Here is a 56,077-nt window from a genome sequence, read left to right on the forward strand (position 1 = left end):
GCGAAGCGGAATCGGCGCAGCCGACGCGACGAAGGAGCGCCCTTGACGCCCAACCCGCAACCGCGAAACTGAAACCTAGGGGCGGCCCCCACCCGGATCCACACGTCCCGGCCCACCCCGACTACCCCCGTCCCTCACCCGCACCCGACCTCACAGCGTGCGCTTCTCCTCCGGCGGCGGGTAGCCGAAGATCCTCTCGAACAAGACGGCCTCATCCGGTTCCTGGAACGCGCTGAGCAGCGCACGGTGGAGTCGCCGGTACGCGAGGCGCTGCCTCCGCCGTTCCACCAGCCGCGCCACGGCGCCGGACCAGTTGCGCCACCTTCGCCTCACAGCCCACCACCCCCGCCGACAGGAGGCGCCGCCGGCGGCGGCTCGTAGTCCGGGCACATCGGATTGCCGCACTCGCACGGCGGCCACGAGAGCGCCGACGCCGGGGCCAGGTCCGCGCCTTCCGCGCCGGGAACGCCCTTCCGTACGACGAGGACGCCATCCGTCCCGAGCGTGGCGATCAACAAAGACAGGCGCCGCCGCGCCTCGCTCCCCTTCATGCGACCAACCGCCTGAGCCCGCAATCCACTTGCTCCAGCAGTGCGGGTGTCGGTTCGATGAAGTCGCGTGGCACCCACCCCGGCACCAACCGCCAGAAGCCCCCCGCCTCCACCGTCGCGGCCAACTCGTCCGAGTCGTCCGACCTCGTATCGGTGGCTTGTTCGGTCATGAGAGATGTACCTTCCGTTATCGCGCGCTTGCTTTGCGTGTTCAAGCTTCGGCGCGTACAAGCGCGTTCACCAGGCATCAGCCCATGACACCGAGTTCGTCATAACGGAGGGATACGCAGATGACGGCAGAAACCGATGGTCCTGACCCCACCTCGTCACTCCTGGCCTTCTTCGGAAGCGAATTGAAGCGAATTCGCACTGCGGCGGACGTATCCCAGGACGAAGCCGCAGTAAGGGCGCACACGACGCAATCCATGATCAGCAAGGTGGAGTCAGCCAAGCGAGTGCCATCAGAGGACTTGGCTTGTGACCTGGACGCAGCGTTCGGCACGGACGGCCATTTCGGACGCCTGTACCCGCTCGTCATCACCTACGCATACCCGTCGTGGTTCTTGCCCTTTGTCGAGCTCGAACGGGATGCCACGGACATGCGCGTCTTTGAGAGTCAGATCGTCCCGGGACTGTTGCAGACCGAGGACTACGCCCGTGCGATGCTCAGCGCCGTACGACCGGACAACCTTGACGACTTGGTTGCCGCTCGCATGACTCGCCAAGCGCTATTCGAACGGGATATGCCACCGAGGATGTGGTTCATCATGGACGAGAACACGTTACGCCGACCGATCGGCGGGGCTTCCGTCATGCGGCAGCAGCTTGAACGACTCCTCGAACACGGGCAGGATCCACGCTCGGTAATCCAGGTTGTGCCGAGCTCGGTTGCGGCTCATGCCGGGCTGGCCGGACCCTTCACGGTCTTGAGCTTCACCGAAGGTCCAGACGTGCTCTATGTGGATGGCTTCTCGCAAGGCCGAATTGCTCTGGATTCACACGAGGTTGCTGCCGCCTCGCACGCTTATGATCTGCTGAGGGCCGACGCTCTGTCGCCCAAGAAGTCCGCCGATCTGATCGGTACGCATCTGAAAGGACTGACGTAATGGCCAGTGCGCCCATGCTGTCCGTCGAGTGGCGGCGCAGCAGCTACAGCACCAACGGTGGCAACTGCGTGGAAATAGGCGACGGCATCGCCAACACCGTCCCCGTACGTGACTCCAAGAACCCCACCGGCCCCACCCTCCTCGCGTCCCACACCTCCTGGACCGCCTTCCTCACCCTCGCCAAAGCCACCACCGTCTGACCCGTCCGCCAGGACCGGAGCCGTCACCCGAAGCCGACCCGCTCCATCCACGCGTCAACCGCGTCGAGGGCGTGGTGCGCGTTCGTCGTACGGATCAGGACGGGCAGGGCCGGTAGAAACCGCGCCGAATCCGTGGGGCACGCGTTACGCGTACGGCGGCGGCAGTGGTACGCCGAAGCGGCGGTGCAGCGCCAGTACGTCGTGGACGTCGTCGGCGTCGATCTCGTACCCCGTGTGCGACCGCACCTGATACTCGGGCGTGCAGCAGGCGACGCGTCGGCCCAGGACCGTGCCCGAGCCCGTCAACGCGTCGACCGGGTAGGCGAGTCCGTTCGGGCCGTGGACCAGCACCCCGTCGGCGTCCGTCAGGGTGGTGGCCGGGTCGAAGCTGTGCACGTCGACCTCGCGGCCCGCGTCGTCGACCAGGACGTAGTTGTACGGTCCGTCGTCGCGCATCAGCCGGAAGCCGTGGGCCCGCAGGGCGCGGTCGTAGCGGTCCAGGTCGTCGGTGCGCACGACGATGTCCAGGTCGTTGTGGGGCCGGGTCTGTTCCCCGAGCAGCGCGTCGACTCCCCAGCCGCCGTCCAGCCAGACCCTGATGCCCGCGCGATCGAGCAGGTCCAGGACGGCCAGTACATCCTCCGCACTCATCATGGTGCGCCACTCTCCCCGACGCACCGCCGCCCGGCACCCGGTTTTCCGTGTGCTCCCGCGCGCGCACTGACGGCGGCGCCCTGCGAAGAGGCGTGCGAATGACCCGCTCCTTCACATTAGGCTCGGTCGGTGTGAAGGACGAGAAGGACCAGAAGGTCCCGGCCGCCAAGGCCAAGGCCCCGAAATCCCCGATCCCCAAGAGCGAGCAGACCCGTACGCTCATCCTCGAAACCGCTCTCCGGCTCTTCCAGGAGCGCGGTTTCGACAAGACGACGATGCGGGCGATCGCCACGGAGGCCGGGGTCTCGGTCGGGAACGCGTACTACTACTTCTCGTCCAAGGAACATCTGGTCCAGGGCTTCTACGACCGGATCGGCGCCGAACACCGGCTGGCGGCGCGGGCCGTGCTCGACCGGGAGAGCGATCTGGAGGCGCGCATGGCCGGCGTGCTGACGGTCTGGATCGATGTCGCGGCCCCGTACCACGAGTTCGCCGCGCAGTTCTTCAAGAACGCCGCCGATCCCGAGAGCCCGCTGAGCCCGTTCTCCCCCGAATCGGAACACGCGCGCGACGCGGCCGTCGCCGTCCACCGTGAGGTGCTGGCCGGTTCCAGGGCGAAGGTCCCGGACGAACTGGCCGAACTGCTACCGGAGTTGATGTGGCTGGCCCAGATGGGACTGGTCCTGTACTGGGTCTTCGACCGCTCCGAGGACAGCGAGCGCTCACGCCGGCTCGCGGAGCGCGGCGCCCGGCTGACCAGCAGAGGCATCGCGCTCTCGCGGTTCCGGGCGCTGCGGCCCCTCGTACGGGAGGTGCACGAGCTGTTCGGGGACTTCCTGCCGGGGATGGCCGAGGTGGCCGCGACGCGCGCCTCCCGGAAGCCGACGACCGGCCGGAGCTGACCGCCGCGTCAGCGCCGTCGGTCCCAGCCCGCCGTCAGCCCCAGCCCGGCATCAGCCCCAGCCCGCCGACGGCCCGGATCGCCCCGCGCTCCCCGCCACCGGCCCGCACCGCCCGCCCTCAGAGCCAGCCCAGCTGCCACAGCCGCCAGATCCCGGTCCCGTCCGACAGATACTGCGCGCCCGTGACATCACCGCTGCTCAGTACGTAGTCCTTCTTCTGCCACAGCGGCACCAACGGCACATCCTCGGCCACCACCTTCTGGATGGACCTGAAGTCCTGCGAGGCCCGGCCGCGTTCGCCGTACTGCTGCGTGGACTCGATCAGCCGGTCGACGCGGTCGCTCACGTACCCCGTGCGCAGCGTGGAGTCCCGGCCGACGAGCGGCTGGATGAAGTTGTCCGGGTCCGGGAAGTCCGGGAGCCAGCCGACGGTGTACGCGTCGTACTGTCCGCTGGTGTAGCCCTTCTGGAAGGCCGTCCACTCGCGCTCCACGATCTTCACCTTGAACAGCCCGGTGGACTCAAGCTGCTTGCGCAGCTCCGTCGCCTCCGGCGCGGCCGAGCCGCCGTCCGAGTGCGCGAGCGTGAACGTCACCGGGGTCTCCACGCCCGCGTCCGACAGTAGTTCCCTGGCCCGCTTCACGTCCGGCTCCGGATAGGTGTCGAAGAACGGCGTGGTGTGCGAGGTGATGCCCTGCGGGATGGGCGAGTAGAGCGGATCGACCGTCGAGGCATAGACATGGGAGGCGATCCTGGACCGGTCGACGATCGCGGCGACCGCCTGACGCACCGCCTTGTCGGCCATCGCCGATCCCTCGCGCACATTGAAGACGAGGTTGCGGATCTCGGCGCTGTCGGCCTCGTTCATCCGGATGTCGTCCTCGCTCGCGTCCAGCCCGGCGATCAGCGACGGCGGCAGTTGGCGATGGGTGACATCGACCTTACGGGCCTCCCAGGCGGCGGCCAGCTCGGCGGACTTCTTGAAGTAGGTGATGTCCACCGGCCCGTCGACCGCCGCGATCGCGCCCCGGTACCGGGGGTTGGGCTCCAGACGTGCCGAGGAGCCGGGGGCGTACGCCTTGAGGACGTACGGCCCCGATCCGTCGGTCTCCGGGTCCGTGCGCAGCCCGTTCGCCGGGTAGCGGGTGTGGTCGACGATCGCACCGGCTCCGGTGGCGACCTTCAGCGGGAACGTCGCGTCACGGGAGTCGAGATGGAAGGTGACCGTCAGACCGTCCGCCTCGACCGACTTGAGCGTGGCGAAGAGGGACTGTGGACCGACGTCCGACTTGATGGCGAGCACGCGGTCGAAGGAGTACTTGACGTCCTCCGCCGTGATCTTGTTGCCGTTGGAGAACTGGAGATCGTCCCGCAACTCGCAGCGATAGGTCTGGAGTTCGTTCCCGACGAAGCCGCAGGTACGAGCGGCGTCCGGAACCGGCGTGACCGAACTGGGTTTGAACGTCAGCAATGACTGGTAGATGTTGCTGAACAGCGCCCAGGATCCGGCGTCGTACGCGCCGGCCGGATCGAGCGAGGTGACCACGTCGGTCGTACCGACGGTGATCGCTTTCTGGTCGGTGTCGCGGGACGGAAGCAGCTGCCAGCCGCCCACCCCCGCAATCACCAGCACAAGAGATGTGATGAGTATCCGCAGACGGATCGGCCGCATGTGCAGTGCCCCTCTATCACGCCCACCCCTGACCGTGATGGCGCTCACCCAACCACACGGCATCCGTCGGCGGAAGAGAAATCCCGGGTCGCACAGGCAACGGTCGTGTTAAGCGTGCCGGGACAGGCCCCAGGGCCTGTCCCGGACGGGCTTCAGGCCGCCCGCGAGGCCAGTTCCACGATGGTGATGTCGGAGGGGGCACCGACCCTGACCGGCGGGCCCCAGGCGCCCGCGCCGCGCGACACATACAGCTGGGTGTCGCCGTACCGCTCCAGACCGGCCACGGTCGGATTGGCCAGACCCGCGAGAAGGTTGCCCGGCCACAGCTGGCCGCCGTGGGTGTGTCCGGAGAGCTGGAGGTCGACGCCGTAGCGCACGGCGTCGTCGATGACGACGGGCTGGTGGGCGAGGAGTACGGACGCCCTGGCCCGGTCACGGTCGTCGAGCGCCTTCGCGAAGTCGGGGCCCGCGCCCTCGCTCTCGCCCGCGACGTCGTTGACCCCGGCGAGATCGAAGCCGGGGATCTCCACGCGCTCGTTCTCCAGCGGCCGGAGGCCGAGTTCACGGACGTGGTCGACCCAGGCGTCGGCGCCCGAGAAGTACTCGTGGTTGCCGGTCACGAAGAACGAGCCGTGCCGGGCCTTGAGACCGGACAGGGGCTCGGCCGCCGGTCCCAGGTCCTTGACGCTGCCGTCCACCAGGTCACCGACGACGGCGATCAGATCGGGCTGGGTGGAGTTGATGGTGTCCACGATGCGCTGGGTGTGGGCGCGGCCCAGGATCGGTCCGAGGTGGATATCGCTGACGACGGCGATACGGAAGCCATGGGCGCCGCGCGGCAGCTTGGCGAGCGGGACGGTGACGCGCTTGACGCGGGGGCCGCGCAGGACGCCGTACGTGCCGTATCCGACGGTCGCGAGCGCGGCGGTGGCAGCCGCGCCGCCGACGACACGGGAGACGAACAGGCGACGGGAGGGTGCGGGGGTGGCGGGTGGTGCCAGGGGGGCGGTGGCCGGCGGTTCCGACAGGTCCGAACCGCCGTCGGATATGCCCGTACCAGGACCTGTGCCAGGACCCGTACCAGGACCTGTGCCAGGACCCGTACCAGGACCTGTGCCAGGACCCGTACCGGCTCCCGGCCCCGTGCCCTTGTCCGCGCCGGCGCCCACCGGCGTACGTACGACGGTCTCCGCCTCCGCCTCCGCCGGGACCTCAGCCCCGGCCGACGCGTCCCGGCGCTCCAGCAGCCGCCGCAGCAGCGGCCGTACGGCCTCTCCCACCAGCAGCGCGAGCAGCAGGTAGAGCAGCGCCGCCAGCCACAGATAGCCCGGCCAGGCCAGCACCTGCTGCGCCAGGAACGGCATCCCCGAGCGCCCCGAGACCACGGCGCCGACCGACAGTAACGGCAGCACCACCGCGGCGACGGTGCCCAGCCTGCGGGCGAGGCCGCCGGGGCTGGTCGTGTCGCGCACAAGGCGCCGCCAGAGGTACCAGTGCGCCCCTGCCACCAGCGATACGGCGGCGAGCGCCCCCAGAACGATCACGACGACCACGAACAGGCCCCTTATCCCAGTTTTTCACGGTGCTCGCGCTGTTCGTGCCGGAGCGCGCGCACACTACGGAACCCGATGACGCCAACGGCCGTCCCCAGAAGAAAGGACACGATGGCGAGCGTCAGGTGCACCCAGAAGTACCCCGTCGGATCACCGGCGTCGTCGAACGCGAGTCCGCCGCCGTCCTGCCACAGGTTCTTGACGAAAGTGATCCAGATGAACCAGCTCCACACCCCGAACGCGAGCAGGAACCAGGACACGGGGCGGTTGAGCTTCATGGATTCAGTATCACCGGCGCCTGCCGCCCGACGGCAGCCGGGTCCGGAGAGCGGGCGGCCGGATCGGCGCGAGGTACGGTCAGCTCATCCGCACACGCCGGGAATGGGGCCGATCAGCCCACCCGGGTCGGCACCGTGGTGCGGGGCATGTACGTTTTCGATCGTGTCCGCTCTGAAAAAGACCGCCTTGACGGTCATCGCCGCCGCATTGCTTCCCGTGATGACCGCCGCACCCGCGTCGGCCGACGGCAAGGTCGACGGGCCCGACAACAACAACCAGCCGAAGCCGCCCGTCTCCATGTCCACGGTCGGCGGGGCCAAGCTCGGCCGGGCGGGTACGCAGGTGAACCTCGGCGCCGGTGCGCCGGTCCTGCCCAAGCAGCTGAGCGGCCGGTCCTGGATCGTCGCGGACGCCGAGTCGGGCGCGGTACTGGCCTCGCACAACGCCCACTGGCGGCTCCCGCCGGCCTCCACCCTCAAGATGCTCTTCGCGGACACGGTGCTGCCCAAGCTGCCCAAGGACGAGGTGTACAAGGTGGCGCCCACCGATCTCGCGGGGGTGGGCGCGGGCAGCAGCCTGGTCGGAGTGAAGGAGAACCTCAAGTACTCCGTCCACGATCTATGGCTGGGGGTCTTCCTGCGCTCCGGCAACGACGCCGTCCATGTGCTCTCCGAGATGAACGGCGGGGTCAAGAAGACCGTCAAGGACATGCAGAAGCACGCCGAAGAGCTCCAGGCACTGGACACACAGGTCGTCACGCCCGACGGCTACGACGAGAAGAACCAGGTCTCCAGCGCGTACGACCTCACCCTGATCGCCCGCTCCGGACTCCAGAAGAAGGACTTCCGCGAGTACTGCGCGACCGTGACGGCCAAGTTCCCCGGCGACGTGAAGGAGACGAAGGAGGGCGAGAAGGTCGAGAAGGACAAGAACGGCGACCCCAAGCGCGACTCGTTCGAGATCCAGAACACCAACCGGCTGCTGACCGGCGCCCCCGGCGTCCCCACGTACAAGGGCATCGCCGGCGTGAAGAACGGCAACACCACCCACGCGGGCGCGACCTTCACCGGCGTCGCCGAGCGCGACGGCCGGGTGCTGCTGGTCACCGTCATGAACCCGTCCTCCACGGAGGGCCAGGCGGTCTACCAGGAGGCGGCACGGCTGCTGGACTGGGGCTTCACGGCGGCCGGGAAGGTGACCCCGGTCGGTGAGCTGGTACCGCCCAAGTCCGCCCGTATGAACGCCTCTCCGAGCCCCAGCGCCGTGGGGGCGGATTCGGCCGGGGCCGGTAAGGCCACCGAGCCCGCCAAGTTCGCGGCCACGAACGGCGAGGGCACGGGCGGCGTCGGGACGGCTCTCGCCGTCGCGGGCGGCGTGCTGGTGGTCATGGGCGGCGCGGTGTTCCTGGTCAACCGGCGCTGGCCGCTGCCCGACCTGGTCCGTCGCCGCTCGCGCGAGTAGACCCGGCGGCGCGGTTGCCGTTGCCGTAGCCGTTGTCCCGCCTCCGCTCGCTCTCCGGCCCGGTATCCGCCTCGTCCGTCGTGCTTCGGGTCGCCGTCCAGGCGGCGCAGAACAGCAGCAGCTTCGCCGTGAAGTTGATCCACAGCAGCAGCGCCACCGGCACCCCGAACGCGCCGTACATGCTCTTCGCCGCCACGCCCCGCATATAGCCGCCGAGCAGCAGCTTGAGCAGTTCGAAGCCGACGGCGCCGATGAGCGCGGCGACGACGAGCCGGCGGCGCGGCGGATGGACGCGGGGCAGCAGCGTCAGTACGTAGAGCAGCAGCAGGAAGTCGGCGAGGATCGCCACGGCGAGGGCGGCCACCTGGAGCAGTACGCCGCCCGCGCCGTTCTCGGGGATACCCAGCCGGTCGGCGGTCCAGCCGACGGCGGTCGAGCCGAAGCCCGAGGCTCCCAGTGAGGCCAGCCCGACCGCCCCCAGACCCACGAGCGCCACCGCGTCCTTGCCCTTGAGCAGGAACGGATTGCCCTCTTCCGTATCGTCCAGCTCCCAGACGGCGCGCAGACACTCCCGCATGGAGCCGACCCAGCCGATCCCGGTGAGGAGCAGCACCGCGCCGGCCACCACCCCGACCGTGCCCGCGTTGGCCACCAGGCCGCTGATGTCCAGCTGTTGGGAGATGCCGGGGACCTGCCGCGCGATGCTGTCCTGCAACCGGTCCAGCTGGCCCTGGCTGAGCAGCGCGGCGCCGATCGCGGCGCCCACGGTGATCAGCGGGAAGAGCGCGATGAAGCTGATGAACGTGATGGCGGCGGCCAGCCGTGTCCAGTGGACGCGGTCGAGCGTTTCGTACGAGCGCCAGGCGTGCGTCCGCATCAGCCTGGCCACGAACGGGCCGACCAGGGGCAGTTTCTTCAGCCAGTCCATGAACGACGTGTACCCCCTGATCGGAAAACAAGCGCGAGCGTCGCTGCAAAGGCCGCAAAGAATGCAGTATGGGGCGATACGGTCATTTCACCTCGGACCTGTCGCGCCGCCTGTCGCTGTACCCGTGCCCGTACCCGCGCCTGTCCCCGTACCCGTAACCGCCTGTTCGCACTGCTGCCCCTGCCCCCCTGAGGAGCGATTCACGATGAAGGACGCCTTCGGCACCCCGCAGTCCCTGCTCATCCTCGGCGGTACGTCGGAGATCGGACTCGCCACCGCGCGCCGGCTGATCGCCCGCCGTGCCCGTACGGTCTGGCTGGCGGGCCGCCCCTCCCCCGCCCTGGACACCGCCGCCGACCGGCTCCGGGCCCTGGGCGCGGACGTCCGTACCGTCGCCTTCGACGCCCTGGACCCGGGCTCCCACGGGGAAGTGCTCGGCAAGGTCTTCGCGGAGGGGGACATCGACCTGGCGCTGCTCGCCTTCGGGGTCCTCGGCGACCAGGCGCACGACGAGGCGGACCCGCTCGCGGCGGTCCGGGTGGCGCAGACCAACTACACCGGCGCGGTCTCGGCGGGCCTGGTGTGCGCGGGCGCGATGCAGACGCAGGGGCACGGTTCGCTGGTGGTGCTGTCATCGGTGGCCGGCGAGCGGGCCCGTCGCGCGGACTTCATCTACGGGTCGAGCAAAGCGGGCCTGGACGCGTTCGCGCAGGGGCTGGGGGACGCCATGTACGGCACGGGGGTGCAGGTCATGATCGTACGGCCGGGCCTCGTGGAGCCGAGGACGGCGGCTGCCCCGCGGACGCCACTGGCCACCACCCCGGAGGCGGTCGCGACGGCCATCGAGCTGGGGCTGCGACGACGCTCGGAGACCGTGTGGGTGCCGGGGGCGCTACGGGTGGTGATGGCGGCGGTGCGCCATCTGCCGCGCCCGCTGTTCCGCAGGCTGCCGGTCTGAGCCGGCGGGGGCGGGCAGCGAGGGGCCGGGCGGGGCGGGACTCAGCGCAGGGAGGTCGGCCGGTCGGCGGGGGTGCTCGTGCTCTGTGGGGGCACCCCCGAGATCTCCGCGCCACCGCCGAACGCGTACTCCTGCAGCTTGCGCCATACGGCGTCCGCGCCCTGCTCGTACAGCGCGAAGGAGGTGCAGCTCCAGGCCGCGCCGTACTCGGACAGCTCCTCGTAGGCCCGGTCCATCGCCTCCTCGGCGATGCCGTGCGCCACCGTCACATGGGGGTGGTACGGGAACTGGAGCTCGCGAACGAGCGGTCCCGACGAGTCCCTGACGCGCTTCTGCAGCCAGGTGCAGGCCGACGCGCCCTCGACCACCTGGATGAAGACCACCGGCGAGAGCGGGCGGAACGTACCGGTGCCGGACAGCCGCATCGGGAACGGCCTGCCGGCGGACGCGACCGCGGCGAGATGCGCCTCGATCGCGGGCAGCGCCGACGCGTCGACCTCGGTGGGTGGCAGCAGCGTGACATGCGTGGGAATGCCGTGCGCGGCGGGATCACCGAAGCCCGCACGCCGGTCCTGGATCAGGCTGCCGTACGGCTCCGGGACCGCGATCGAAACGCCGAGCGTTACGGTCCCCACATCGATCTCCTCAGTCCCGTGGTCCATGTGTCGATGGTCTGTGTCTTCGCCGCCGCTCGCCAGTGTGACGGTCGCACCGCCCGGCCCGCCAGCGGCGACCGGAGCGGTGCGACGCGGTGGCGTTCCGGGCCGGCGCACCCCACTGACCTCCGGTGTCTTCGCTCCGGGCCGCCCTCTGCGCCGGTGCGCCGCCGGTGCTCCTCGGTGCCGCGCGAGTACTCCGTCGGTGCGCGGCCCGTACTCCGTCAGTGCTTGGCGGGGAGGAAGCCGACTCTGTCGTAGGTCTGCGCCAGGGTCTCGGCCGCGACCGCTCGGGCCTTCTCCGCGCCCTCGGCCAGGATCGAGTCCAGCGTCTCCGGATCGTCCAGATACTCCTGGGTGCGCGTCCTGAACGGGGTGACGAACTCGACCATCGCGTCCGCCAGGTCCGTCTTCAGCGCACCGTAGCCCTTACCAGTGTATTTCTCCTCCAGCTCCGCGACAGAGGTGTCCGTGAGCGTGGAGTAGATCGTGAGCAGATTGCTCACCCCGGGCTTGGTCTCCATGTCGAACCGGATCTCCGTGCCGGTGTCGGTGACCGCGCTCTTGATCTTCTTCGCGGTGGCCTTCGGCTCGTCGAGCAGATTGATCAGGCCCTTGGGGGTGGACGCGGACTTGCTCATCTTGATCGTCGGGTCCTGGAGGTCGTAGATCTTCGCGACCTCCTTGACGATGTGCGGCGCCGGGACCGTGAACGTCCGGCCGAAGCGGCTGTTGAAGCGCTCGGCGAGATCGCGGGTCAGCTCGACGTGCTGCCGCTGGTCCTCACCGACCGGGACGGCGTTCGCCTGGTACAGCAGGATGTCGGCGACCTGGAGGATCGGGTACGTGAAGAGCCCGACCGTGGCGCGGTCCGCGCCCTGCTTCGCGGACTTGTCCTTGAACTGCGTCATCCGGGAGGCCTCACCGAAGCCGGTGATGCAGTTCATGACCCAGGCGAGCTGTGCGTGCTCGGGCACATGACTCTGGATGAAGAGCGTGCAGCGCCGCGGGTCGAGACCGGCGGCGAGCAGCTGGGCCGCGGCGAGACGGGTATTGGCGCGCAGCTCGGCGGGGTCCTGGGGAACGGTGATCGCGTGCAGGTCGACGACCATGTAGAAGGCGTCGTGGGTTTCTTGCAGCGCGACGTACTGGCGCACCGCGCCGAGGTAGTTCCCGAGGTGGAAAGAGCCTGCGGTGGGCTGGATTCCGGAGAGCGCGCGGGGACGATCAGAGGCCATGTTCACCATTCTCTCAGGTATGACCGACAGGTCGGGAACGGAGAGGGGGCGTGGGCGGGACGGGAGACGGCGCGGGGGACGGCGCGGGGAGGAGACGGGCGCGGGGCCCACGGTCTCCCGGCGTCCGGACTCTGTTCAGCCAGGGCATGCCGAGGGCAAGGTTTCCTCGTCCACACTGCGAGCGACGATAGAAAGTGGGGCCACGTCCCGCCCGTACCGCACAGCTTGTCCCGCACGGCTTGTCCCGTACACCCCGCACAGCTTGTCCTGACCGATCGGAGAAACCCGTGTCGACAACGGAGAGTGCCATCGCCTCGGCGGAGGCCCACAGCGCGCACAACTACCATCCGCTGCCCATCGTGGTCGCCTCGGCGGACGGCGCCTGGATGACCGATGTCGAGGGGCGGCGCTTCCTCGACATGCTCGCCGGGTACTCGGCGCTCAATTTCGGCCATGGCAACAGAAGGCTCATCGACGCCGCGAAGGCGCAGCTGGAGAGGGTGACGCTCACCTCGCGCGCGTTCCACCACGACCGGTTCGCCGACTTCTGTACGCAGCTCGCCGAGCTGTGCGGCATGGAGATGGTGTTGCCCATGAACACCGGCGCCGAGGCGGTGGAGACCGCCGTGAAGACCGCCAGGAAGTGGGGCTACCGGGTCAAGGGCGTGCCGGACGGCATGGCGAAGATCGTCGTGGCGGCCAATAACTTCCACGGCCGTACGACCACGATCATCAGCTTCTCGACGGACGCGGAGGCACGGGCGGACTTCGGCCCGTACACGCCCGGCTTCGAGATCGTTCCGTACGGGGATCTCACCGCGCTGGACGCGGCGATGACCGAGAACACCGTGGCCGTGCTCATGGAGCCGATCCAGGGCGAGGCCGGGGTCCTGGTGCCGCCGGCGGGCTATCTCGCCGGGGTGCGGGAGCTGACCCGGCAGCGGAACGTGCTCTTCATCGCGGACGAGATCCAGTCGGGCCTGGGCCGGACGGGGAAGACCTTCGCCTGTGAGCACGAGGGCGTGGTGCCCGACATGTATGTCCTCGGCAAGGCGCTGGGCGGCGGGGTGGTGCCGGTGTCGGCGGTGGTGTCCTCGGCCGACGTCCTCGGCGTGTACCGGCCCGGCGAGCACGGCTCGACCTTCGGCGGCAATCCGCTCGCCTGCGCGGTGGCGCTGGAGGTCATCGCGATGCTGCGGTCGGGCGAGTTCCAGCAGCGCGCGGCGGAGCTGGGTGACCATCTCCACCACGAACTGGGCCTGCTGACGGGCGGCGGAGCCGTGGAGGCGGTACGCGGCCGGGGGCTGTGGGCGGGGGTGGACATCGTGCCGTCCCACGGGACGGGCCGGGAGATCTCGGAGCGGCTGATGGACCGGGGCGTGCTGGTGAAGGACACGCACGGCTCCACGATCCGGATCGCCCCGCCGCTGGTGATCAGCAAGGAGGACCTGGACTGGGGCCTGGACCAGCTCAGGGCGGTGCTGGCCGACTAGGTCCTGTCCGGTACGTGGTGTCCGCCCGGGGGCGTTCCCCGGGCGGACGACGTCACGTGGGACGTACTCGTCTAGAGGATCACGTGTGGCAGGAAGCGGGCGTACTCGTCGGTGATCAGGCCCGAGGACTCGCGGATGCCGAGGCCCGCCGCCTCGTCCTCGACCACCCACGCGCCGAGCACCACGCGGTTGCCGTCGAAGTCGGGCAGCGGCGCCAACTCCTGGTAGCAGCAGGGCTCGTCGCGTAGCACCGGGGGCGCCCCCGGCTCGTGGATCGTGACACCGGCGCCTTCCCTGCCGAGGAGGGGCTTGGCCACATAGCCGCGGGAGGCGGCCAGTTCGCGGGGGCCGTCGAGATACGAGGGCAGCAGGTTGGGGTGGCCGGGGTGGAGTTCCCAGAGGATCGCCAGGAGCGCCTTGTTGGAGAGGAGCATCTTCCAGGCGGGTTCGATCCAGCAGGTGGTGCCCGTACCGCCGCCGTTGTCCAGGGTGTCCTGGACGTACGGACCGAAGCGGTCGGTGGCCAGCCACTCCCAGGGGTAGAGCTTGAAGCAGCTGCGGATGAAGCGCAGCCGGTCGTCCACGAAACGGCCCGACAGCCGGTCCCAGCCGATCTGTTCGACGGAGAGCGCTTCCGTCGCCAGGCCGGCCTGCTCGGCGGTCTCGCGCAGATACGCGACCGTCATCAGATCCTCGCCCAGTTCGTCGCCGTCGGAGTGCGCGAAGTGCACCGGGCCGGGCGGGAGGAGGCCGGACTGCCGTTTCCAGGCGGCGACCAGCCGTTCGTGCAGGGAGTTCCACTGGTCGGCATGGGGGAACCGGTCCTCCATCCAGAACCACTGGGCGCTCGCGGCCTCGACCAGTGAGGTGGGGGTGTCGGCGTTGTACTCCAGCATCTTGGCCGGACCCGTGCCGTCGTAGTGCAGATCGAACCGACCGTAGATGGAGGGCAGTTCGGCGCGACGCCGCCAGGACTCGGCTATCAGGGCGGCGAGCCGGGGGTCGGTGATGCCGAGATCGGCGAAGCGGTCGTGTTCGACGATATGCGCGGCGGCGCCCAGACAGAGGGCGTGCAGCTCTTCGACGACCTCTTCGAGCGCCTCGATCTCGGGCAGCGTGAAGGAGTAGTAGGCGCTCTCGTCCCAGTACGGCCGCAGCGAGTCGTCCGGGTAGCGGGTGAGCGGGTAGATGACGCCCTGCTCCTCGACAATCCGCTGCCAGTCGGGGCGGGGCCGTATGGTGTGACGTTTCATCAACGGATCAGCGGTCGGCCGGCCAGGACCACTCAGCCCCCGCCGGAGCCGGAGGAACAGCCGAAACCGCCCCGGTCGACGGCCGCCTTGTCGAAGCTGCCGCCGTCGACCTTGCCCTTGCTGCTCGATCCCCCGTAGTAGTACGAGCCGCTGCCGCCGCTCTTGCACTCGGAGCTGGGCAGGGTCTGCCGGGTCGTCCGGTCGGCGCACCGCTTGTCCGGATCCGAGCCGCAGGACGTGATCGTGACGGCGAGGACCCCCATGCTTCCGAGCACGACCGTGCTCGACCTCAGCCTCCGTGGACGCGTAGCGGTCATATCCCGCCCCTTCCCCCGTTGTTGTGAAAACACCATAAGCGGCCCGACTGAACCGAGCCATGGTCGGGCCCGGGCCGCTATCGGCCGGCCGCGCGGCGGATCTCGCCCTCCGCCGGGAGCAGATCCGTGATCATCTCCCAGATCCGCTTCGCGTCGGTCCTCGTCAGCCGTACCGCGCTCGCCGGGCCGACCTGCCCCGGGGCGACCGGCTCCGCGGGCAGTTCGCGGTGCCAGTACCCCAGGGGGCCGCAGTCCCAGACGCCGAAGCCGCGGACCGCCACGCCGTCCTGGCCGCCGTCGCGGCCCCGCCAGGCCGCGGTCATGCGCCAGCTCGACCGTAGTTCGCCGATCATGTCGGCGAACAGCGCGAGCGCCGGTTCTTCCAGGGTGCCGGTCGACTCCAGGGCGGCGCGGATGTGCTCCCGCTCCGCTCCGCCGGACGCGGCGGCGGGGACGTCCGCCACGCTCCCGACGCCCGCTTCGAGCGCTGCCACGGTCGTCTCGACGACGGCGAGCCCCGCGTCGCGCACGGCGGCGGACTGCTGGAGGTTCACCATGTTCGCCATCGCCCAGACCAGCGTCTTCGGCTCGACCGTCGCGTACTCGGCCTCACGCTCTCCTGGCCAGGACTGGTGGGCGACCACATGGTCCTCCCCGATGATCAGCCCGTGGTTCAGGGTTCCCTGACGGCCCGTGGCCTCCAGCGAGATGACCACGACCGGGTTGACGAGCGTCTTCATCACAGGCAGCAGCAGAACGGACAGCTCACCGCCCCGGCCGAGCAGACCGCACTGCCGCAGTTCGTCCCCGGCCGCGGTGTACTCGTCGGGCACGGGCCGGCCGGTCGCCAGTTCGGTGAGGACGATGACGTGCTCGTCGGCCAGCCGGAATCGGGGCCGGGTGATGTCGTACGAAGGCATGGGCAGAACACTCGCTTTGCTACTGGTCGGATGGGTCGTCGGCTGCCGTGCTCCGGCCGGAACCGCTCAGGACTGGCTCTCCGCGAAGAGCCGGGTGGACCGCGAGAGGGCGGCCCGTACAGCACCGCCCCTGGTCAGCGGGGCCCGGTCCACCCCGGCGAAGAGCGTGACGAGCGCGATGTCCGCGGCGACGGCCCGGCCGGTCACCGACACCACCAGCTTCTTGCTCGCGCCGATCCCGGACTGCTTGGCCGAGACGGAGACACCCGGGTCCTCGTTGTCGGCCTCCCTCAGCAGTACGTACTGCTTCCGGTTGACCGCCCACAGCCGGTAGTGGTCCCCGCCGTACTTGAAGTGCAGGGCACGTGCCTTGTGCGTCAGCCCGAAGCGGTTGCGCCGCAGGTACACCATCGCGTCACCGACCCTGAGGGTGGAGCGGTTGAGCGTCGGCAGGTCCGCCGCCTCGGTGTGGATGCCGCGGGTCTCGAACGTCGCGGTGGGGATGAGGGTGCCGCGTACCTCGGAGACCACGCTGCCCGGGGTGGTCTTCCTGGGCAGCGGGCAGGTCAGCACGATCTCGCCGAACTCCGGTGAGGCGCCCCGGTAGCCGGCGCGCCGCTCGTGCGTGCGGCCCTCCTTCCAGAACTCCAGCGTGATCGGGGCGGTGGCGGTATGCATCGGTCTCCTTCAGCTCCTTCAGTCGAACGGGTTGAGGGCGCTGCCCAGCTTCTTCGCCCCGCCGGCGATACCGTCTCCGATGTCCGACGCCTTGTCGCCGACCCAGTCCCCGGCCTTGTCGAGGCCCTTGCCGATGGCCTCGTGGTTGTCCCAGATCAGGGCGCCCGCGTAGGCGGCACCGGTACCGACGGCCAGGCCGAGCGTAACGGGGTTGGGAGCCACGGTCAGAGCCGTCATCGAGGCACTGAACGCGGTCCCGGTGAGGTCGGTCGCGAACTTCGACGGATTCGCCTTGATCATGTCGGTGTCGTACGTCGCGAGGTTGGCGACGCCGTACGCCGTCGACGCGACACCGCCCACCACGCCGGCTCCGCGCAGCCAGCCGGCCGCCTTCGCGGCGTTCGCCAGACCGCCCTGTGACGCCACCCTGGCGAGGTTGGCCTCGGAGGCCGTGGGCATGAAGAAGGCGCCGTTGCGCATATAGCCGCCGAACATGGCGGCCTCGTCGGAGCCGGTCAACGCCGAGACCGCGCCGGCCGGGATACGGCTGAGCAGACTGCCGGGCGGCGCACCCGCGAGACGGGTGTTGATCGTGCGGCTGATGAGGGTGCCCGGGGCGTGGGGGATGTCGCCCTTCAACACCTTGACCAGCTTGTAGGAGTACAGGCCGGCCGCGGTGAGCGAACCGGCGAACGCGCCGACCGTGATCGCCCCGTTCGACACCTGCGACACCAGCTTCGCCAGCTCGGGGTTGCCGGTGAGACGGGTCATGCCGTCGCGCTGGAGGCGCTTGATGTAGTCGTCGAGGGTCTCGTTGTCGCGCTTTTCGAGCCACGCGAGATCGAGGCGGTCCTGCTTCTGCTTGTCGTCGGACTTCGCCACCGCGCCGGCGTCGCCGTTGAAGCCGGTACCGGGCGTTCCGTCGTTCTTGTTGCCCTGGCCGTCCTTGACCACGGCCTCCAGGTCCTTCTTCAGGTCCCCGTCGGCGTCGTCGACCGCCTTGACGCAGGACTTGATGTACTCCGTCCAGGACTGCACGCTCTCCCGGATGCTCTTGGCGTAGTCGGGGTCGTGACGGGTCGCGGCGCGCTCGGCCTCGGTGAGCGCGGCGTAGTCGAACTCGACGTTGCCCTGCTCCGAGACCTTCATACCGGCCTTGATCGCGTCGGCGCGGGCGTTCTCCAACTGCTTCTTCAGGTCGGTGAACTGCTGGTGCGCGTTGCGCAGCAGGGTGGCGGTCGCCTTCGCCTGGGTCTGCGCGGCCGTGTACTCGTAGCGGGTCGCGGCGAAGTTGGTGTGCGCGCGGACGGAGCTGTCGCCGAGCCAGGTGCCGTCCATGGTGATCTTCTGGACGCTGTCGCGGTAGCGCTTCTCGACCTTGTGGAACTCCTCGGCCATCTCCTGCCACTTGTCGGCGGCGGCGTTCAGTCCACCGAAGTCGGTGGTCATGACCTCGTGATACGTCAGCATGCTGGTGTTCCCCCGGGAGACGACGTGGGCGCGTCACGCGGTCCGGAGATCGGGACGCGGCGCGACGGTACGTGTCGGTACTCTTCGTTACGTTTCGGTACGTCAGTACGTTTCGTACGTCGGTACGTGTCGGTATGTCGGTACGTGTCGGTATGTCGGTACGTGTCGGTATGTCGGTACGTGTCGGTATGTCGGTACGTGTCGGTATGTCGACGTCGGTCAGTACGCGTCGAAACTCGACGGGATACCGCTGAGGGTGCCGCGGCGGTCGACATCGGTCCCCGTCAAGATGGTGACCGTCGCCCGCAGGGCGCCCTTCTCCGTGTTCAGCCGTCCCACGAGAGTCTTCACCTGGCTCTCCCAGGTGGTCTGCACCGTCTTCAGCCCGGCGGCGGTGGCCCAACCGGAGAAGGCGCTGATCGCGGTGGTCATCGACGCGTCGGCCCAGTCCCCGGCCTTCTTGGTGTTCGGCTGGAGTTCCGTCTCGATGGTGTTCGCTGCCGCGCGCTTCTGGGCCGGCGTCGACGCGAGATCGGGGGCGCCGCCGCCCGGCGCCGATGCGGGCGGGCGGTCCTCGTCCGGGAGTCTGTTGAGCCGCATGGAGGTGGTCGGCCCACCTTGCGAAGGAGCCAAGCCCTGCTCGAATCCCATGTCCGTAAACCCCCGTTTTCGGTACCACGATCGCGATTTCGCAGTGGGATTGTATAACTACAATCGGCCGCTACCGAGGGCTGGTTCGCCGACGCCGTCCGCCCCGGGGGCGGGACCCCGGGGCGGACGACGCTGCCTTATGACGCGCTCCAGCTCCCGCCCCCTCCGTAGGGACGGGTGATCGCTTCCAGTGCGTGACCGGCGGGATCCAGAAAGTACACGCCGCGCCCGCCGTCGTTGTGGTTGATCTCGCCGGGACGCTCGCGGTGCGGATCGGCGTAGTACGTGAGCCCGGCGTCCTGGATCCGCTGAAAGATCCCGTCGAACTCCGCCTCGGTGACCAGGAAGGCGTAGTGCTGTGCGGCGATCGGCTCTTCCGGAGTCGTCGCGAAGTCGAGGGTGACGCCGTTGCTCAGTTCCACGGGGATGAACGGGCCCCACTCGTCCCCGACCTCAAGGCCGAGGATCCGCGCGACGAACTCGGCGGATTCCCGTTTGTTCTTGGAATGGACGATGGTGTGATTCAGCTGGACTGGCACTGTGGAATGCCTCCGTAAGGGCCAACTCACCGGCACCTCCATGCCTCACCCGGACGGTGACCGACACGCGATGCCGTAGTGACCAGCGTAGGCCGGGCCCCGGGGGCTGTCTCGCCCGTTACTCCCTACGGACCCGCGCCAGCGGTACGGCACGACGCCCGGGCCCCGGCCCCGGCGCGGCTCACGGCTTCGGGGATACGTCACGCGAGCGCTCAAGAAGCTGCCGAGCGACTGAGTTCGAGCGATAGGGCGCGAGCAAGGATGGGATCTTGGCGACCTGTCCATCGATTCGCCCGGAATGGATCGCCGGATAAGCGTCCAGCACCTTATTCCAGGTGGCGCAAGCCGCCTCCAGGTATCCCACTTCGAGTTGCCGTTCGGCCAGTATCGCACCGAATTTCACTTCCGACCTCTTACTGTCGGTGGAATCCCGCAGACGAAAATGGTCGTGAAGGGATTCAACGCTGCCTTTCACGTCACCCAAAGCATGTCTGACTTCCGATGTGGCATACGCCAATGTTGACGAACTGAATCCGCCGAACGTCCCGAATTGACTCTCCGCCTGATTCACCGCGCGTTCTGCCTCGCGGAGGCTGTTCAGCGCGTTGGTCTTCTCGCCTGCCAGCGCGTACGAGTGTGCCTGTTGTCCGGCGAGAAATGCACGCATGCGGGGGCTGGACTCGGGTGATGCCTCCGCGGCAGCGTTCGCGAGCCGTACCGCCGGCGCGCCGTGGCCCAGATTTGCGGCTTGCACTGACATGCCTCGTAGGACATGGCAATAGGTCATGTGGTCGCCACTTGCGCCCGCCAACTCCAAGCTCTTCACGTAATACTCTTGCGCCCGACCATGCGCCCCCTCATCCACTGCCATCCATCCAGTCAGGTAACAGAGAAAGGAAGCGGCAGACATCATCGATTCGCGGATTTCATCCGATGCGCTTGCTTTCAAGTATGGGGCAACCGTGTTGACCAGAAAAGCGGCAGCCATAGGACGCGCATAGCGCCCGCCGAATTCGTCGTCAAGGTCCGATAATCGGTCGGTCATCGCCGTTACCGCCTGAACTTCCGACTTTCCGATACGTCGCTGTGGATCACTCCTGAGGGCATCCATTCGCCCCACCACATCGGGCCAACCCGGAATGGTGAGCGCCACAGAGAAAAGCCCCGCGCCGAGGACTCTCCGGCGTGACGGATCCATGTCTTGCCTCCCGAGATCAAGCAGCCCTTCCACGGTACTGGCGGGTTGCTTCAACTGATCGGGTGACGTGGGGAAGCCTGCCTCACTGGACGTGACCGGGCGGCGAAGTCTCCGTGCCAGCGCTTCGAGGATGAGGGGACGGACTGTCTCGCGTGGCATATGCCCTTGTAGCCACTGGTGGACCGACGGCGGTGAGTACTTGAGCGGCGTTCCCCGCTCGGTTCCGACGCGGTTGACCGCTTGGGCGAGTTGACGCAGCGTCCACCCGCTCTCGCGGTACAGCCGCTCCAGCCCGGCGTTCGTCTGTCGTGTCGTCACTGGCCCAACTCCCGCGTTCTCGCAGCTTAATCCTCTTAACTGTTGGTCGCTTCCCCACCGTACCGCTGTGAGTGACGGAGCGGTTGCCTAGAGCGAGCACAGCAAGGGGCGGAAGAAGAAAGGCAACCGATGGCGAACCAGGCTTTTCAACGGGTCAACAGCGTCACGGAGTTGGTCGCACGGGTCGAGTCGAGTGGCTTCTACCGCTTACTGCCCGGCGCTGTGCCCCGGACGTGGTCGGCATGGCCGTGTATGGCTCCAACCTTGAACAACCGGGTGTGCCGGACTCCGTACCGGCAGGCCAGTGCGGATACCGACCTGACCTTGAGCGGTATGGCGACCCTCGCAGACGACCAGGACGGCCACAACAAAGCCGAAATGAGGAATGACACATGACGGTTGCCCCTCTGCGCAGCCACCGTACAACCACCCGGGCGACGAGCCCACTCCGGAGCCGACCGGCCGTCCGGAGTCTGCTGGAGCCGCAGACGCTCACCCCCGCCGATCTGTCCATGGTGCTGCTCGTCACCGAGGAGCCCGCCGACCGTCCCATGCCCACGGTCACGGTCGCTGAGATTCCCGCCGTGATGCGCGAGTGCGCCGCCCTCGGTATCCGATCCGTGAAGCTGTTCGCCGAGTCCGCCGCGCGGGACGCCACGGGGGAGATTTCGCTCGCGCCGGATTCGCTCATGGCCCGGGCTGTCCACGCGGCCAAGGAGGCAGCTCCCGGCATCGCGGTCATGACGGAAACGTGCCTCTGCTCGTACACCACCGATGGAGTCTGCTACCTCACCGACCAGCACGGGCGGCCGGACGTCGCCGCGACGGTGCGAGTAACAGCCTCACAAGCCGTGGTCCACGCGGAAGCGGGCGCGGACATCGTCGGGCCCGCGTCCATGCTGCTCGGCACACCGGCGCCGCCCGCCGTGCGCTGGACGAGACGGGACACGAGGGGGTGTCCGTCATGCCGCACGTCATCTTCTGGTCGAGCCTGTACGACGGATTCCGGCTCACCATGGGGGCGACTCCCAAAGCAGGGATCAACCGGGAGTTCCAGATCAACCCGGGCCGTGCCGACCAGTTCGTTGACACCGCCTTACGTATGGAGGCGGACGGGGCCGACATGATCCTTCTGGAGCCGGCACAGTTCACAGCCGATGTACTCGCCACGCTCCGGACGCAGACGCGAGCACCGCTGTTCCCGTTCTCGGTCTCCGGTGAGTACAAGGCGCTCACCTGCGTGGACTCCGGGACGGGGCGGCGGGACGTACGCCTCCTGGTCGAGCTGTTCACGATGTTGAAGCGCGCGGGGGCATCCGCGAGTGTCACATACGCCGCGCTCGATATCGCGCGCCTACTCAGCTAGCCGCGAGGGCGGCCCGCACCGCGTCAAGGATGGAATGCGCGCCCTGGTCGATCAGGTCGGCGGCCAGGGTCCCACCGAGCTTCTCCGGCTCGTCGGACGGGCCGGTGAGTGCGCCCGAAACGCGCTGCTGACCGTCCAGCGAGGTCACTTGGCCGAACAGCTTGAGAGTCCCGTCCGGCAGAGTCTCCGCGTACGCGCCCACGGGCACACTGCACCCGCCGTGGAGCTCGGCGAGCAGTGCGCGCTCCGCCCTTGCCTGACTGTCGACACGCACGTCGCCGACCGTGGACAGCATCTCGCGCAGCGGGGCCGAATTCGCGTCCGTACGGACCTGGATCCCGAGTGCCCCTTGACCAGGGCTCGGCGGGAAGAGGTCGAGCGGCAGCACTTCCCCGATCGCATCGTCCAAGCCAAGCCTGCGAAGCCCCGCTACCGCCAGGACCACCGCGTCAAGCCCCATGGTTTCGATCTTCTTCAGGCGGGGCGGGACGTTACCCCGGATCGGGACGATTTCGAGATCGGGCCGCACCGCGAGGAGCTGCGCGATCCGGCGAGGAGCGCCCGTTCCGACTTTCGCCCCCTTCCTCAATCCGGCGAGGGTCGAGCCGCAGAGCGCGTCTCCCACGTCCTCACGTCCCGGCGGGGGCAACAGCATGAGCCCGCGAGGGTTCGCCGTGGGAAGGTCTTTCAGAGAATGGACAACCACGTCCACGTCACCACGGCACAACGCCGCTTCCTGCTCGGTGCTGAAAGCCGATCCGCCGCTGACGGCGGACACGCTCGACAAGAGCGACTTGCGGTCCTTGTCGCCCCCTTCCAGGATCACCCGATGCGTGAAAGCGGTCTCCGGGAATCGCTCGCGCAGCGGGCGCAGGTATTCCCGTACCTGAGCTTTGGCAAGGTTGCTCGCGCGCGAGCCGACGAGGTACTGAACCACGATGACCAACTCTCCGAGCCTGACGAGGTGCTATCAGGCTATGCCTCGGCACAGCGTGCTCATACAGACACAGGGTCGGCATGGCACGTGGACAAGCGGCCAAGGACGAGCGAACTGGATGAGCCCCCTTTGCGCGTTACAGCCATTTCGGGGGCTTCGCGGTTACGCGCTCACGGCCCGCGCGGCTCACGGCCCTACGGCTCACGGCCCGCGCGGCTCACGGCAGTACGCGGCACAGCGCGTCCAGCGCGCCCGTCCACGCGCTGTCCGGTGGGGTGGCGTAGCCGACCACCAGGGCGTCGCGGCCCGGCGAGGTGGAGGGGTGGACAAAGCGGGACAGGCCCTCCACCGCGAGCCCCTGCCAGGCCGCCGCCTCGATGACCGAGCGTTCGCTGCCGGGCGGCAGTTCGAGGACGGCGTGCAGGCCGGCCGCGATCCCGCTCACGCTGATGCCGGGCGCCCTGTCCGCCAGCGCCCGCACAAGCTGGTCGCGGCGGCGCCGGTAGCGCAGCCGCGAGGAGCGGACATGACGGTCGTACGCGCCCGAGGCGATGAACTCCGCGAGCGTGAGCTGATCCAGCGCGCTCGACGCCCAGCCCACCTCTCCCTTCGCCGCCACCACCTCTCCGGCCAACTCCCCGGGCAGCACCAGCCATCCGAGCCGTAGCCCCGGTGCCAGGGACTTGCTCGCCGTGCCGAGGTACACGACCCGTTCGGGGTCGAGTCCTTGCAGGGCGCCGACGGGCTGGCGGTCGTACCGGAACTCCCCGTCGTAGTCGTCCTCCAGGATCAGCCCGCCCGTACCGCGTGCCCAGTCCACGGCCGCCGCGCGCCGGTCGGGGTGGAGCGCCACACCCGTCGGAAACTGGTGCGCGGGCGTCAGCAGCACGGCGCCGACGCCACGGGCGCCCGCCGGGGCGGACAGCCCGGCCAGGTCCTCGGTACGGGTGCCGCGCGCGTCCAGCGCGAGCGCGGGGATCCGCAGCCCGGCCGCGGTGAGCAGCCTCCGGTGCTCGTCGAGGCCGTACGACTCGGTCGCCACCGCGCGCACCCGGCGCGCGGCCAGGACCTTCCCGAGCAGCGACAGCCCGTGGACGAAGCCCGAGCAGACGACGATCCGCCCGGGGTCGGCGTACACGCCGCGCGCCCGCGCCAGATAGTCGGCGAGGACGGTACGCAGCTCGATCCGGCCCCGGGGGTCGCCGTACCCGAAGGCCTCGTGCGGCGCGGCCGTCAGCGCCCGGCGGGCGGCCGTGAGCCACTGCGCCCGGGGGAACGCGGCGAGGTCGGGGGTGCCCGGCATCAGGCTGTACGCGGGCCCGCGCCGGACCGGCCGTGCTCTGGGGGCGGCGGGCGCGGCTCTGCGGGGCTCGGCGCGGCGGGCCACCCGGGTCCCCGAGCCCTGCCGCGCGGTGAGCCAGCCCTCGGCGACCAGCTCGGCGTACGCGTCGGCGACGGTGTTACGGGCGATACCCAGATCGGCGGCGAGCGAACGGGAGGACGGCAGCCGGGTGCCGGGCGCGAGGCGGCCCGTGCGGATGGCGTCGCGCAAGGCGTCCATGAGCCCGGAGCGCAGCCCGGACCCGCGCAGCTCCAGATGCAGATCGACACCGGCGATCGACGTATTGGCCCAGGAATCCGTCATGTAAGTGGACCATACCGGGGTGCCACTGGGCGCGTAGCGTCGTACCCATGACGACGACGAACACGACAGACACTGCGAGCGCGTCCACGGAATACGCCCCGGAGCACACCCCCCGCCTGAACATGGCCAAGCTCGCCCCCGAGGTGTACAAGGCCATGGTCCGGCTGGACGCCGCGGCCCGGCAGGGCGTCGATCCGACCCTGCTCGAACTGGTCAAGATCCGCGCTTCCCAGCTCAACCACTGCGCGTTCTGTCTCGACATGCACACCAAGGACGCGCTGGCGGCGGGCGAGTCGGTGGAGCGGATCATCCAGCTCAGCGCCTGGGAGGAGTCGCGGCACTTCTACACGCCGAAGGAGATCGCGGCGATCGAGCTGACCGAGGCGGTCACCGTACTGACCGACGGTTTCGTGCCGGACGAGGTGTACGAGAGGGTCGCGGCCCACTTCGACGAGGCCGAGCTGGCCCAGCTGATCTCCGCGATCACGGTGATCAACGCCTGGAACCGGTTCGGGGTGACCACCAGGACGGCCCCCGGCCACTACACGCCCGGTCAGTTCAAGCACTGATGACGGCCATGGCGTCCCGCGCCCTGCACCACGACCGCGCCGCGAGCGAGTCGAGAGGTCACGCGGCCGGCGAGCGTCCATCCGCCGGAGCGTCATGAGGCGAGCGGCTGCCGTGCGCGGTAAAGACGAACGCCGAGGTGTCGCCGTCCAGGTCAATGGTCAGCGACGCGTCCATGGCCTTGGCCAGACGTGTGAGCAGGGGCAGGGTCGGTACGGAATCGCCGCCCTCGATGTTGGAGATCTGCGGCTGGGTCATGTCGGCACGCCGGGCCAGCTCGGCCTGTGACAGACCGAGTTCAGTACGCCGGTCGTAAACGGCCTGGCCGAGCGCGAGCGCGTATCCGGCCTCGATGTAGGCCGGGGACTCCTCGACCGTCTCGCCCAGGAGCTTCCTGGTCCGACGAGTCTTCCACTGCGAGTGGTTCATGGCCTCTCCCCGTTGATCCGGTCATAGTCGTGCGCGGCCGGCTCATGGTCCGACTGACACACCTTCTGCGCTTGCTGCGCGCGTTCGACCTCGGCAGCCTCGCGCTGCCTGGACTTGCGGAACACGGTCAACAGCACGATGCGGCGGTCGCCAGTGAGCCAGTACGTGATGCGCACCGCGTTGCCATCCATAGTGAAGCGCAGCTCACGAACCTTGCCGCCGAGGTGGCGGGAGTACGGTTCCGCCAGAGTCGTCGGCTCTGCCGCGAGCCTGTCCACCAGCGATTATATAGAAATCGATATGGGCGCCGCGCCCGACGACGAGCCGTTCCGCCGTCGTCGGGCTGCCGTCCCCACTTCGCCGCCGTCCCCTTCCGCCTACTCCGTGAGCCACTTCTTCCAGGTCGGCTCATTCGCCGTGACCCACTTCTCGGCCGCCTCCTCCGGCGAGAGCTTCTGCTCCGCGATCATCAGGGCGACCTCGTTCTGCTGCTCGGTCGTCCAGGTGAAGTTCTCCAGGAACCGGGCCGCGCTCCCGCCCTTCTTCGCGAAGTCCGCGTTGAGGAACTTCTGGAGCGGGGTGTGCGGATAGGCGCAGGCCACCTTCTCGGGGTCGGCGTCGCAGCCCTCCTTGTACGCCGGGAGCCTCACCTCCGTCATGGGCACCTTCTCGAACAGCCACTGCGGCTTGTACCAGTAGGTGAGGAAGGGTTTCTTCTCCTTGGCGAACTGCGTGATCTGGGTGATCTGCGCCGCCTCCGAGCCCGCGAAGACGACCTGGTAGTCCAGCTCCAGGTTGTTCACCAGCGCCTTGTCATTGGTGACGTACGACGGCGAGCCGTCGAGCAGTTGGCCCTTGCCGCCGCTCTCCGCGGTGCGGAGCTGGGAGGCGTACTTGTTGAGGTTGCGCCAGTCCGTGATGTCCGGGTGGCGCTCGGCGAAGTACGTCGGTACGAACCAGCCGATATGGCCGGTGACGCCGAGGCCCCCGCCCGGCGCGATCGTCTTCTTCTCGTCGACGTACCGCGCTTCCTGCTCCGGGTGGCCCCAGTCCTCCAGGATGGCGTCGACCCGGCCCTGGCTGAGGGCGTCCCAGGCGGGGACCTCGTCTACCTGGACGGTGTCCACGCGGTAGCCCAGCTCGTGTTCGAGCAGATACGAGGCCACGGCCACATTGGCCTGCGCGCCGACCCAGGACTGCACGGAGAGGGTGACGGTCTTCGCGCCCTGCGCGTTCGCGTACGGGGACGCCTGCTTGGTCATGTCGGCCGCGCCGCAGCCGGTGACCGCGAGCAGGGCGCCCGCCGAGGTGAGGACGGCCAGGGTCCTGTGCGTACGGGCCATGTCAGGCCGCCTTCCTGGTCCGGCCGGTACGGCGTTCCGTACGGCGTTCCGTGGGCTGGGTCACCCGGTCGAGCATCAGACCGAGACAGACGATGGCCGCGCCCGCGACGAGGCCGGTCGCCAAATCGCCCTGGGCGAGCCCGAACACCACGTCGTACCCGAGCGCCCCGCCGCCCACCAGACCGCCGATGATGACGACGGCGAGCACCAGCACGACGCCCTGGTTGAGCGCGAGGCGCAGCGCGGGCCTCGCGAGCGGCAGTTGGACCTGGCGCAGTTGCTGAGTGCCGGTCGCGCCGAGCGAGCGTGCCGACTCCATGGCGGCCGGATCGACCTGGCGCAGGCCCTGGGTGGTGATACGGACGACCGCGGGCAGCGCGTACACGACGGCGGCGGCGACCGCCGGGGCGCGCCCGACGCCGAAGAGTGCGACCACCGGGATCAGATAGACGAACTGCGGCAGGGTCTGGAAGACGTCCAGAACGGGCCTGAGCAGCGCTTCCACCCGGGAGCTACGGGCCGCCGCGATGCCCGCGGCGAAGCCGATGACGAGTGTGACGGCGACGGCCGCCAGCACCTGCGACAGCGTGTCCAGCGACGGCTTCCACACGCCGAGGACACCGATCGCGGTCATGGCGAGTACGGCCGTCAACGCGGTCCGCCAGGTGCCGATCAGCAGCGCGAGGGCGGCGACGAGCAGCAGGACCGCCCACCAGGGCAGGGCCTGGAGGCCGCCGCGCAGCGGGTCGAGCACCCAGGTGGTGAAGCGGCCGGCCCAGTCGGCGGTGCCGCCGATGACGGGGACTCCGGAGTAGAGGTGGGCGGTCATCCAGTCGACGGCCCGGTTGACGGGCTCGGCGATGTTCGCGGTCCAGGTCTCGGGCCAGTCGAGCCGATCCGCGAGGCGCCCGGCGACGGTGACCGCGGCGGTCACGACGGCCGCCACAGCCCAGCCGCCCCGACCGCGCAGGCGGCCCCGGCCGCGCCCGCCGCGGTCCCCGGCGCCGGAACCGGACCCGGACCCGGAACCGGCCGCCGCCGCCGCCGTCGTACGGTCCAGGACCACCGCCAGCAGGACGATCGGCAGCCCGGCCGCCAGCGCCGCGCCCACATCGACCGAGGCCAGCGCCTGGTACACCCGGTCGCCGAGTCCTCCGGCGCCGATCACGGACGCGATCACGGCCATCGAGAGCGCCATCATGATCGTCTGGTTGAGACCGAGCAGCAGTCGCTCACGGGCGAGCGGCAACCGCGCGGTCAGCAACCGCTGCCCGGCGGTCGCGCCGAGCGAGGAGACGGCCTCCATCACCCCGCGGTCGGCCTCGCGCAGCCCGAGCGCGGTCAGCCTGGCCATCGGCGGAGCCGCGTAGACGACGGTCGCGAGGACCGCCGCCGGGACGCCGATACCGAAGACCAGCACCACGGGCAGCAGATACGCGAAGGCGGGCAGGACCTGCATGGTGTCGAGCAGTGGCCGCAGCGCCCGGTACAGCCGGTCGGAGAGCCCGGCGGCGAGGCCGAGCAGGGCTCCCAGCACCACGGACGCGGTGACGGCGACCACCATGAGCGCAAGCGTCTGCATGGTGGGCACCCACATACCGAGCACCCCGCAGACGGCGAACGACACGACGGCGGTGAGGGCGAGGCGAACGCCCGCCACGCGCCACGCGATCAGCCCGGCCGCCACGGTGACCCCGGCCCAGCCGGCCGCGAGCAGCAGCAGATACACCCCGCGCACGGCGAGCACGACGGCGTTGCTGATGTGCCCGAAGAAGTAGAGGAAGAGCGGGTGGCTGTCGCGGTTGTCGATGATCCAGTCACCGGCGCCGCCGAGCGGGGCGGACAGATCGACGGTCAGGGCGTCGGGCCAGGCGGTGCCGGGCCAGCGGGTGAGGGCCAGGGGTACGAGGACCGCTGCGAACACGGCGAACGGCAGCAGTTTGGCGAGCGCGCGCCGGCGCGGCGAGGAGAGCACCGCGGGCGGGCCCCCGCGGTCGACGGGCGCGGTGGTCGCGGCGGTCTCGGCGGTCTCGGTGCTCGCGGTGGTCGCGGCGGTCGCGGCGGTCATCGGAGCGCCGCCTTCCCGGCCTCCGCCCTCGTTCCGGGAGCTCCGGGGGCTCCAGGTGCTCCAGGTGCTCCGGGGAATTCGGGCGGCTCCCCGGGTCCCGCCGTACCGGCCATTCCCACCGTGCCCGCCACCACGTTCAGCAGACGCTCACGGTCCACGACCCCGAGCAGCCTCCCCCCGTCGACCACGCGCGCCGCCGCGTCCCCGGAGCGCGCGACGGCCTCGATCGCCTCGGAGACGGTCGCGGTCGGCGCCAGCGCGGGCCCGGAGTCGGCGTCGCCCGCCAGCGGGCGGCGCATGGCGGCCCCGACGGTGATCACCTGCTCGCGCGGTACGTCACGGACGAAGTCCCGTACGTAGGCGTCGGCGGGCCGGCCCACGATCTCCTCCGCCGTGCCCAGCTGTACGACACGGCCGTCACGCATCAGCGCGATCCGGTCGCCGAGGCGCAGCGCCTCGGTCAGATCGTGCGTGATGAAGACCATCGTGCGCCGCTCCTCGTGGTGCAGCCTGATGACCTCTTCCTGCATGTCCCGGCGGATCAGCGGATCGAGGGCGCTGAACGGCTCGTCGAAGAGCAGCACTTGAGGGTCGACCGCGAGCGCGCGGGCCAGCCCGACGCGCTGCTGCTGACCGCCGGAGAGCTGTCCGGGACGGCGGTCCTCCATCCCGTCGAGGCCCACCTTCCCGATGACCTCGGCCGCCTTCTCCCGGCGCTGGGCCCGGCCCATGCCCTGGATCTCCAGGCCGTAGGCGACATTGTCGAGAACCGAGCGGTGCGGCAGCAGACCGAAGTGCTGGAAGACCATGGCGGCGCGGTGGCGGCGCAGTTCGCGCAGCCGGGCCCTGTCCATCGACAGCACGTCCTCGCCGTCGATGGCGATGGCGCCCGCGGTCGGTTCGATGAGCCGCGTCAGACAGCGGACGAGCGTGGACTTGCCGGAGCCCGACAGCCCCATGACGACGAAGACCTCGCCCTTGCGGACGTCGAAGGAGACATCGCGTACAGCGGCGGTGCAGCCGGTACGTTCACGCAGCTCGGCGGCGTCGAGCGCGGCGAGTTCCGGGTCGCCGGGGACACGGTCGGCCTTGGGGCCGAAGACCTTCCAGAGGTCGCGTACGGCGAAGACCGGCGGCCGTTCCGGCACCTCGCTCTCCGTGCCGGGCGGGGTGAGGTCCTTGCCCGTCGGGTCGTCCCCATGTGCCGTGTCCGCGTCACTCATCGCTTCGGGCCCTTCTTGTCGTCATGGGCCTCGGTCAGCAGCTGGGCGCACTTCTCGCCGACCATCAGGACCCCGATCATGGGATTCACCGCGGGCATCGTCGGGAAGACGGACGCGTCGGCGATGCGGATCGCTTCGAGCCCCCGGATTCTCAGGTCGGGTGCCACCACGGCCTGTTCATCGGTGGCGGCGCCCATCCGGCAGGTGCCCGCCGGGTGGTACACCGTGTGCGCGCACCTACGGGCGTACTCGCTCAGCTCCTCGTCGGAGGTGACCTCGGGCCCCGGGCAGACCTCCCGCGTCAGCCACGCCGCCAGCGGCTCGGCGGCGGCGACCCGCCGCGCGATCCTGATGCCGTCGACGAGGGTCCGGCCGTCGTAGTCGTCCTCGTCGCTGAAGTAGCGGAAGTCCAGGGCCGGTTTGACCTCCGGGTCCGCGCTCGTGAGGTAGAGCCGGCCGCGGCTGCGCGGCTTGGGGATGTTCGGGGTCATCGACACGCCGTGCGCGGGGCGCTCGTACCCCAGCCGCTCCGGATGGTCCGTGAACGGGATCTGGTAGAAGTGGAACATCAGGTCGGGCCCCTCGGCCGCCGGATCGCGCCGGACGAACAGCCCCGCGTCGGAGTCCATCGCCGAGTTCTCCGGGATCGGCCCGTCCGTCTCCCAGACGATCACCGACTCGGGGTGGTCGAGGAGGTTCTCCCCGACGCCCGGCAGATCGTGGACGACGGGGATGCCGAGTTTCTCCAGGTCGGCGCGCGGCCCGATGCCGGAGTGCAGCAGCAGCCGCGGGGTGTCCACGGCGCCCGCGCAGACGAGGACTTCGCGCCGGGCCTCGATCAGCCGCTCCTCGCCGTCCGCCGTCCGTACGCGTACGCCCGTGGCGCGCGTGCCCGTCAGCTCCAGCCGGAACGCCCAGGTCTCCAGCAGCAGTTGGAGGTTCGGCCGGTCCAGGAACGGATGGAGATACGCGACGGACGCGGACGACCGCTTGTTGTTCTCCGGGTGGTACGCGAGGTCGAAGAAGCCGACGCCCTCATGGAAGGGCTTCTTGTTGAAGCCCTCGACGCGCGGCACTCCCAGCGCCTCGCGTGCCGCGTCCACGAAGTCACGGGCGATGGCGTTACGGTCCCGCTCACCCACCGGCACGATGTTGTTCCGCAGCCGGCCGAAGTACGGGTCCATCGCGGCGGCGTCCCAGCCCTCGGCCCCCGCCGCCGCCCACTCGTCCCAGTCGGACGGCAGCGGCTTGAAGGCGATCAGCGTGTTGTGCGAGGAACAGCCGCCGAGCACCCGGGCCCTGCTGTGCCGGATGGAGGAGTTCCCGCGTGGCTGCTCGGTCGTCGGATAGTCGTAGTCCAGCTCACCGCCCAGCAGGCCCATCCAGCGCCGCAGCGTCAGTACGTCGGGGCGGTCGACGTCGGAGGGGCCGCCCTCGATGACGGCGACGGTGATGTCCGGATCCTCGGTGAGGCGGGAGGCGATCACCGATCCCGCGGTGCCGCCGCCGACGACGACATAGTCGTACACGTTCCCGGACTCGGGCGTGGACGCGGGTTCCGGCTCGGGCGCGACCGTGGTTCCCATAGCTGGATCTGCTCCTCTGCTGTGCCGCATGCGGTGATGCGGGGCTTTCCCTGCGCGGCTGTCCGTGCGCGGCTTGGCCGTGCGCGGCTGTCCGTGCGCGGCTGTCCGTGCGCGGCTCGGCCGTACGTGGCGCGCGGCCGTCAGCCCGCGAACCAGCGGACCGGGCGCGGTGCGAGGTTCTGGTAGATGTGCTTGGCCTCGCGGTATTCGGCGAGCCCCGCGGGCCCCAGCTCCCGGCCGATGCCGGACTTGCCGAAGCCGCCCCACTCCGCCTGCGGCAGATACGGGTGGAAGTCGTTGATCCAGACGGTGCCGTGCCGCAGCCGTCCCGCCACGCGCCGCGCGCGCCCCGGGTCCGCGCTCCAGACACCGCCCGCGAGCCCGTACTCGGTGTCGTTGGCGAGGGCCACGGCCTCGTCCTCCGTACGGAAGGTCTCCACCGTCAGTACGGGTCCGAAGACCTCTTCCCGTACGACCCGCATCTCGCGGTGGCACTGGTCGAGCACGGTCGGCTCGTAGAAGTAGCCCTCGGCGGGCCGGACGGCCGACGGCTCGGGCCGCTTGCCGCCGGAGCGCAGCACGGCACCCTCGGCCAGGGCGGAGGCGACATACTCCTCGGTCTTCGCCAACTGCCGTGCGGAGACGAGCGGTCCGCACTCCACGCCACGCTCCGTGCCGCGTCCGAGGCGGATCCGCGCGGCGCGGCGGGCGAGTTCACCGACGAAGCGCTCCCGTACGGACTCCTCGATGATCAGCCGCGCACCGGCGGAGCAGACCTGGCCGCTGTGGATGAACGCGGCGTTCAGCGCCTGGTCGACGGCGGTGTCGAACCCCTCGTCGGTGGCGCACGCGTCCGCGAAGACGACGTTCGGGTTCTTGCCGCCGAGTTCGAGGGCGACCTTCTTCACGCCGGGCGCGGCGGCGCGCATCACCCGCGTACCGCTGCTGAGCCCGCCGGTGAACGAGACGAGGTCCACGTCCGGGTGCTCGGACAGCCGGGCGCCCACCGGGTCGCCCGCGCCGGTCACCAGATTGGCGACGCCGGGCGGCAGGCCCGCCTCGGCGAGCAGGTCGATGAGGTCGACCGTGGAGAGCGGGGTGAGTTCGCTCGGCTTGACGACAAAGGTGTTGCCCGCGGCGAGCGCCGGGGCGATCTTCCAACTCGCTTGCAGCAGAGGGTAGTTCCAGGGCGTGATCAGCGCGCAGACACCGACGGGCTCATGGACGACCACGCTGTGGACGGTGTCCGAACCGGCGTCGACGACCCGGCCGCCGCTCTCGTTCATCACCAGATCCGCGAAGTAGCGGAAGGCGTCGGCGACACAGTCGACGTCGACGCGCCCCTCCTCCAGGGTCTTGCCCGAGTCCCTGCTCTCCAGCAGCGCTATCTTCTCGCGGTTGCGGATCAGCAGTTCGGCGGTCGTCCGCAGCAGCCGGGCCCGTTCGGCGACCGGGGTACGGGGCCACGGGCCCTCGTCGAAGGCCGTACGCGCGGCGGCGATCGCGGCGTCGGCGTCCTCGGCGCCGCCCTCGGACACGACGGCGAGGACCGTGGCGTCGGCGGGGTCGAGGATGTCCCGTGTGGCGCCGGAAGCGGCTTCACGCCACTTTCCGTCCACATGAATCGTGTGTTGTGCCGACACGTCGCGTATCGCCTTCCCTTCCCGGAGCGTTCACCACCAGCGAGAACTGGCGATCCGGGCGCCTGCCCCGAGGCGCGGAAAGCATGCGTGCCGGGTGACCCAAAGTGCTCGGGGTCACCCGGCCGGGGCGTGTCCGCCGGTCCGTACCCCCGCGCCGGACCGGCGGTCCGCCGGTCAGACCTCGTCGGGCTCGTCCGGGACCGTCAGTCCGGCCACCCACATGGGCATCAGCCAGTGCGGGACCAGGACCCCGATCAGTACGGGAGCGACCAGCGTCTCCATCCGTACGTCCCCGAGCCAGCCGACGAGACCGGCGATGACGGCGGCGGCCAGCAGCAGGAACGAGGTCAACCGGTGGGCGCGCGCGAGGACGCGGTCGCGCTCAGTGAGCTGACGTTCGTCCAGCGCACGGTCGCGCAACTGCAGCAGCCCGCGTGTGGCGCCATTGATCGCGCCGGTCGCCACACACCACGGCAGCAGCGCCGCGAGGAGGACGACGAGGGGCCACCACAGTTTCCGCTCCGAGAAGACCACGGCGATCCACGCCGCTTCGAAGATGACGGTCAGCGCGATATGAGCACAGACGACAGCGCGCCTGCGGGCCGCCGTCGCGTAGAGCGGGCGCCCTTCGCGCCCGTTCATCAGCGTGTACATCCGCTGGTCGTACTTCGTCAGTCCTGTGGTCATCACTGCTTCCTCCCGTAGACCTCGTCCGTGAGCGGGCTGAAGGGTTCGAGGGAGAACAACGCCTCCACGGGGAGGCCGAAGAACTCCGCGATCCTCAGCGCCAGGTCGAGGCTGGGGTTGTACTGACCCCGCTCGATATAGCCGACGGTCTGGTAGTGGGCACCGACGGCCTCGGCCAACTGCTGCCGGGACACCTTCCGTTCGGCTCTGACAACTGCCAGCCTATTGTGCACCTGCTCGCTCATGTATAAGAAGTACTACATTCGAGTGGAGGTACGCAACAACTCGCGCGGATGCGCTGCGGCACCGCGGCGGCTCCTCGCCCACCAAAAACGCCCCCGGCGAGAACCGGGGGCGTTCGGGGGAAGTGGTGAGTGGGGTCAGATCAGACCGAGTTCGCGCACCGCGTCGCGCTCCTCGGCCAGCTCCCGCACCGAGGCGTCGATCCGGGTCCGCGAGAAGTCATTGATCTCCAGGCCCTGGACGATCTCGTACGCACCGTTCTTGGTGGTGACGGGGAAGGAGGAGATCAGCCCCTCCTCCACACCGTAGGAGCCGTCCGACGGGATGCCCATGGAGGTCCAGTCGCCCTCGGCCGTGCCGTTGACCCAGGTGTGGACGTGGTCGATGGCGGCGTTGGCGGCGGAGGCGGCCGAGGAGGCACCGCGGGCCTCGATGATCGCCGCGCCGCGCTTGGCGACGGTCGGGATGAAGGTGTCGGCCAGCCACGCCTCGTCGTTGACGGTCTCCGCGGCGTTCTTGCCGGCGATCTCCGCGTGGAAGATGTCCGGGTACTGCGTGGCGGAGTGGTTGCCCCAGATCGTCAGCCGCTTGATGTCGGAGACGGCGGCGCCGGTCTTCGCGGCGAGCTGCGAGATGGCGCGGTTGTGGTCGAGGCGGGTCATCGCGGTGAAGCGCTCGGCCGGTACGTCGGGCGCGGCGGCGCGGGCGATCAGCGCGTTCGTGTTGGCCGGGTTGCCGACGACGAGGACCTTGATGTCGTCAGCGGCGTGGTCGTTGATGGCCTTGCCCTGGGGCTTGAAGATGCCTCCGTTGGCGGCGAGCAGATCGCCGCGCTCCATGCCCTTGGTACGAGGGCGGGCGCCGACCAGCAGAGCCACGTTGGCGCCGTCGAAGGCGACGTTCGGGTCGTCCGTGATCTCGATACCGCCGAGCAGCGGGAAGGCGCAGTCGTCCAGCTCCATCGCGGTTCCCTCGGCGGCCTTGAGGCCCTGGGGGATTTCGAGGAGACGCAGCTTGACCGGCACATCCGAGCCGAGCAGATGGCCGGAGGCGATGCGGAAGAGCAGCGCGTAGCCGATCTGGCCGGCCGCGCCGGTGACGGTGACATTCACGGGAGTGCGGGTCATGGCGATCTCCGTAAGACAGCTGGCGGTGGGGGTCCCTGCCCCTGGTGCGGGGACATCTCCCCGTCGCTGAACTGAATCTTGACGTGAAGAGATATCCAGCGGTCAGGCTATCCGACCCGGGACACCCCGTACCCACGCACCCTTGTGGCACGGCTCACGACAGGGGCGGGACGGCGTGGCGGCTGGTGGTGCCGGGGCCCGGTGGTACGGGGGCCTGGTGGATACGGGGGGCCTGGTGGCGTGGCGGGGTGCGGCCCGTGGCAGGGTGCGGCCCGTGGGCCCGGGTCACCGTACCGGGGTACAGCCCGTCTCACCCGAGGCGAGCGTCGCGCACGCCTTGGCGCCCGCGGAGTCCGGTGAGGCGACCATCGGGGTGTAGGCGTTCGTGGCCGTGTCGACCTCGCCGGTCTGGCCGCTCGTCTCCCCGCCCGCGGTGATCCGTACCTCGTCGCCCACCGCCGCCTGGGTGATCCGGGCCCAGGCCGCCGAGCAGGTCTTGCTGTAGCGGACCTCGATCAGGGCCGTACCGACGGTCGCGCTGGAGACGGTCTCGACGAACTCGCCGCCGCATCCCATCTCTTCGGGGTCCTTCCCGGTGCAGGCGTCGCCACCGCACTTCACCCCGGCCGGCAGTACGGGGGCGCTGCTGGACGGCGAGGGCGACGGGGACCGCGCGACGGTCTGCTCGCCGCCGTCACCGCCGAGATCGGTCAGCAGCACCGCGGCGGCGACCACCAGCGCCGCGCCCACGACAGCCGCCACGAAGATCGTCATCCCGCGCCGTCCGCGCTTCGGGCCCCCTGCCGGTGACGGTCCGGCGGGAGACGGGCCCCCCGGCCGGGGCGGACCGCCGGGACCCCGCTGCTGCGGTACGGAGGGCGCCCCTGGCACGCGCACGGCACCGAAGTCGACGGTCGTACCGGCGGGCCGGTCCCCCGAACCACCGGGCCCACCTGTGCCGGCGGGCCCGCCCGGCCTGCCGGAGCCGCCGCCCGGCCTGCCCGAGCCGCTACCCGGCCTGCCCGAGCCACCGGCCGGGTTCTGGCTGAACTCCCCGAGCGCCGAACGCGCCTGGGAGATCCGTATCGCTTCCATCGTCATGTCGTGGCGCATCTCGGACCGGCTCCAGGCGCGCTCCGCCAGCTCCCACATCGTGGTCAGATGCCCCTGATGCGTGCCCGTCACCTCGGCCAGCGCGACGATCGCGCCCTTGGGCGCGAGCAGCCGCCCGTTCAGATAGCGCTCCCACGACGTCTTGCTGTACCCGGTCCTGTCGGACACGGCCGCGATGCTCAGACCGCTGCGGTCGACGAGCCCGCGCAGTTGGCTCGTGAACTCGCTGACCTCCGGATCGAGCCCGTCCGGTAGCGCCTTCCAACGAGGCATTCTGTGCCTCCCCCTTGTCCCCCCGCACGTGGTGGATGTGCCCCGCGCTGTCTTCCCCCCGCCGCCCTCCGCCCTCCCCGGCGATCGACGGCGCCCTCCTCCGGTCGCTTCCCGCCGCGGGCCACCCATCTCGGACTACCCACAGGGATGCACCGGGCGAGGACGTCAGTTCCTCACCCGACAGCGCGGAGGAGCATTCGGGACGGTCTTCACGCCCCGTTGCGCGCCCCCGTACCGAACCTCGCACAGTCTCGCATCCGTTGCCCATTGATCACACCACGGCGGAATGGTCACTTCCGTAGCACAGGCACCGACTCGGACGCCCGGGGCGCGTGGCCCAAGCACTCCTGTTCGCCGCCGCCCCCGGGCAGGAGACAGGCCCGCGCTTCGGACGGGTCGGCCGCCGCCACCATCGGCGTCACGAGATAGCGGCCGGTGTCCCGCGGGGCGACCGCCGTGATCTGCTGCTCCCGGCGGCCGGGTACGGTCAGCACGACCCGGTCCCCCATCCGCAGCCCGGTCGCCCGCACCCACACGGTGCGGCACGTTTCGCCGTACCGCAGTTGCAGCCGCTGGCCGCCCGTCGCGGTGAGCGAGCCGAGAGTGGTCATCGCGCCCTCGCCGCCACACCCCATGAGGGACGGCGCCTCGCCCTCGCACGCCGGGCCGGTGCAACTGGGCCGCAGCGGGCCGACCGTGCTCCACGCCACATCCTCGGGGGCGCCCCGCCGCGCTCCGCCGTCGCCCGACAGCCATGTCCCGAGAACCGTCGCGGCGGTGACGACGGCCACCCCGGCCGTCGCGGCGAGCACCGCGGTACGACGTCTGCCGCGAGGCGCGCTTCCCGGCGCGTTTCCCGGCGCCTCTCGTGGCGCTTCTCCCTGCGCCGGTGGCGTTCGCGGCCCTGCCGGTCCCACTGGTCCCGCCGGTGCGGGTACGGGCACTGGTACGGGTAGCGGCGGGGAAGGCCCTCGTACAGCCCCGGACTCGGCCCCGGCCATGGGCCCCGTCCCGATGGCCGCGGCGGCCCGGCCGCTCCACGCGGCGTCCGCCAGCTCCCAGAGCGCCAGCAGCCGCCCCGGGGGCTCGCCCGCCAGCTCGCACAGGGCCACCACCGCTTGTCGCGGCAGGGGCTTCGTACCGTTGAGATAACGCTGCCAGGACGACTTGCTGTACGGCGTGCGCCCCGCGAGCGCGACGAGGCTCAGTCCCGTGCGGGCCCGGAGCGCGCTCAACTCGCCCGCGAGCCGGTCGCACTCCGCCGCCCGCTTCTCCGCCGCGTTCTCCCGCGCGTTCTTCCGCGCGTTCTCCCGAGCGTTCTCCCGAGCGTTCTCCGGCGCGTTTCCCAGCGTGCCGCTCACCGGCGTAACTCCGCCCAGGTGTCGGGCCCCACGATGCCGTCGCTGACCAGCTTCCGCGCCTTCTGGAAGTCCCGTACGGCGGACTTCGCGCTCGGGCCGTACAACCCGTCGACCTCGCCCGGGTCGAAGCCGTGGCGCTTCAACTGACACTGCGCCTCGACCACATCGGGACCACTGCCGTTGATGTCGATCAGCGCCTCGGCGGTGGTGCTGTGCCCGGCGTAGGCCGCGCCGTCCTTGCGTCCCTTGTCGTCGCAGTCGTACGTACGGCCGGGACCGTACGTCACCGCCTTCGTACCCCCGTCGTCGCCGCCCCCCTCGTCGCCCCCGGCCAGCAGCAGCCCCGCCGCGAACGAGACGGCGGCGGCCACGAGCACACCGGCGAGGGCGCCGCGTAACGGCACCCGGCGCGGACCGGACGGGTGAGCACCCGGCTCCCGGGACCCCGACTCCGGTGTCCCGGGCGGCTCGTCGGCCGCCGTGCCGGCCGTACCCGTGTCAGCGGGAGCCGCGCCCTCCGTACCCGTGTCCGCCGTACTCGTGTCCGCCGCGGCCGTCCCGGCGGTGGCGGGCTCGGGCGGTTGCCGCTCGGCCATTTCGTGCAGGACGAGCAGCCTCGTCGGATCCGCCCCGCAGACCTTGGCGAGTTCCTCGACGGCCTTCCGGGGCACCGGCTGTTTTCCGTTGAGATAGCGCTCCCAGGAGGAGCGGCTGTACCCCGTCTTCGCCGCGAGCGCGGCGAGTCCGAGGCCGGAGTGATCCTTCAACCGTCTCAACTGAATGATGAGTTGACGGTCCTTCTCGGGCAGTTCTGACGGGAGCGATTTCCAACGCGGCATGTCCACCTCATGCGTGATCGGACCCCTCCGGGGTTCCTCGTCCCCTTTCCTCCCCCCGGACGGCCCCCTCGCAACACCGGGTTCCGCGCGCGACCCCGCGCGGCTGCCATCCGGACAGGCTGCCACGCCGCGGCAACCGGCCCACGCCGTCCCACGACATCCCATGGGATGCGGCGTCCCCACAGGTCAGGGTCGGGCGCGTCCCACAGATGCCCGGTTCGACGGGCTTGCCTGGCGGCGGCGCGAGGTGACGCGGAAAAGTCTGTGGTGCACACCGGGCGGCGCGGTCCACCCCGCGCCGCCCCACACCTCACGCGGACCGCACACCGCACACGTGCGGCGGCCCGTCCTCCCCGGGGGAGAGGACGGGCCGCCGTCACACGGACTTACCGGTCTAGGGGACCGACGAGTGGACGACGTCCTCCAGGAACGGGATCTCCAGCCACGGCTTGGGCTGTGTCATCAGGCTGAGCAGCACGATCGCGAGGCCCAGCAGGCCGTACGTGAGCATGTCGGTGTAGCGCGACCGTACGGCCAGCATGCCCACGGAGGGCAGTACGCGCCGCAGGACAGCGCCGCCGATGAGGGCCACGCCGATCAGGATCGTGCCGACCCGGAACGCCTCCGCGAAGGGGTGCGTACCGACGATCAGCAGGCCGAGAGCGGTCGTCCCGAGGACGCTGAGCAGCGGCCACTGCCGGGCGGGCGCCGGGGCGTCCGAGGGCGCGGCCCGGCCACCGCCCTCGGGCCGCGCGGTGTCCTCGGTGAGCGAGAAGCGCCGGCCGCGCTGCTCCGAGGTGCCGGTCTCGTCCGGGTCCGAGGGGGCCGTATGCCCCGTGCTCTCCGTACCCGCCACAGCGACCGTGCTCTCCGTACCCGCCGTACGCCCCACAGTCACCGTGCTCTCCCCGCCGGCGCTGGGAGCGCCCCCGGCGGACGGCTCGCCGTCACCGGGCACCGCGGGTCCGGCGGGCGTCTCGGGTCCGGCGGGCACCGGCCCGGGCTCCATGACCGCCTGCCCGTCGGCCTCCGGCGCCTGCCGTGTCCCGCGCCGCGGCCGGGCCGCGTCGCCCGCGCTCGTACCAGCACCCATCAGTGGCGCCCCTTTCCGGTTCCGGTTCGGCCCGCGTTCAGCCCGCGTCCGCGACGGCGCGTTCGGCCGCCTCGACCACATTGACGAGCAGCTGGGCCCGGGTCATCGGACCGACGCCGCCCGGGTTCGGTGAGATCCAGCCTGCCACCTCGGCGACGTCCGGGTGGACATCGCCGACGATCTTGCCGTCCCCGTCCCGGCTGACCCCGACATCGAGGACGGCCGCGCCCGGCTTCACATCCTCGGGCTTGATGATGTGCGGCACCCCGGCGGCGGCGACGATGATGTCCGCCTGCTTGAGCTGCGCCGACAGATCACGGGTGCCGGTGTGGCACTGCGTGACCGTCGCGTTCTCGGACTTACGGGTCAGCAGGAGCGGGATCGACCGGCCGACGGTGATCCCCCGGCCCACGACCACCACATGCGCGCCCTTGATCTCGACGCCGTGGTGGCGCAGCAGCTGGATGATGCCGTACGGGGTGCAGGGCAGCGGCCCCGTCTCGTTGAGCACCAGCCGGCCAAGGCTCATCGGGTGCAGCCCGTCGGCGTCCTTGGCCGGATCCATCAGCTCAAGGACCCGGTTGGTGTTGATGCCCTTGGGCAGCGGCAGTTGCACGATGTAGCCGGTGCACTCGGGGTTGGCGTTCAGCTCCGCGACCACGGCCTCGATCTCCTGCTGGGAGGCGGTGTCGGGCAGTTCGCGCTGGATCGAGGCGATACCGACCTGGGCGCAGTCGCGGTGCTTGCCGTTCACGTACCAACGGCTGCCCGGGTCGTCACCGACCAGCAGGGTGCCGAGCCCGGGTGTGACGCCCCGCGCCTTGAGGGCCGCCACGCGGGCGGTCAGATCGGACTTGATCGCGGCTGCGGTGGCCTTGCCATCGAGAATCTGGGCGCTCATACCCCCATCCTCGCGGATGACCCCTCCACTGTTCCAATTCGTGTCCCGTGGTGAGACAACCCGGGCATTCGCCCGCCCCGTCACGGGCGCCGCTGGAGGTTGCGCTTGCACAACGCCCACCCTTGGCGACTGGACAAAATAAGAGGTAGATAACACGATTACGGGCGCAGTACGCGGCCATCGACGGGGGGACGACCGCTCGCTTCTGAGAAGTTCCTCTTCCCCGTTGGGTCGCACCGTCCCCGCATTACCCAACGGAGGAACCCCGCCATGAGCTTCGGCGACCCCAACAACCCGTACGGCCAGCAGCCCCCGCCCGGATCCGGCCAGCCCCAGGGCCAGCCGGGCTACGGCTACCCGCAGGGTCAGCCGCAGCAGCCCGGCTACGGCTACCCGCAGGCGCCGCCGGTCCAGCCGTACGGCGGCGGTGGCTTCCCGGGCGGCCCGACGGAGATGCCGGGCGGGGTGAAGGCCGCGCGCGTGATGCTGTGGGTGATCTCCGGTCTCTGCCTGATCGGGACGCTGATCTTCTTCGGCGCCGCGGCGTCGCTCAACGCGGCGAAGGACAACGAGACGCTGCAGAGCGACTCGCAGTTCCAGGACCTCGTGGATCAGTCGAGCGGTGTCCTCTACGCGCTCGGCGCGCTGGCTCTCGTGTGGCTGGTTCTGTCGGCCGTCCTCGCCACGAAGGTCAAGAACGGCGGGAGCGGCGTCCGTGTCACTCTCATCGTCTTCGGGATCGTGACCGCCGTCCTCGCCCTCTACCCGTTCACGGTGTTCGGCATCGTGCACCTCGTTCTCGCCATCCTGATCGCCGTCTTCGCCGGCAAGTCGGACGGCGCCGCCTGGTTCCAGCGTCCGCGCCACTGACGGTTCATCAGCGGACCGTCAGCGCGCTCACTGACGGTCCGCGGACGCGCTCCTCAGCGCGACCCGGAGGACATGAAGGCCGTAATCCTCGCCGTTCGGCGGGAGATTACGGCCTTCCGGCGTTTCCACCCCCACGCCCCCGCCCCCGCGTCGGCCGGAGGCTCAAGGGGCCCAAGGAGCCCAAGGGGCTCAGTGGAAGAAGTGCCGCGTTCCCGTGAAGTACATCGTCACGCCCGCCGTGCGCGCCGCCTCGACGACCTGCTCGTCACGGACCGAACCGCCCGGCTGCACCACCGCCTTGACGCCCGCGTTCAGCAGGATCTCCAGCCCGTCGGGGAACGGGAAGAACGCGTCGGACGCGGCGTACGCGCCCCGCGCCCGCTCCTCACCGGCCCGCTCCACCGCGAGCTTCGCGGAGTCGACGCGGTTGACCTGGCCCATGCCGACCCCCACCGACGCCCCGCCCTTGGCGAGCAGGATCGCGTTGGACTTGACCGCGCGGGACGCCTTCCAGGCGAAGGCCAGTTCGCGCAACTCGGCCTCGGAGAGCGCCTCGCCGGTCGCGAGGGTCCAGTTCGCCGGGTCGTCGCCGTCGGCCTGGAGCCGGTCGGTGACCTGGAGCAGCGCGCCCCCGTCGATCGGCTTGATCTCCACGGACGTGGACGGAGCCTCGGGGCAGCGCAGCACGCGGATGTTCTTCTTGCGGGCCAGCACCTCGACCGCGCCGTCCTCGTAACCGGGCGCCACGATGACCTCGGTGAAGATCTCGGCGACCTGCTCGGCCATCGCCACGGAGACCGGACGGTTGACGGCGATCACCCCGCCGAACGCGGACAGCGGGTCGCAGGCGTGCGCCTTGCGGTGCGCCTCGGCGACATCGTCACCGATCGCGATACCGCAGGGATTGGCGTGCTTGATGATCGCGACACAGGGCTCGGAGTGGTCGTACGCGGCACGGCGCGCGGCGTCCGTGTCCGTGAAGTTGTTGTACGACATCTCCTTGCCGTGCAGCTGCTCGGCCTCGGCGAGGCCACCCTCGGCGCCGGTGTAGAGCGCGGCGGGCTGATGCGGGTTCTCGCCGTACCGGAGCACGTTCTTCCGCGTGTACGTGGCGCCCAGGAAGTCCGGGAACCCCGAGTCGTCGGGTGCGGCGTAACCCTCCGCGAACCAGGAGGCCACGGCCACGTCGTACGCGGCCGTGTGCTGGAACGCCTCGGCGGCCAGCCGCTTGCGGGTCCTCAGATCGAACCCCCCGTCCCGTACGGCGCCGAGGACATCCCCGTACCGCCCGGGGCTGGTGACGACCGCGACCGAGGGGTGGTTCTTGGCGGCGGCGCGGACCATCGAGGGCCCGCCGATGTCGATCTGCTCCACACACTCGTCGGCGGTGGCGCCGGAGGCGACCGTCTCGCGGAACGGGTAGAGGTTCACCACGACCAGATCGAACGGCTCGATGTCCAGCTCGGCGAGCTGCTCGCGGTGCGAGTCGAGCCGGAGGTCGGCGAGGATGCCGGCGTGGACACGTGGATGCAGCGTCTTGACCCGGCCGTCCAGGCACTCGGGAAAGCCGGTCAGCTCCTCGACCTTGGTGACCGGCACCCCGGCGGCGGCGATCTTCCCCGCGGTGGAGCCGGTCGAGACCAGGGTGACGCCCGCCTCGTGCAGCCCGCGGGCCAGCTCTTCCAGGCCCGTCTTGTCGTAGACGCTGACCAGCGCTCTGCGAATGGGGCGCTTCGTACCTTCGGCGGTCACTGGATCGTTACCTTTCGTCCCTCAATGCGATAGCCGTGCCGGGCCAGACGCCCCACGACCTCGACGAGCAGGCGTCGCTCGACTTCCTTGATGCGCTCGTGGAGAGCGTCTTCATCGTCCTCGTCCCGCACCTCGACCACGCCCTGCGCGATGATCGGGCCGGTGTCGACACCGTCGTCGACGAAGTGGACTGTGCAGCCGGTGACCTTCGCTCCGTAGGCGAGCGCCTCGCGCACGCCATGGGCACCGGGAAAGCTGGGGAGCAGCGCGGGATGCGTGTTGACGAACCGCCCGCCGAAGCGCGCGAGGAACGCCTTCCCCACGATCTTCATGAAACCGGCCGAGATCACCAGATCCGGCTCGTACGCCGCCGTCGCCTCGGCGAGCGCCGCGTCCCAGTCGTCGCGGCTCGGATAGTCCTTCACCCGGCACACGAACGTCGGCAGCCCGGCGCGCTCGGCGCGCTCAAGGCCCGCGATGGAGCCCCGGTCCGCGCCGACGGCCACGACCCGCGCGCCGAAGGCCACCGGATCGTCACCGATCGCGTCGAGCAGGGCCTGCAGATTCGTACCGGATCCGGAGACCAGGACCACGAGCCGGGCCGGGCGGGCGGAGGAGGGCGGGGAGGCCACGGCGGGCGCCTTTCTGGGACAGCGTTGTGCGAGCGGCTGCTTGAGTCTGCTTGAGTCGTCGTACGGTTTGTGTGGTCGTACGAACGAATCACGTCCCCCGATACGGGGAACTCTACGAAGAAGCCGACCGTCAGCAACGATACCGGCACACCAAGCGGCCCCCACGGGACGGGGGCTTGGCCGGGAGGTAGCGTCTGGGGACAGGGTTCGTCTCTCCAGGGCGGGCCATACGAGACAAGACCCCCGCGCACTGGGTCTGAGGGGAAGACGTTCACCTGATGTCGGACCGACGCCGCCGCACGGCGCTCCACCTCCCGCCGCCTTCTGGGCCGGTGCTGCTGCCGCGGGAACGCCAGTCCTCTTCCACCGGACCTTCGGGGACCTCCAAGCACAGTGGGGCCCCGGGTCAGGCGTCCCCCGGGTCCGGCTCGCCGGACTCGTCCTCTTCGGGCTCGCCGGACTCGTCCTCGCCGGGCTCCGCCGAGGACAATCCGTTCGCGCCGCCGCCCGAGGGCAGGCCCGACCAGCCGTGGCAGCCGCGCCACCCCGAGCACGGCGGCAATGCGTCGAACGACGGATCCGGCCCGGCGCGGGGCGGCTGGGGCAGCCAGTGGAGCAGCCGCCAGCCCGGTCGCTCCCAGGGCGGCTTCGGCAGCCGTCCCGGAGGCCAGAACGGTCAGAGCGGCCAGAACGGTCAGGGCTCCGGCAAGGACGGGCCCGACGGAGGCCGCGGCGGACTGCGCTGGGACCCGACGGACCCGGCCCAGCGCCGCGCCCGCTACGCCCTGCTCTCGGGGATGTGGGCCTTCTTCTTCGCGCTCTTCGACTTCCCGGAGATCGCGCTGCTGCTCGGGGCGCTGGCGCTGTACTGGGGCATCAGCTCGCTGCGCAACAAGTCCAGGACGCCGTCGTCGGACACCGACGGCGCGGCGGCCGACGGGACGTCCCCGGCAGCGGTGCGGTCGGCCCGTACCCCGGCGGAGACGGGACAGCCGGGACAGGCAGGACAGACGGCGCAGGTCGCTCAGACAGGACAGGCAGGAGAGACGGGACGGGCAGCCGCGTTCGGCGGGCCCGGCCAGTCCGGAGCCGCGCTCCCGGCGTCGAGCAGGCCGCAGACCACCGCGGCGGTGAGCGGGCTGGTGACAGCCGTCATCGCGCTGGCGATCGTGGCCACGACCTTCACGGTGCAGCTGGTGTACCGCGACTACTACACGTGCCTGAACGACGCCCTGACGACCACGGGCCAGCTCTCCTGCAACGATCTGCTGCCCGACTCGCTGGTGCCGGTCTTCGGCGTCAAGGAGTAACCGGCCCGGGTCCCTCGTCCGCATCGGAGCCGCCTTTCCCGAGGGAGGGCGGCTCCGGCGCGAGCGGCCCTGGCCCTGGCCCTGGCCCCGGGGTGAGCGAACCTGGCGCCGGCCCTGAGGTGGGGGACCCTGGGGCGAGCCGCTCGCCCGGCGGCGGCGACGTGGCCGGGAAGTCGGCCATCAGACCCCCCGACACCTCCTTGAGCGCCGCCCATCGAGCCTCCCGGGCACCACGCTCATGCCATGCCTCGGCCGGCAGGAAGTCATAAGGCTCGAAGTCGGGATCGAACGCTTCGGACCCGCCGGCTCCCGCGCCGCCCGTATCCCCCACGCCCCCTGGGCCCCCCGTGCCCCCCGCGGCGGCGCGGGTACTCGCCCCGGCCTCCGCCGCCTCCAGCGCGTCCAGGATGTCCAGGCCGCCGATCCCCTCTCCCCCCTCCGACGCGGCGAGTGGTGCCGACACCGCCGCGTCCGTGGTGACTCTCCGTCCCGTCAGTCGACGCCAGGGCGCCCGCCACCGCGCCCGCTCCGGAGCACCGGACTCCACACCCCCGGTCCCCGCCCCGGTCCTGGGCTCGGCCACCGCCCCGGCCCCGGCCCCCGCCGGGGTCCTTGTCGCGGGGAGCGGTTCGGCCGCCGGTACGGGTACGTCCTTCAGACGCCGCTCCCGGAGCCGCCAGAGCCGGAGCAGCAGCGCTGTCGGTACGCCCAGCGCCACCATCCACGCCAGCGCGGCGGCCCCCGTCAGCCACCACACCGGGCCGAACTCCGCCAGTCTGCCGTTCCCCAGCGGGCCGCCCGCGAGCCCCGCGAGCACCGCTGTCAGCCCCGCGCACACGACACCCCCGAGCGCCGCCGTCAGAGCCGTCCCGCGCGCGCTCCACGCCTCTTCCCGCACGGCGAACGGGGGCGCGGCCACCCGTACGGTGAACCACGCGACCGCCAGCCCCGCGACGGCCGGCACCCCGGCCGCGGCCCAGTTCGCCGCCGTGCCGGGACCTTCCGGTACGGCGGCGAGCAGCGGGAAGGACGGCAGCGCGGGGGTGCCGACGACCCCGAGCGGGGTGGCCGTCGCTGTCGTACCGAGCGCGAAGCCGGGCCCCAGGCCGTAGGCGGCGCCCCAGACCGCCGCGTTCGGCACCAGCGCCAGCCCCAGCAGCAGCACGGCGACCCGCCCCGACCAGTCGCCCGCGAGCTGGACGAACGAGCTGTGCGCCGGATCTCCGTGCCATACGAGCGAGGCCCCGACCAGGAGCGCGCCGCCGCCCACCAGCAGCAGGAAGGCCGCCGCCCCCGCGCGCCCCGCGACGACGACCCCCCGGCGTCCCGCGGGCGCCCAGACCGTACGGGCCAGCGCTCTCCGTACCGCCCCGGGCAGCCGCTGGGGCAGCGGCACGCGCGGACAGCCATGTGCCGTCCATGCCCCGGCCGCCGCCGAGAGGACCGTCAGCACGGGCAGTGTGAGCGCCGCGCGCAGCGGCTGCGGGGTGAGCGCCCCGCCCCCCGCGTAGACCACGGCAGCCGCGCCGACCAGCAGATATCCCCCGGAGACGGTGCATACGGCACCGAGGCCGGTGAGCTGGGGCCGTCCCTCGTCGGGTTCGAGGGCGTCGCGGGCGGCGCGGTACGCCAGCCAGGCCGGCAGACCCATTAGGAGCAGCGGTACGACTCCGATGGGCGCGGGGGTCCCGGAGAGGGTGTCCGGGCGCACCAGCTCGACGCCGTGGCCCAGCAGCCAGAGCCCGGCCGCGATGTGCAGAGCACCGTCCGCACCGCTGTCGGGGAACGGTGAAGTGATCCACATCGCCATCACCAGCACGGCGATCGCGCCGAGCCCGAGGCACGCGGCGATGGCCCCACGGAGAACGGCGGAGGTCAGTGCCGCGGCCCTACCACGCTCAAGGGCCGCGGCCGAGGACAACGGCGCACTGTGTTCGGTCAATTGGGTCACGAACTCATGCTGCCCACGACACCCATCTAATTCGCGCAACAGGCGAATAGTCGCCGTGTCGCCCAATATACGTTTATGTGCTTTTTCGCCCAGAACCGTGCTGCGGGGAGTCCCACATGACGCAGAAGGCCACGCAGAGCACCGCCCGAGGCACCAGGGCCGGCGCCCCGTCGCTGCCCACCCCCGAACAGCGGCGAAGACTGCGCGAGTCGAAGCCGATGACCGAGAAACAGGCCGCCGCCGCGGTGGGCGTCACACGGTCGACGCTCAGGTCCTGGGAGACCGGGCGTACGACTCCGCGCGGGCGCAAGGGGGAGCTGTACGCGAAGCTGCTGGCCGGGATCGCCGCGGAACTCCGGGAGAAGGCCGCACTGGAGGAACGGGCCAGGAGGGAGGCGGCGAAGGCCGCGGCGCAGCGGTCCGCGGCGCGGAACCGGAGCACATTCGCGTCCACGAGAGCCATGCGTACGACGAGAACCGCCGCGGCGCCCACGGCCGGCGCCGCACCACCGGCCGCGCCCACCACCGCCGGACGCGGGCGTAAGGCGAACGCGTCGCCCACGAAAGCGTCTTCGGCGAACACACCCGCCAGGGGTCGGGCCGGAAAACGCCCCACCGGAAAGGGCACGACCGGAGCAACCGCGACAGGAGCGAGCGCGACCGGAGCGAGCGCGGCGGGCGCGAGCAGCACGGGAGCGAGCGGAACCGCGACCGGCACGACGGGAGCGGGCACGACCGGAGCGCGTGCGCCCGCCGTTGATGTGCGCAACCCCGACTGGCCCGACGCGCCCGCCCCCGTAATCGAGGCACGCACACCCGACGAGGCCTTCGACGCCCTGTACGCGTTCACCGCGCCCGCCCTCGTACGCCAGGCGTATCTGCTCACCGGGCAGCGGGTCCTCTCCCAGCAGTCCGTCGAGCGCGCCTTCCATCTCGCGTGGGCGCGCTGGCCCGAGGTCGCGGTCGACCGGGACCCGGCGGGCTGGCTGCGGGCCGCCGCGTACGAGTACGCGATGTCGCCGTGGCACCGGCTGCGCAGCCCCCGTATGCGCCCCGACGCGGTCCCCCGCGACCAGGAGCGGCCGGAGGAGCGGGAGTTGCGCGAGGCGCTGCTGCGACTTCCCGCGTCGTATCGCCGCACGCTGCTGCTCTACGACGGGCTCGGCCTCGATCTGCCGGAGACGGCGGCCGAGACCGAGGCGAGCACCCCGGCCACCGCCAACCGGCTGCTGAACGCGCGCAAGGCGGTCGCCGCTCAGATGCCCGAGCTGACCGATACGCAGGTCCTTCAGGAGCGGCTCGGCCTGCTCGTCCGGGCGGTGACACCACCCCCGATCGCGGCGCCGGCCATACGGTCCGGCTGCGAGCGGCGGGCCCGGTTCTGGACGCGGGCGGCCATCGCCTTCACCGTGCTGATCATCGGGGCGACGGGGTTCACCCTGGCCACCGCTCCGACGCACTATCAGCCACGGGTGCCGCCGGGCGAGCAGGTCGGCGGTGTTCCGGTGCCCAACGGTCCGCAGCGGCTGAGCAAGCAGGACCAGGTACTGCGCGACAAGCTCAGCCACGAGTCGGTGACCGGTCCTCCTCGGCTCGTACCGCGACCGGGCTGATCGGTCGCCGGACGCTCAGGAACGCGCGTGGGCCCGCACCCGGGAGAGGGTGCGGGCCCACGCGCGTGGTGCCCTGCGGAGAGGCGGGGTTCAGCCCGCGAGGATGGCGCGGGCGAGCCCGGCCGTCTCGGTCGGCGTCTTGCCGACCTTCACACCCGCGGCCTCCAGGGCCTCCTTCTTCGCCTGGGCGGTGCCGGAGGAACCGGAGACGATGGCGCCGGCGTGGCCCATGGTCTTGCCCTCGGGCGCGGTGAAGCCCGCGACGTAGCCGACGACCGGCTTGGAGACGTTCTTGGCGATGAAGTCCGCCGCGCGCTCCTCGGCGTCGCCGCCGATCTCGCCGATCATCACGATCAGATCGGTCTCGGGGTCGGCCTCGAACGCGGCGAGCGCGTCGATGTGCGTCGTACCGATGACCGGGTCGCCACCGATGCCGACGGCCGAGGAGAAGCCGATGTCACGGAGCTCGTACATCATCTGGTAGGTCAGCGTGCCGGACTTGGACACGAGACCGATCCGGCCGGGCTTGGTGATGTCGCCCGGGATGATGCCCGCGTTGGACTGGCCGGGGGTGATCAGGCCGGGGCAGTTCGGACCGATGATCCGGGTCTTGTTGCCCTTGCTGCCCGCGTACGCCCAGAAGGCGGCGGAGTCATGCACCGCGATGCCCTCGGTGATCACGACGGCCAGGCCGATCTCGGCGTCGATCGCCTCGATGACCGCGGCCTTGGCGAAGGCCGGCGGCACGAACACGACGGACACGTCGGCGCCGGTCTTCTCGATGGCCTCGGCGACGGAGCCGAAGACCGGTACCTCGGTACCGTCGAAGTCGACGGACGTGCCGGCCTTGCGCGGGTTCACACCGCCGACGATGTTGGTGCCGTCAGCGAGCATGAGCTTGGTGTGCTTCATGCCGGTGGCGCCGGTCATCCCCTGGACGATGACCTTGCTTTCCTTGGTCAGGAAAATAGCCATGGTGTTGGAGTCCCTGTCCCTTACTTCGCAGCCGCGAGCTCGGCGGCCTTGTCGGCCGCGCCGTCCATGGTGTCCACGCGCTGCACGAGCGGGTGGTTGGCGTCGGACAGGATCTTGCGACCCAGCTCCGCGTTGTTGCCGTCCAGACGCACGACCAGCGGCTTCGTGACGTCCTCACCCTTGTTCTTGAGCAGCTCAAGGGCCTGGACGATGCCGTTGGCGACCTCGTCGCAGGCGGTGATGCCACCGAAGACATTGACGAACACGGACTTGACGTCCGGGTCGCCGAGGATGATCTCCAGGCCGTTCGCCATGACCTCGGCGGAGGCGCCGCCGCCGATGTCGAGGAAGTTGGCGGGCTTCACGCCGTTGTGGGCCTCACCGGCGTACGCGACGACGTCGAGGGTCGACATGACCAGACCCGCGCCGTTGCCGATGATGCCGACCTCGCCGTCGAGCTTGACGTAGTTGAGGTTCTTGGCCTTGGCCGCGGCCTCCAGCGGGTTGGCGGCGTCCTTGTCCTCAAGCGCCTCGTGCTCCGGCTGGCGGAAGTCGGCGTTCTCGTCGAGCGAGACCTTGCCGTCGAGCGCGATGATCTTGCCGTCACCGGACTTGATCAGCGGGTTGACCTCGACGAGGAGGGCGTCCTCCTTGATGAAGACGGTCCACAGCTTCTGCAGGACGTCGGCGACCTGGCCGGCGATCTCGGCCGGGAACTTCGCGGCGGCGACGATCTCGGCGGCCTTCTCGGGCGTGCAGCCCTCGTTGGCGTCGACCGGGATCTTGGCGAGCGCGTCGGGGTTCTCCTCCGCGACGACCTCGATCTCCACGCCGCCCTCGACGGAGGCCATGGCGAGGAAGGTGCGGTTGGTGCGGTCCAGCAGGAAGGAGACGTAGTACTCCTCCGCGATGTCCGCGGTCTGGGCCAGCATCACCTTGTGGACCGTGTGGCCCTTGATGTCCATGCCCAGGATCTGACCGGCCTTCTCGACGGCGTCCGCCGGGTCGGCGGCCAGCTTCACGCCACCCGCCTTGCCGCGCCCGCCGACCTTGACCTGTGCCTTGACGACGGCCTTGCCGCCGAGCCGCTCCGTCACCTCACGAGCCGCGTCAGGCGTCGTGATGACTTCACCGGCCAGCACCGGTACACCGTGCTTGGCGAAGAGGTCCCTCGCCTGATACTCGAACAGGTCCACGCGTGTCCGTCCCTTGTGTCTTTAAACCGCAGCCTGGTGATCGCGGGTTCGTTGTCTGCGTGGGCGTGCCGCGAAGGGCAACGTGACTGCGCTGTCACAGAGGGAGGCGTACTCGCTGTCCGGTACGCGGCATGTCCGTCTCGCAGGTTATCCCCGTGGACCGTGGCTCCCTAAATCAGGGATCACAGATGAGCGGTGATACCTGTCACAGAGCGGAGAGACCCGTCACACCCGGCACGGAAGCCCGCCGTGTCACCGGGAGATCGTCCGGCTCGGCAGCTCCTTGTCCGGTATGGGGAGGGGGCGCTTCTCGATCGCCGCCGCCATCACCTCCGGGAAGAGATCGGGGGTGCAGGCGAAGGCCGGCGCGCCGAGGGCGGCGAGGGCCGCCGCGTGCTCGCGGTCGTACGCGGGCGCTCCCTCGTCGGACAGCGCGAGCAGCGCCACGAACTGCACGCCCGACGCCTTCATCGCCGCGACGCGCTTGAGCATCCCGTCACGTATCCCGCCCTCGTAGAGATCGCTGATCAGGACGACCACGGTGTCGGCGGGCCGGGTGATCCGCGACTGGCAGTAGCTGAGCGCTCGGTTGATGTCGGTGCCCCCGCCGAGCTGGGTGCCGAACAGGACATCGACGGGGTCGTCGAGCTGGTCCGTGAGATCGACGACAGCGGTGTCGAAGACGACGAGCCGGGTGGCGAGGGAGCGCATGGAGGCCAGGACCGCGCCGAAGACGGAGGCGTAGACGACAGAGGCCGCCATCGAACCGGACTGGTCGATGCAGAGGATGACCTCCTTCTTCACGGACTGTGCGGCGCGGCCGTAGCCGATGAGCCGCTCCGGTACCACCGTGCCGTGCTCCGGGAGGTAGTTCTTGAGGTTGGCGCGGATCGTACGGTCCCAGTCGATGTCCCGGTGGCGCGGCCGGTTGACGCGCGCGGACCGGTCGAGCGCGCCGGTCAGGGTGGCGCGGGTGCGGGTGGCGAGCCGCTTCTCGATGTCCGCGACCACCTTGCGCACGACGGCCCGCGCCGTCTCCTTGGTCGTCTCGGGCATCGCCTTGTTGAGCGACAGCAGCGTGCCGACGAGATGGACGTCGGCCTCGACGGCCTCCAGCATCTCCGGCTCCAGCAGCAGCGCGGAGAGCCCGAGCCGGTCGATCGCGTCACGTTGCATGATCTGGACGACGGAGCTGGGGAAGTACGTACGAATGTCCCCGAGCCAACGGGCGACGGCGGGCGCGGAGGCGCCGAGCCCGGCGGAGCGCTGGGCGCCGCCGGCGTCGCCCTTCCCCTTGCCCGAGCCGTAGAGGGCGGACAGCGCGCCGTCCATCGCCGCGTCCCTGCCGGAGAGCGCGCGTCCCGTGCCGTCGGCGCTCTCGCCGCCGAGCACCATCCGCCAGCGGCGCAGCCGCTCGTCGGCGGCGCGGTCCGTCCCGTCGGCGCCGAGGCCGTCGGTGCCCCCGGTGTCGACGCGGTCGTTCATTCCACCGTTCATTTCACCGCTCATCCCGCCGCTCATCCCGCCGCCTCCAGAAGGTCGTCGCTGTCGTCGGTGGTTCCGTTGCCGTCGGAGCCCAGCAGCAGACGGAGCACCGGCAGTACGGCGTCCGCGCGCGCCTCGTCGAGGCCGGGGCCGAAGCCGGGAGCGGCGGCCTCCGACGTCACCGGGCCACCCCGCGCGGGCCCGCGCCTGACCAGCTCGCCCAGCGTGCGCCGTACGCCCGGCTCGTACGCGGAGAACGTGCGGCGCAGCAGCGGGAGCACATCCGTGAAGGCCTCGGCCGACACCCCGGTCAGCCAGGCGTCCACGAGGCCGAGGAGGCGTTCGTCATGGACCAGGAGCATGCCGCCCGCGCTGCTCCCCGACCGAAGGCGCCCCGCGCCGGCCGGTCCGCCGACGAAGCCCTCGATCCAGGCCGCCGCGTCGGTCGGTGGGGTGCCGGGCGACAGCGCGAGCCCCATGAACCGCGCGGCCTCGTCCTCGGCGAGCCGGCCGTCGTCCAGCAGCAGCCGGGCGGCCCGGCCCCTGATCACCCCGGGGATGGTGTCCCGTCCTGCGAGCTTGTGCAGGACGGCTCCCCAGCGCCCGGCCAGATCCCGGCCGTGGCCGTCCGGGAGGAGGCCGACAGCGATGTGGACGCTGTCGAGATGCCCCCGCATCTCGTCCGCACCGTCCGCGTCGAGCCCCGCGCAGGCGGGCGGCAGACCGACACAGATCCGCTCGGCGAGCCCCGCCGCCACCTCACCGAGCGCCCCGGTGTCGGTGGAGCGCACATCCCCGTACCGCAGCGAGCGGGCCAGCGCGGGCAGCGCCCGGGCGAGCCGGCCGACGTCGGCGTCGAGCGCGGCGCGATCGGCGAGAGCCCGCATCACCACGGGCAGGGCGTCGGGCAGCGCGGCCAGCAGACAGCGCTCGGCCAGCGCCGTGACCTCCGCGAGCTCGGTCGCCGCGAGGGCCCGTGACTCCGCCTTGGCGGTGGCGGCGGAGAGCACGGTCGTGCCCCATACGCCGGCCTCCGCGACCCGTACGTACAGCTCGGGCTCCCAGCGCAGCCGCCAGCTCTCCCGGAACGTGCCGGTGCTCCCCCGCCCCGCGGCCGGCTCGCCCCAGTCGATACCGAGCAGTCGCAGCCGGTGCAGAAGCCTGCCGCGCTCGGCGTCGGTCTCTTTACGGAGGTCGAGATCCAGCTCGCGCTCCAGCGCCTCCGGCTTGAGCCGCAGCGTGCGCTGGAGCGCGGTGAGATCGCGCTGGAGCGGCACGGCGGGTGCCGTGTCGGGGACCTCACCGAGCACCTCGCCGACGATGAGCCGGTCGTGGATGAGGTCGAGCGGCACATCCGATCCCTCGCACATCACGGCCCGGACCGCGTCGGTGGTCTCGGTCAGACCGGCGAGCGGACGCCCGCGCATGGCGGCCAGCGTCTCGGCGAGCCGTACCGCCTCGATGACATGGGCGGAGGAGACGGTCCTGTCCTCCTCCCGGAGCAGTCCGGCGACCTTGGTGAGCCAGCGCTCCACGGGGCGGTCGGGCACACCGAAGAGATGTCCGTACCAGCCGGGCGAGTCGATGCCCGCGCCGTAGCCGCTGTGCCGGGCCAGCCTGCGGTGGGTCCAGGGCACCCAGGTCATCCCGGTCTTGACCTTGGGCAGCCCCTTCAGCAGCGCGCGGTCCGCGGCGGCGGTGGTCTTCAGGCCGAGCGCGGGCACGTGCCAGGCGCCGCAGACCACGGCGACGCCGTCGTCCCCGAACTCCTTGCGCGCGGCCCTGAGCCGGCTCCGCATATGGGCCTCGCGGACGAGATCGCGCCGGGGTCCGCCGTCGCCGTACCGCTCACGCAGCGCGCCCATCGCCTCGGCGACCGCGGCGAACGGCGCGAAGGGATCGTCGGCGCCGCCGGGGCCCTGGTGTTCGACGACGTCCTCCCACCACCGCTCGGGGTCGTCGTACCCGGCGGCCTCGGCGAGGGCCGCGAGCGGATCGATCCGCAGGCTCTCGCTGTGCCGGGACGCGTCGGACTCACCGGACGCGCCGGGCTCACCGGACGCGCCGGGCTCGTTGGACGCGCCGGGCTCGTTGGACACGTCGGACTCTTCGTCGCCGGAAGCCTCGTCCGCCGCGGCGAGCGCCAGTGAGTGCGCCGCGGGCAGATCGATGAACCGGGCCGGTACGTCATGCGCCAGCGCCCAGCGGATCGCGACCCACTCCGGGGAGAACTCGGCCAGCGGCCAGAACGCCGCGCGCCCCGGATCGTCCACCGCGTGCGCCAGGAGCGCGACGGGCGGCCGCATCGCCTCGTCGGCGGCGAGCGCCAGCAGCGCGTCCCCCTCGGGCGGGCCCTCGATGAGGACGGCCCGGGGCGCCGCCGCGTCGAGCGCCGCCCGAACCGCACGCGCCGACCCCGGCCCGTGATGCCGGACGCCGAGCAGCAGCGGTCCGTGCGCGGTGGTCACGCGCTCACCTCGCGGCAGGCGCGGTAGAAGTCCTTCCAGCCGTCGCGCTCGCGGACCACCGTCTCGACGTACTCCTGCCAGATCACCCGGTCCGCCGCCGGGTCGCGGACCACCGCGCCGAGGATGCCCGCCGCGACATCGCCCGGCCGCAGCACGCCGTCCCCGAAGTGGGCGGCGAGCGCGAGGCCGTTGGTGACCACGGAGATCGCCTCGGCCGTGGAGAGCGTCCCCGAGGGGGACTTGAGTTTCGTACGGCCGTCGGTGGTGACGCCGTCGCGCAGTTCACGGAAGACCGTGACGACCCGGCGGATCTCGTCGATGCCCTCCGGCCCGGTCGGCAGATCGAGCGAGCGTCCCATCTGGTCCACGCGCCGGGAGACGATGTC

General features: G+C 70.6%; 52 protein-coding genes and 2 pseudogenes (1 of these 54 cut by a window edge). 12 read left to right on the top strand and 42 right to left on the bottom strand.

The annotated features are described in order from the left end of the window. Positions 1 to 150: 150 nt before the first annotated feature. Positions 151 to 333 (bottom strand): hypothetical protein, encoded by a 183-nt coding sequence (locus AB0M67_RS30555; protein ID WP_365750740.1) that lies wholly within the window; start codon positions 331 to 333, stop codon positions 151 to 153. Positions 334 to 547: 214 nt separating this feature from the next. Further along, a complete protein-coding gene (locus tag AB0M67_RS30560) occupies positions 548 to 721 on the bottom strand; it encodes a hypothetical protein (protein ID WP_365750742.1) in 174 nt (57 codons plus the stop codon). Positions 722 to 841: 120 nt separating this feature from the next. Here AB0M67_RS30560 and AB0M67_RS30565 point away from each other — a divergent pair, with 120 nt between their 5' ends. Further along, positions 842 to 1,657, top strand: coding sequence for a helix-turn-helix transcriptional regulator (locus AB0M67_RS30565; RefSeq protein WP_365750744.1), 816 nt, complete (start codon positions 842 to 844; stop codon positions 1,655 to 1,657). Then, on the top strand, positions 1,657 to 1,857 hold the full coding sequence (locus tag AB0M67_RS30570) for a DUF397 domain-containing protein (protein ID WP_365750746.1): 201 nt from the start codon (positions 1,657 to 1,659) through the stop codon (positions 1,855 to 1,857). Before AB0M67_RS30565 ends, AB0M67_RS30570 begins: the two co-directional genes overlap by 1 nt. Before the next feature lie 144 nt (positions 1,858 to 2,001). On the opposite strand, the gene AB0M67_RS30575 is transcribed toward AB0M67_RS30570, so the two are convergent. Then, the gene (locus AB0M67_RS30575; RefSeq protein ID WP_365750747.1) at positions 2,002 to 2,535 is read right to left on the bottom strand and encodes a nucleotidyltransferase family protein; all 534 of its coding nucleotides are present in this window, start codon (positions 2,533 to 2,535) and stop codon (positions 2,002 to 2,004) included. Between the two features lie 107 nt (positions 2,536 to 2,642). Here AB0M67_RS30575 and AB0M67_RS30580 point away from each other — a divergent pair, with 107 nt between their 5' ends. Next, the gene (locus tag AB0M67_RS30580; RefSeq protein ID WP_365750749.1) at positions 2,643 to 3,413 is read left to right on the top strand and encodes a TetR family transcriptional regulator; all 771 of its coding nucleotides are present in this window, start codon (positions 2,643 to 2,645) and stop codon (positions 3,411 to 3,413) included. Positions 3,414 to 3,531: 118 nt separating this feature from the next. On the opposite strand, the gene AB0M67_RS30585 is transcribed toward AB0M67_RS30580, so the two are convergent. The 3 genes from AB0M67_RS30585 to AB0M67_RS30595 all read right to left on the bottom strand — a co-directional run bounded on the left by AB0M67_RS30585 (position 3,532) and on the right by AB0M67_RS30595 (position 6,916). Then, the gene (locus tag AB0M67_RS30585; RefSeq protein ID WP_365750751.1) at positions 3,532 to 5,085 is read right to left on the bottom strand and encodes an ABC transporter substrate-binding protein; all 1,554 of its coding nucleotides are present in this window, start codon (positions 5,083 to 5,085) and stop codon (positions 3,532 to 3,534) included. Positions 5,086 to 5,237: 152 nt separating this feature from the next. Further along, on the bottom strand, positions 5,238 to 6,638 hold the full coding sequence (locus AB0M67_RS30590; protein ID WP_365750753.1) for a metallophosphoesterase: 1,401 nt from the start codon (positions 6,636 to 6,638) through the stop codon (positions 5,238 to 5,240). An 11-nt stretch (positions 6,639 to 6,649) separates the two neighbouring features. Further along, positions 6,650 to 6,916, bottom strand: a complete 267-nt coding sequence (locus AB0M67_RS30595) for a hypothetical protein (RefSeq protein ID WP_365750757.1) — start codon at positions 6,914 to 6,916, stop codon at positions 6,650 to 6,652. Positions 6,917 to 7,079: 163 nt separating this feature from the next. On the opposite strand from AB0M67_RS30595, the gene AB0M67_RS30600 reads away from it, so the two are divergent. Then, positions 7,080 to 8,378: a D-alanyl-D-alanine carboxypeptidase gene (locus tag AB0M67_RS30600; RefSeq protein WP_365750759.1), complete on the top strand. Its 1,299-nt coding sequence runs from the start codon at positions 7,080 to 7,082 to the stop codon at positions 8,376 to 8,378. Here AB0M67_RS30600 and AB0M67_RS30605 read toward each other — a convergent pair. Next, positions 8,326 to 9,306 carry a YihY/virulence factor BrkB family protein gene (locus AB0M67_RS30605; RefSeq protein ID WP_365750761.1) on the bottom strand — a complete coding sequence of 327 codons (981 nt, stop codon included), beginning with the start codon at positions 9,304 to 9,306 and terminating at the stop codon, positions 8,326 to 8,328. The two genes, AB0M67_RS30600 and AB0M67_RS30605, sit on opposite strands and share 53 nt — an antisense overlap. Before the next feature lie 205 nt (positions 9,307 to 9,511). Between AB0M67_RS30605 and AB0M67_RS30610 the strand changes: the two genes are divergently transcribed. Further along, entirely contained in the window at positions 9,512 to 10,264 is a 753-nt protein-coding gene (locus AB0M67_RS30610; protein WP_365750763.1) for a decaprenylphospho-beta-D-erythro-pentofuranosid-2-ulose 2-reductase, read from the top strand. A gap of 41 nt (positions 10,265 to 10,305) precedes the next feature. Here the strand turns inward: AB0M67_RS30610 and AB0M67_RS30615 are convergent, their stop codons facing one another. Then, entirely contained in the window at positions 10,306 to 10,899 is a 594-nt protein-coding gene (locus AB0M67_RS30615; protein ID WP_365750903.1) for a 2'-5' RNA ligase family protein, read from the bottom strand. 245 nt (positions 10,900 to 11,144) lie between these two features. Next, on the bottom strand, positions 11,145 to 12,158 hold the full coding sequence (gene trpS, locus AB0M67_RS30620; protein WP_365750765.1) for a tryptophan--tRNA ligase: 1,014 nt from the start codon (positions 12,156 to 12,158) through the stop codon (positions 11,145 to 11,147). A 287-nt stretch (positions 12,159 to 12,445) separates the two neighbouring features. Between trpS and rocD the strand changes: the two genes are divergently transcribed. Further along, a complete protein-coding gene (rocD, locus tag AB0M67_RS30625) occupies positions 12,446 to 13,651 on the top strand; it encodes an ornithine--oxo-acid transaminase (protein WP_365750767.1) in 1,206 nt (401 codons plus the stop codon). A gap of 71 nt (positions 13,652 to 13,722) precedes the next feature. On the opposite strand, the gene AB0M67_RS30630 is transcribed toward rocD, so the two are convergent. The 8 genes from AB0M67_RS30630 to AB0M67_RS30665 all read right to left on the bottom strand — a co-directional run bounded on the left by AB0M67_RS30630 (position 13,723) and on the right by AB0M67_RS30665 (position 20,995). Further along, positions 13,723 to 14,904 carry a glutathionylspermidine synthase family protein gene (locus AB0M67_RS30630; protein WP_365750768.1) on the bottom strand — a complete coding sequence of 394 codons (1,182 nt, stop codon included), beginning with the start codon at positions 14,902 to 14,904 and terminating at the stop codon, positions 13,723 to 13,725. 32 nt (positions 14,905 to 14,936) lie between these two features. Continuing rightward, complete coding sequence (locus tag AB0M67_RS30635) at positions 14,937 to 15,221, bottom strand: hypothetical protein (RefSeq protein ID WP_365750770.1); 285 nt, start codon at positions 15,219 to 15,221, stop codon at positions 14,937 to 14,939. 77 nt (positions 15,222 to 15,298) lie between these two features. Continuing rightward, positions 15,299 to 16,141, bottom strand: coding sequence for a histidine kinase (locus AB0M67_RS30640; RefSeq protein WP_365750772.1), 843 nt, complete (start codon positions 16,139 to 16,141; stop codon positions 15,299 to 15,301). A 66-nt stretch (positions 16,142 to 16,207) separates the two neighbouring features. After that, positions 16,208 to 16,819, bottom strand: coding sequence for a hypothetical protein (locus AB0M67_RS30645; protein ID WP_365750774.1), 612 nt, complete (start codon positions 16,817 to 16,819; stop codon positions 16,208 to 16,210). A gap of 18 nt (positions 16,820 to 16,837) precedes the next feature. Then, entirely contained in the window at positions 16,838 to 18,289 is a 1,452-nt protein-coding gene (locus tag AB0M67_RS30650; RefSeq protein ID WP_365750776.1) for a hypothetical protein, read from the bottom strand. A gap of 219 nt (positions 18,290 to 18,508) precedes the next feature. After that, the gene (locus AB0M67_RS30655; RefSeq protein WP_365750778.1) at positions 18,509 to 18,889 is read right to left on the bottom strand and encodes a hypothetical protein; all 381 of its coding nucleotides are present in this window, start codon (positions 18,887 to 18,889) and stop codon (positions 18,509 to 18,511) included. Positions 18,890 to 19,077: 188 nt separating this feature from the next. Further along, the gene (locus tag AB0M67_RS30660; protein ID WP_365750780.1) at positions 19,078 to 19,479 is read right to left on the bottom strand and encodes a VOC family protein; all 402 of its coding nucleotides are present in this window, start codon (positions 19,477 to 19,479) and stop codon (positions 19,078 to 19,080) included. A gap of 181 nt (positions 19,480 to 19,660) precedes the next feature. After that, the gene (locus tag AB0M67_RS30665) at positions 19,661 to 20,995 is read right to left on the bottom strand and encodes a tetratricopeptide repeat protein (protein ID WP_365750782.1); all 1,335 of its coding nucleotides are present in this window, start codon (positions 20,993 to 20,995) and stop codon (positions 19,661 to 19,663) included. A gap of 392 nt (positions 20,996 to 21,387) precedes the next feature. Here AB0M67_RS30665 and AB0M67_RS30670 point away from each other — a divergent pair. Beyond that, positions 21,388 to 21,885: pseudogene (locus AB0M67_RS30670) on the top strand (hypothetical protein); the annotation flags it as partial. A 74-nt stretch (positions 21,886 to 21,959) separates the two neighbouring features. After that, the gene (locus AB0M67_RS30675) at positions 21,960 to 22,361 is read left to right on the top strand and encodes a hypothetical protein (RefSeq protein WP_365750784.1); all 402 of its coding nucleotides are present in this window, start codon (positions 21,960 to 21,962) and stop codon (positions 22,359 to 22,361) included. Here AB0M67_RS30675 and hemC read toward each other — a convergent pair. Together hemC and AB0M67_RS30685 are read right to left on the bottom strand one after the other, a co-directional pair. Next, the gene (gene hemC / locus AB0M67_RS30680; protein ID WP_365750904.1) at positions 22,354 to 23,298 is read right to left on the bottom strand and encodes a hydroxymethylbilane synthase; all 945 of its coding nucleotides are present in this window, start codon (positions 23,296 to 23,298) and stop codon (positions 22,354 to 22,356) included. The two genes, AB0M67_RS30675 and hemC, sit on opposite strands and share 8 nt — an antisense overlap. A gap of 217 nt (positions 23,299 to 23,515) precedes the next feature. Continuing rightward, complete coding sequence (locus AB0M67_RS30685; protein ID WP_365750786.1) at positions 23,516 to 24,943, bottom strand: PLP-dependent aminotransferase family protein; 1,428 nt, start codon at positions 24,941 to 24,943, stop codon at positions 23,516 to 23,518. Positions 24,944 to 24,990: 47 nt separating this feature from the next. On the opposite strand from AB0M67_RS30685, the gene AB0M67_RS30690 reads away from it, so the two are divergent. Continuing rightward, positions 24,991 to 25,512, top strand: coding sequence for a carboxymuconolactone decarboxylase family protein (locus AB0M67_RS30690; protein WP_365750788.1), 522 nt, complete (start codon positions 24,991 to 24,993; stop codon positions 25,510 to 25,512). Between the two features lie 58 nt (positions 25,513 to 25,570). On the opposite strand, the gene AB0M67_RS30695 is transcribed toward AB0M67_RS30690, so the two are convergent. The 15 genes and pseudogenes from AB0M67_RS30695 to AB0M67_RS30765 all read right to left on the bottom strand — a co-directional run bounded on the left by AB0M67_RS30695 (position 25,571) and on the right by AB0M67_RS30765 (position 41,439). Further along, positions 25,571 to 25,939 carry a helix-turn-helix transcriptional regulator gene (locus tag AB0M67_RS30695; protein WP_365750790.1) on the bottom strand — a complete coding sequence of 123 codons (369 nt, stop codon included), beginning with the start codon at positions 25,937 to 25,939 and terminating at the stop codon, positions 25,571 to 25,573. Then, a pseudogene (locus AB0M67_RS30700) lies at positions 25,936 to 26,214 on the bottom strand (type II toxin-antitoxin system RelE/ParE family toxin); the annotation flags it as partial. The pseudogene AB0M67_RS30700 and the gene AB0M67_RS30695, both read right to left, overlap by 4 nt. 102 nt (positions 26,215 to 26,316) lie before the next feature. Beyond that, the gene (locus tag AB0M67_RS30705) at positions 26,317 to 27,282 is read right to left on the bottom strand and encodes an ABC transporter substrate-binding protein (RefSeq protein ID WP_365750792.1); all 966 of its coding nucleotides are present in this window, start codon (positions 27,280 to 27,282) and stop codon (positions 26,317 to 26,319) included. 1 nt (position 27,283) lies between these two features. After that, entirely contained in the window at positions 27,284 to 29,350 is a 2,067-nt protein-coding gene (locus tag AB0M67_RS30710; protein WP_365750794.1) for an ABC transporter permease subunit, read from the bottom strand. Then, positions 29,347 to 30,573, bottom strand: a complete 1,227-nt coding sequence (locus AB0M67_RS30715; RefSeq protein ID WP_365750796.1) for a betaine/proline/choline family ABC transporter ATP-binding protein — start codon at positions 30,571 to 30,573, stop codon at positions 29,347 to 29,349. The genes AB0M67_RS30710 and AB0M67_RS30715 overlap by 4 nt, the downstream gene beginning before the upstream one ends. Further along, positions 30,570 to 32,159: a GMC oxidoreductase gene (locus AB0M67_RS30720; RefSeq protein ID WP_365750798.1), complete on the bottom strand. Its 1,590-nt coding sequence runs from the start codon at positions 32,157 to 32,159 to the stop codon at positions 30,570 to 30,572. Before AB0M67_RS30720 ends, AB0M67_RS30715 begins: the two co-directional genes overlap by 4 nt. A gap of 140 nt (positions 32,160 to 32,299) precedes the next feature. After that, positions 32,300 to 33,802 carry an aldehyde dehydrogenase family protein gene (locus AB0M67_RS30725; protein WP_365750800.1) on the bottom strand — a complete coding sequence of 501 codons (1,503 nt, stop codon included), beginning with the start codon at positions 33,800 to 33,802 and terminating at the stop codon, positions 32,300 to 32,302. Between the two features lie 174 nt (positions 33,803 to 33,976). Then, the gene (locus AB0M67_RS30730; protein WP_365750802.1) at positions 33,977 to 34,489 is read right to left on the bottom strand and encodes a hypothetical protein; all 513 of its coding nucleotides are present in this window, start codon (positions 34,487 to 34,489) and stop codon (positions 33,977 to 33,979) included. After that, a complete protein-coding gene (locus AB0M67_RS30735) occupies positions 34,489 to 34,734 on the bottom strand; it encodes a helix-turn-helix transcriptional regulator (protein ID WP_365750804.1) in 246 nt (81 codons plus the stop codon). The genes AB0M67_RS30730 and AB0M67_RS30735 overlap by 1 nt, the downstream gene beginning before the upstream one ends. Before the next feature lie 135 nt (positions 34,735 to 34,869). Beyond that, positions 34,870 to 35,859, bottom strand: coding sequence for a malate dehydrogenase (locus AB0M67_RS30740; protein WP_365750806.1), 990 nt, complete (start codon positions 35,857 to 35,859; stop codon positions 34,870 to 34,872). Positions 35,860 to 36,144: 285 nt separating this feature from the next. Further along, positions 36,145 to 37,245 carry an XRE family transcriptional regulator gene (locus tag AB0M67_RS30745; RefSeq protein WP_365750808.1) on the bottom strand — a complete coding sequence of 367 codons (1,101 nt, stop codon included), beginning with the start codon at positions 37,243 to 37,245 and terminating at the stop codon, positions 36,145 to 36,147. Positions 37,246 to 37,535: 290 nt separating this feature from the next. Further along, positions 37,536 to 38,606 (bottom strand): DUF2690 domain-containing protein, encoded by a 1,071-nt coding sequence (locus AB0M67_RS30750; protein ID WP_365750810.1) that lies wholly within the window; start codon positions 38,604 to 38,606, stop codon positions 37,536 to 37,538. Next, the gene (locus AB0M67_RS30755; protein WP_365750812.1) at positions 38,603 to 39,445 is read right to left on the bottom strand and encodes a peptidoglycan-binding protein; all 843 of its coding nucleotides are present in this window, start codon (positions 39,443 to 39,445) and stop codon (positions 38,603 to 38,605) included. The genes AB0M67_RS30750 and AB0M67_RS30755 overlap by 4 nt, the downstream gene beginning before the upstream one ends. 394 nt (positions 39,446 to 39,839) lie before the next feature. Next, a complete protein-coding gene (locus tag AB0M67_RS30760; RefSeq protein ID WP_365750814.1) occupies positions 39,840 to 40,538 on the bottom strand; it encodes a DUF3017 domain-containing protein in 699 nt (232 codons plus the stop codon). Between the two features lie 37 nt (positions 40,539 to 40,575). Further along, the gene (locus tag AB0M67_RS30765; RefSeq protein WP_365750816.1) at positions 40,576 to 41,439 is read right to left on the bottom strand and encodes a bifunctional methylenetetrahydrofolate dehydrogenase/methenyltetrahydrofolate cyclohydrolase; all 864 of its coding nucleotides are present in this window, start codon (positions 41,437 to 41,439) and stop codon (positions 40,576 to 40,578) included. A gap of 270 nt (positions 41,440 to 41,709) precedes the next feature. Between AB0M67_RS30765 and AB0M67_RS30770 the strand changes: the two genes are divergently transcribed. Next, positions 41,710 to 42,309 (top strand): proline-rich domain-containing protein, encoded by a 600-nt coding sequence (locus tag AB0M67_RS30770; RefSeq protein WP_365750818.1) that lies wholly within the window; start codon positions 41,710 to 41,712, stop codon positions 42,307 to 42,309. Positions 42,310 to 42,498: 189 nt separating this feature from the next. Here the strand turns inward: AB0M67_RS30770 and purH are convergent, their stop codons facing one another. Then, entirely contained in the window at positions 42,499 to 44,061 is a 1,563-nt protein-coding gene (gene purH, locus AB0M67_RS30775; RefSeq protein WP_365750820.1) for a bifunctional phosphoribosylaminoimidazolecarboxamide formyltransferase/IMP cyclohydrolase, read from the bottom strand. Next, positions 44,058 to 44,693 carry a phosphoribosylglycinamide formyltransferase gene (gene purN, locus AB0M67_RS30780; RefSeq protein WP_365750822.1) on the bottom strand — a complete coding sequence of 212 codons (636 nt, stop codon included), beginning with the start codon at positions 44,691 to 44,693 and terminating at the stop codon, positions 44,058 to 44,060. The genes purH and purN overlap by 4 nt, the downstream gene beginning before the upstream one ends. A gap of 278 nt (positions 44,694 to 44,971) precedes the next feature. Here purN and AB0M67_RS30785 point away from each other — a divergent pair, with 278 nt between their 5' ends. After that, complete coding sequence (locus AB0M67_RS30785) at positions 44,972 to 46,003, top strand: hypothetical protein (protein ID WP_365750824.1); 1,032 nt, start codon at positions 44,972 to 44,974, stop codon at positions 46,001 to 46,003. Here the strand turns inward: AB0M67_RS30785 and AB0M67_RS30790 are convergent. Then, a complete protein-coding gene (locus tag AB0M67_RS30790) occupies positions 45,993 to 47,954 on the bottom strand; it encodes a DUF6350 family protein (protein WP_365750826.1) in 1,962 nt (653 codons plus the stop codon). The genes AB0M67_RS30785 and AB0M67_RS30790 overlap by 11 nt on opposite strands. A gap of 116 nt (positions 47,955 to 48,070) precedes the next feature. On the opposite strand from AB0M67_RS30790, the gene AB0M67_RS30795 reads away from it, so the two are divergent. Beyond that, positions 48,071 to 49,567, top strand: coding sequence for a helix-turn-helix domain-containing protein (locus tag AB0M67_RS30795; protein WP_365750828.1), 1,497 nt, complete (start codon positions 48,071 to 48,073; stop codon positions 49,565 to 49,567). 90 nt (positions 49,568 to 49,657) lie between these two features. Here the strand turns inward: AB0M67_RS30795 and sucD are convergent, their stop codons facing one another. From sucD to AB0M67_RS30820, 5 genes are all read right to left on the bottom strand, one after another. Then, the gene (gene sucD / locus AB0M67_RS30800) at positions 49,658 to 50,542 is read right to left on the bottom strand and encodes a succinate--CoA ligase subunit alpha (protein WP_365750830.1); all 885 of its coding nucleotides are present in this window, start codon (positions 50,540 to 50,542) and stop codon (positions 49,658 to 49,660) included. Between the two features lie 20 nt (positions 50,543 to 50,562). Continuing rightward, positions 50,563 to 51,738, bottom strand: coding sequence for an ADP-forming succinate--CoA ligase subunit beta (gene sucC, locus AB0M67_RS30805; RefSeq protein ID WP_365750832.1), 1,176 nt, complete (start codon positions 51,736 to 51,738; stop codon positions 50,563 to 50,565). A 252-nt stretch (positions 51,739 to 51,990) separates the two neighbouring features. After that, positions 51,991 to 53,133, bottom strand: a complete 1,143-nt coding sequence (locus AB0M67_RS30810; protein ID WP_365750905.1) for a VWA domain-containing protein — start codon at positions 53,131 to 53,133, stop codon at positions 51,991 to 51,993. Between the two features lie 122 nt (positions 53,134 to 53,255). Then, on the bottom strand, positions 53,256 to 55,691 hold the full coding sequence (locus AB0M67_RS30815) for a DUF5682 family protein (RefSeq protein ID WP_365750834.1): 2,436 nt from the start codon (positions 55,689 to 55,691) through the stop codon (positions 53,256 to 53,258). Then, on the bottom strand, positions 55,688 to 56,077 hold the end of the coding sequence (locus tag AB0M67_RS30820) for an AAA family ATPase (protein ID WP_365750836.1). The gene runs 726 nt beyond the window's last position; 390 of the gene's 1,116 nt are visible here — the last part of the coding sequence; the start codon falls outside the window, past its right edge; it ends in the stop codon at positions 55,688 to 55,690. The genes AB0M67_RS30815 and AB0M67_RS30820 overlap by 4 nt, the downstream gene beginning before the upstream one ends.

Origin of the sequence: Streptomyces sp. NPDC051662, from assembly GCF_040681655.1 — a bacterium.
Classification (GTDB): Bacteria; Actinomycetota; Actinomycetes; order Streptomycetales; family Streptomycetaceae; genus Streptomyces.

What these genes read in the sequence shown, in the direction of transcription:
- AB0M67_RS30560 (WP_365750742.1), bottom strand. Translation starts at nt 721, where the DNA reads ATGACCGAACAAGCCACCGATACGAGGTCGGACGACTCGGACGAGTTG.
- AB0M67_RS30565 (WP_365750744.1), top strand. Translation starts at nt 842, where the DNA reads ATGACGGCAGAAACCGATGGTCCTGACCCCACCTCGTCACTCCTGGCC.
- AB0M67_RS30570 (WP_365750746.1), top strand. Translation starts at nt 1,657, where the DNA reads ATGGCCAGTGCGCCCATGCTGTCCGTCGAGTGGCGGCGCAGCAGCTAC.
- AB0M67_RS30585 (WP_365750751.1), bottom strand. Translation starts at nt 5,085, where the DNA reads ATGCGGCCGATCCGTCTGCGGATACTCATCACATCTCTTGTGCTGGTG.
- AB0M67_RS30595 (WP_365750757.1), bottom strand. Translation starts at nt 6,916, where the DNA reads ATGAAGCTCAACCGCCCCGTGTCCTGGTTCCTGCTCGCGTTCGGGGTG.
- AB0M67_RS30605 (WP_365750761.1), bottom strand. Translation starts at nt 9,306, where the DNA reads ATGGACTGGCTGAAGAAACTGCCCCTGGTCGGCCCGTTCGTGGCCAGG.
- AB0M67_RS30610 (WP_365750763.1), top strand. Translation starts at nt 9,512, where the DNA reads ATGAAGGACGCCTTCGGCACCCCGCAGTCCCTGCTCATCCTCGGCGGT.
- trpS (WP_365750765.1), bottom strand. Translation starts at nt 12,158, where the DNA reads ATGGCCTCTGATCGTCCCCGCGCGCTCTCCGGAATCCAGCCCACCGCA.
- AB0M67_RS30630 (WP_365750768.1), bottom strand. Translation starts at nt 14,904, where the DNA reads ATGAAACGTCACACCATACGGCCCCGCCCCGACTGGCAGCGGATTGTC.
- AB0M67_RS30635 (WP_365750770.1), bottom strand. Translation starts at nt 15,221, where the DNA reads ATGACCGCTACGCGTCCACGGAGGCTGAGGTCGAGCACGGTCGTGCTC.
- AB0M67_RS30640 (WP_365750772.1), bottom strand. Translation starts at nt 16,141, where the DNA reads ATGCCTTCGTACGACATCACCCGGCCCCGATTCCGGCTGGCCGACGAG.
- AB0M67_RS30645 (WP_365750774.1), bottom strand. Translation starts at nt 16,819, where the DNA reads ATGCATACCGCCACCGCCCCGATCACGCTGGAGTTCTGGAAGGAGGGC.
- AB0M67_RS30650 (WP_365750776.1), bottom strand. Translation starts at nt 18,289, where the DNA reads ATGCTGACGTATCACGAGGTCATGACCACCGACTTCGGTGGACTGAAC.
- AB0M67_RS30655 (WP_365750778.1), bottom strand. Translation starts at nt 18,889, where the DNA reads ATGCGGCTCAACAGACTCCCGGACGAGGACCGCCCGCCCGCATCGGCG.
- AB0M67_RS30675 (WP_365750784.1), top strand. Translation starts at nt 21,960, where the DNA reads ATGCCGCACGTCATCTTCTGGTCGAGCCTGTACGACGGATTCCGGCTC.
- AB0M67_RS30685 (WP_365750786.1), bottom strand. Translation starts at nt 24,943, where the DNA reads ATGACGGATTCCTGGGCCAATACGTCGATCGCCGGTGTCGATCTGCAT.
- AB0M67_RS30690 (WP_365750788.1), top strand. Translation starts at nt 24,991, where the DNA reads ATGACGACGACGAACACGACAGACACTGCGAGCGCGTCCACGGAATAC.
- AB0M67_RS30695 (WP_365750790.1), bottom strand. Translation starts at nt 25,939, where the DNA reads ATGAACCACTCGCAGTGGAAGACTCGTCGGACCAGGAAGCTCCTGGGC.
- AB0M67_RS30705 (WP_365750792.1), bottom strand. Translation starts at nt 27,282, where the DNA reads ATGGCCCGTACGCACAGGACCCTGGCCGTCCTCACCTCGGCGGGCGCC.
- AB0M67_RS30710 (WP_365750794.1), bottom strand. Translation starts at nt 29,350, where the DNA reads ATGACCGCCGCGACCGCCGCGACCACCGCGAGCACCGAGACCGCCGAG.
- AB0M67_RS30715 (WP_365750796.1), bottom strand. Translation starts at nt 30,573, where the DNA reads ATGAGTGACGCGGACACGGCACATGGGGACGACCCGACGGGCAAGGAC.
- AB0M67_RS30720 (WP_365750798.1), bottom strand. Translation starts at nt 32,159, where the DNA reads ATGGGAACCACGGTCGCGCCCGAGCCGGAACCCGCGTCCACGCCCGAG.
- AB0M67_RS30730 (WP_365750802.1), bottom strand. Translation starts at nt 34,489, where the DNA reads ATGACCACAGGACTGACGAAGTACGACCAGCGGATGTACACGCTGATG.
- AB0M67_RS30735 (WP_365750804.1), bottom strand. Translation starts at nt 34,734, where the DNA reads ATGAGCGAGCAGGTGCACAATAGGCTGGCAGTTGTCAGAGCCGAACGG.
- AB0M67_RS30740 (WP_365750806.1), bottom strand. Translation starts at nt 35,859, where the DNA reads ATGACCCGCACTCCCGTGAATGTCACCGTCACCGGCGCGGCCGGCCAG.
- AB0M67_RS30745 (WP_365750808.1), bottom strand. Translation starts at nt 37,245, where the DNA reads ATGCCTCGTTGGAAGGCGCTACCGGACGGGCTCGATCCGGAGGTCAGC.
- AB0M67_RS30755 (WP_365750812.1), bottom strand. Translation starts at nt 39,445, where the DNA reads ATGCCGCGTTGGAAATCGCTCCCGTCAGAACTGCCCGAGAAGGACCGT.
- AB0M67_RS30760 (WP_365750814.1), bottom strand. Translation starts at nt 40,538, where the DNA reads ATGGGTGCTGGTACGAGCGCGGGCGACGCGGCCCGGCCGCGGCGCGGG.
- AB0M67_RS30765 (WP_365750816.1), bottom strand. Translation starts at nt 41,439, where the DNA reads ATGAGCGCCCAGATTCTCGATGGCAAGGCCACCGCAGCCGCGATCAAG.
- AB0M67_RS30770 (WP_365750818.1), top strand. Translation starts at nt 41,710, where the DNA reads ATGAGCTTCGGCGACCCCAACAACCCGTACGGCCAGCAGCCCCCGCCC.
- AB0M67_RS30785 (WP_365750824.1), top strand. Translation starts at nt 44,972, where the DNA reads ATGTCGGACCGACGCCGCCGCACGGCGCTCCACCTCCCGCCGCCTTCT.
- AB0M67_RS30795 (WP_365750828.1), top strand. Translation starts at nt 48,071, where the DNA reads ATGACGCAGAAGGCCACGCAGAGCACCGCCCGAGGCACCAGGGCCGGC.
- sucD (WP_365750830.1), bottom strand. Translation starts at nt 50,542, where the DNA reads ATGGCTATTTTCCTGACCAAGGAAAGCAAGGTCATCGTCCAGGGGATG.
- AB0M67_RS30810 (WP_365750905.1), bottom strand. Translation starts at nt 53,133, where the DNA reads ATGGTGCTCGGCGGCGAGAGCGCCGACGGCACGGGACGCGCGCTCTCC.